This window comes from Puia dinghuensis (assembly GCF_014642875.1).
Lineage (GTDB): Bacteria > Bacteroidota > Bacteroidia > Chitinophagales > Chitinophagaceae > Puia > Puia dinghuensis.
Window position 1 is genome coordinate 225,006 of record NZ_BMJC01000001.1, and the last position, 57,671, is coordinate 282,676.

Annotated in this window: 51 protein-coding genes and 1 tRNA gene (2 of these 52 cut by a window edge); 28 read left to right on the plus strand and 24 right to left on the minus strand. The window is 51.6% G+C overall.

Going from position 1 to position 57,671, the window contains the following annotated elements; translation table 11 throughout:
• The 3 genes from IEY39_RS00700 to IEY39_RS00710 form a co-directional block, all read right to left on the minus strand.
• On the minus strand, positions 1-943 hold the 5' portion of the coding sequence (locus IEY39_RS00700) for a relaxase/mobilization nuclease domain-containing protein (RefSeq protein WP_188927514.1). It extends 269 nt beyond the left edge of the window; 943 of the gene's 1,212 nt are visible here — the first part of the coding sequence; its start codon is at positions 941-943; the stop codon falls past the left edge of the window.
• On the minus strand, positions 877-1,320 hold the full coding sequence (locus IEY39_RS00705; RefSeq protein ID WP_188927516.1) for a plasmid mobilization protein: 444 nt from the start codon (positions 1,318-1,320) through the stop codon (positions 877-879). The genes IEY39_RS00700 and IEY39_RS00705 overlap by 67 nt, the downstream gene beginning before the upstream one ends.
• Positions 1,321-2,015: 695 nt before the next feature.
• The gene (locus IEY39_RS00710; RefSeq protein ID WP_188927518.1) at positions 2,016-2,348 is read right to left on the minus strand and encodes a hypothetical protein; all 333 of its coding nucleotides are present in this window, start codon (positions 2,346-2,348) and stop codon (positions 2,016-2,018) included.
• A gap of 1,427 nt (positions 2,349-3,775) precedes the next feature.
• Here IEY39_RS00710 and IEY39_RS00720 point away from each other — a divergent pair.
• The 5 genes from IEY39_RS00720 to IEY39_RS00740 all read left to right on the plus strand — a co-directional run bounded on the left by IEY39_RS00720 (position 3,776) and on the right by IEY39_RS00740 (position 11,600).
• Entirely contained in the window at positions 3,776-5,332 is a 1,557-nt protein-coding gene (locus IEY39_RS00720) for a hypothetical protein (protein ID WP_188927522.1), read from the plus strand.
• Positions 5,329-7,017, plus strand: coding sequence for a hypothetical protein (locus IEY39_RS00725; protein ID WP_188927524.1), 1,689 nt, complete (start codon positions 5,329-5,331; stop codon positions 7,015-7,017). The genes IEY39_RS00720 and IEY39_RS00725 overlap by 4 nt, the downstream gene beginning before the upstream one ends.
• A gap of 25 nt (positions 7,018-7,042) precedes the next feature.
• On the plus strand, positions 7,043-7,801 hold the full coding sequence (locus IEY39_RS00730) for a hypothetical protein (RefSeq protein ID WP_188927526.1): 759 nt from the start codon (positions 7,043-7,045) through the stop codon (positions 7,799-7,801).
• Positions 7,802-8,541: 740 nt separating this feature from the next.
• Positions 8,542-11,202 (plus strand): KAP family P-loop NTPase fold protein, encoded by a 2,661-nt coding sequence (locus tag IEY39_RS00735; RefSeq protein ID WP_188927527.1) that lies wholly within the window; start codon positions 8,542-8,544, stop codon positions 11,200-11,202.
• Positions 11,203-11,333: 131 nt separating this feature from the next.
• Positions 11,334-11,600, plus strand: a complete 267-nt coding sequence (locus IEY39_RS00740) for a helix-turn-helix domain-containing protein (protein WP_188927529.1) — start codon at positions 11,334-11,336, stop codon at positions 11,598-11,600.
• A 35-nt stretch (positions 11,601-11,635) separates the two neighbouring features.
• Here the strand turns inward: IEY39_RS00740 and IEY39_RS00745 are convergent, their stop codons facing one another.
• From IEY39_RS00745 to IEY39_RS00775, 7 genes are all read right to left on the minus strand, one after another.
• Complete coding sequence (locus IEY39_RS00745) at positions 11,636-13,162, minus strand: site-specific integrase (RefSeq protein WP_188927531.1); 1,527 nt, start codon at positions 13,160-13,162, stop codon at positions 11,636-11,638.
• A 219-nt stretch (positions 13,163-13,381) separates the two neighbouring features.
• Positions 13,382-13,454: transfer RNA gene (locus IEY39_RS00750), tRNA-Lys, on the minus strand.
• Between the two features lie 400 nt (positions 13,455-13,854).
• Complete coding sequence (locus IEY39_RS00755; RefSeq protein ID WP_229688710.1) at positions 13,855-15,384, minus strand: RagB/SusD family nutrient uptake outer membrane protein; 1,530 nt, start codon at positions 15,382-15,384, stop codon at positions 13,855-13,857.
• A 10-nt stretch (positions 15,385-15,394) separates the two neighbouring features.
• Positions 15,395-18,793 (minus strand): TonB-dependent receptor, encoded by a 3,399-nt coding sequence (locus tag IEY39_RS00760; RefSeq protein WP_229688711.1) that lies wholly within the window; start codon positions 18,791-18,793, stop codon positions 15,395-15,397.
• 208 nt (positions 18,794-19,001) lie between these two features.
• On the minus strand, positions 19,002-20,048 hold the full coding sequence (locus IEY39_RS00765; RefSeq protein ID WP_188927533.1) for a FecR family protein: 1,047 nt from the start codon (positions 20,046-20,048) through the stop codon (positions 19,002-19,004).
• A gap of 194 nt (positions 20,049-20,242) precedes the next feature.
• Positions 20,243-20,875, minus strand: coding sequence for an RNA polymerase sigma factor (locus IEY39_RS00770; RefSeq protein ID WP_188927535.1), 633 nt, complete (start codon positions 20,873-20,875; stop codon positions 20,243-20,245).
• 340 nt (positions 20,876-21,215) lie between these two features.
• Positions 21,216-21,665, minus strand: coding sequence for an Hsp20/alpha crystallin family protein (locus IEY39_RS00775; protein WP_188927537.1), 450 nt, complete (start codon positions 21,663-21,665; stop codon positions 21,216-21,218).
• Between the two features lie 178 nt (positions 21,666-21,843).
• Here IEY39_RS00775 and IEY39_RS00780 point away from each other — a divergent pair, with 178 nt between their 5' ends.
• From IEY39_RS00780 to IEY39_RS00790, 3 genes are all read left to right on the plus strand, one after another.
• Positions 21,844-23,022: an MFS transporter gene (locus IEY39_RS00780; RefSeq protein ID WP_229688712.1), complete on the plus strand. Its 1,179-nt coding sequence runs from the start codon at positions 21,844-21,846 to the stop codon at positions 23,020-23,022.
• A 152-nt stretch (positions 23,023-23,174) separates the two neighbouring features.
• Positions 23,175-23,744 carry a peroxiredoxin gene (locus IEY39_RS00785; RefSeq protein ID WP_188927539.1) on the plus strand — a complete coding sequence of 190 codons (570 nt, stop codon included), beginning with the start codon at positions 23,175-23,177 and terminating at the stop codon, positions 23,742-23,744.
• A gap of 74 nt (positions 23,745-23,818) precedes the next feature.
• A complete protein-coding gene (locus IEY39_RS00790; RefSeq protein ID WP_188927541.1) occupies positions 23,819-24,418 on the plus strand; it encodes a carboxymuconolactone decarboxylase family protein in 600 nt (199 codons plus the stop codon).
• A 68-nt stretch (positions 24,419-24,486) separates the two neighbouring features.
• Here the strand turns inward: IEY39_RS00790 and IEY39_RS00795 are convergent, their stop codons facing one another.
• From IEY39_RS00795 to IEY39_RS00810, 4 genes are all read right to left on the minus strand, one after another.
• Positions 24,487-25,047 (minus strand): DUF6934 family protein, encoded by a 561-nt coding sequence (locus tag IEY39_RS00795; protein ID WP_188927543.1) that lies wholly within the window; start codon positions 25,045-25,047, stop codon positions 24,487-24,489.
• Between the two features lie 27 nt (positions 25,048-25,074).
• Entirely contained in the window at positions 25,075-25,848 is a 774-nt protein-coding gene (locus IEY39_RS00800; protein WP_188927545.1) for a hypothetical protein, read from the minus strand.
• A gap of 42 nt (positions 25,849-25,890) precedes the next feature.
• On the minus strand, positions 25,891-26,451 hold the full coding sequence (locus tag IEY39_RS00805) for a DUF4138 domain-containing protein (RefSeq protein WP_188927547.1): 561 nt from the start codon (positions 26,449-26,451) through the stop codon (positions 25,891-25,893).
• Positions 26,452-26,639: 188 nt separating this feature from the next.
• On the minus strand, positions 26,640-27,215 hold the full coding sequence (locus IEY39_RS00810; RefSeq protein ID WP_188927549.1) for a Crp/Fnr family transcriptional regulator: 576 nt from the start codon (positions 27,213-27,215) through the stop codon (positions 26,640-26,642).
• A gap of 190 nt (positions 27,216-27,405) precedes the next feature.
• On the opposite strand from IEY39_RS00810, the gene IEY39_RS00815 reads away from it, so the two are divergent.
• Positions 27,406-28,713 carry an NAD(P)/FAD-dependent oxidoreductase gene (locus IEY39_RS00815; protein ID WP_188927551.1) on the plus strand — a complete coding sequence of 436 codons (1,308 nt, stop codon included), beginning with the start codon at positions 27,406-27,408 and terminating at the stop codon, positions 28,711-28,713.
• Between the two features lie 60 nt (positions 28,714-28,773).
• A complete protein-coding gene (locus IEY39_RS00820; protein ID WP_188927552.1) occupies positions 28,774-29,463 on the plus strand; it encodes a cell division ATP-binding protein FtsE in 690 nt (229 codons plus the stop codon).
• Here IEY39_RS00820 and IEY39_RS00825 read toward each other — a convergent pair.
• A complete protein-coding gene (locus IEY39_RS00825; RefSeq protein ID WP_188927553.1) occupies positions 29,453-30,583 on the minus strand; it encodes a glycosyltransferase family protein in 1,131 nt (376 codons plus the stop codon). The genes IEY39_RS00820 and IEY39_RS00825 overlap by 11 nt on opposite strands.
• A 3-nt stretch (positions 30,584-30,586) precedes the next feature.
• Positions 30,587-31,690, minus strand: a complete 1,104-nt coding sequence (locus tag IEY39_RS00830; protein ID WP_229688713.1) for a glycosyltransferase — start codon at positions 31,688-31,690, stop codon at positions 30,587-30,589.
• A gap of 273 nt (positions 31,691-31,963) precedes the next feature.
• Here IEY39_RS00830 and rpsO point away from each other — a divergent pair, with 273 nt between their 5' ends.
• From rpsO to IEY39_RS00860, 6 genes are all read left to right on the plus strand, one after another.
• Positions 31,964-32,236, plus strand: coding sequence for a 30S ribosomal protein S15 (gene rpsO / locus IEY39_RS00835; RefSeq protein ID WP_188927556.1), 273 nt, complete (start codon positions 31,964-31,966; stop codon positions 32,234-32,236).
• 171 nt (positions 32,237-32,407) lie between these two features.
• Positions 32,408-34,582 carry a polyribonucleotide nucleotidyltransferase gene (gene pnp, locus IEY39_RS00840; RefSeq protein WP_188927558.1) on the plus strand — a complete coding sequence of 725 codons (2,175 nt, stop codon included), beginning with the start codon at positions 32,408-32,410 and terminating at the stop codon, positions 34,580-34,582.
• A gap of 34 nt (positions 34,583-34,616) precedes the next feature.
• A complete protein-coding gene (gene prmA, locus IEY39_RS00845) occupies positions 34,617-35,456 on the plus strand; it encodes a 50S ribosomal protein L11 methyltransferase (RefSeq protein WP_262892840.1) in 840 nt (279 codons plus the stop codon).
• Positions 35,457-35,546: 90 nt separating this feature from the next.
• Positions 35,547-36,212, plus strand: a complete 666-nt coding sequence (plsY, locus tag IEY39_RS00850) for a glycerol-3-phosphate 1-O-acyltransferase PlsY (protein ID WP_188927561.1) — start codon at positions 35,547-35,549, stop codon at positions 36,210-36,212.
• Positions 36,213-36,334: 122 nt separating this feature from the next.
• A complete protein-coding gene (locus IEY39_RS00855; protein ID WP_188927563.1) occupies positions 36,335-36,835 on the plus strand; it encodes a hypothetical protein in 501 nt (166 codons plus the stop codon).
• 239 nt (positions 36,836-37,074) lie between these two features.
• Positions 37,075-37,608, plus strand: coding sequence for a DinB family protein (locus tag IEY39_RS00860; protein ID WP_188927565.1), 534 nt, complete (start codon positions 37,075-37,077; stop codon positions 37,606-37,608).
• On the opposite strand, the gene dnaG is transcribed toward IEY39_RS00860, so the two are convergent.
• Positions 37,601-39,541 (minus strand): DNA primase, encoded by a 1,941-nt coding sequence (gene dnaG / locus IEY39_RS00865; protein ID WP_188927566.1) that lies wholly within the window; start codon positions 39,539-39,541, stop codon positions 37,601-37,603. The two genes, IEY39_RS00860 and dnaG, sit on opposite strands and share 8 nt — an antisense overlap.
• Positions 39,542-39,694: 153 nt before the next feature.
• Between dnaG and IEY39_RS00870 the strand changes: the two genes are divergently transcribed.
• Entirely contained in the window at positions 39,695-40,408 is a 714-nt protein-coding gene (locus tag IEY39_RS00870; protein WP_188927567.1) for a hypothetical protein, read from the plus strand.
• Here IEY39_RS00870 and IEY39_RS00875 read toward each other — a convergent pair.
• The 3 genes from IEY39_RS00875 to IEY39_RS00885 form a co-directional block, all read right to left on the minus strand.
• Positions 40,387-40,656: an MVB12 family protein gene (locus IEY39_RS00875; RefSeq protein ID WP_188927568.1), complete on the minus strand. Its 270-nt coding sequence runs from the start codon at positions 40,654-40,656 to the stop codon at positions 40,387-40,389. The genes IEY39_RS00870 and IEY39_RS00875 overlap by 22 nt on opposite strands.
• A gap of 447 nt (positions 40,657-41,103) precedes the next feature.
• A complete protein-coding gene (locus IEY39_RS00880; protein WP_188927569.1) occupies positions 41,104-41,421 on the minus strand; it encodes a carboxypeptidase-like regulatory domain-containing protein in 318 nt (105 codons plus the stop codon).
• A gap of 168 nt (positions 41,422-41,589) precedes the next feature.
• The gene (locus IEY39_RS00885) at positions 41,590-43,023 is read right to left on the minus strand and encodes an ATP-binding cassette domain-containing protein (RefSeq protein ID WP_188927573.1); all 1,434 of its coding nucleotides are present in this window, start codon (positions 43,021-43,023) and stop codon (positions 41,590-41,592) included.
• Between the two features lie 132 nt (positions 43,024-43,155).
• On the opposite strand from IEY39_RS00885, the gene IEY39_RS00890 reads away from it, so the two are divergent.
• From IEY39_RS00890 to IEY39_RS00910, 6 genes are all read left to right on the plus strand, one after another.
• A complete protein-coding gene (locus IEY39_RS00890) occupies positions 43,156-45,048 on the plus strand; it encodes a DNA topoisomerase IV subunit B (RefSeq protein ID WP_188927575.1) in 1,893 nt (630 codons plus the stop codon).
• 106 nt (positions 45,049-45,154) lie between these two features.
• Positions 45,155-45,757, plus strand: coding sequence for a BRO family protein (locus tag IEY39_RS00895; protein WP_229688714.1), 603 nt, complete (start codon positions 45,155-45,157; stop codon positions 45,755-45,757).
• Entirely contained in the window at positions 45,750-45,902 is a 153-nt protein-coding gene (locus IEY39_RS29680) for a hypothetical protein (protein ID WP_229688715.1), read from the plus strand. Before IEY39_RS00895 ends, IEY39_RS29680 begins: the two co-directional genes overlap by 8 nt.
• A 4-nt stretch (positions 45,903-45,906) precedes the next feature.
• Positions 45,907-46,761, plus strand: coding sequence for a DUF1835 domain-containing protein (locus tag IEY39_RS00900; RefSeq protein WP_188927576.1), 855 nt, complete (start codon positions 45,907-45,909; stop codon positions 46,759-46,761).
• A gap of 8 nt (positions 46,762-46,769) precedes the next feature.
• A complete protein-coding gene (locus IEY39_RS00905) occupies positions 46,770-47,141 on the plus strand; it encodes a DUF4260 domain-containing protein (RefSeq protein ID WP_188927578.1) in 372 nt (123 codons plus the stop codon).
• A gap of 2 nt (positions 47,142-47,143) precedes the next feature.
• Complete coding sequence (locus IEY39_RS00910; protein WP_188927580.1) at positions 47,144-49,666, plus strand: DNA gyrase/topoisomerase IV subunit A; 2,523 nt, start codon at positions 47,144-47,146, stop codon at positions 49,664-49,666.
• Between the two features lie 46 nt (positions 49,667-49,712).
• Here the strand turns inward: IEY39_RS00910 and IEY39_RS00915 are convergent, their stop codons facing one another.
• From IEY39_RS00915 to accD, 4 genes are all read right to left on the minus strand, one after another.
• Positions 49,713-50,777, minus strand: coding sequence for a hypothetical protein (locus tag IEY39_RS00915; protein WP_188927582.1), 1,065 nt, complete (start codon positions 50,775-50,777; stop codon positions 49,713-49,715).
• Positions 50,778-50,878: 101 nt separating this feature from the next.
• Complete coding sequence (smpB, locus tag IEY39_RS00920; RefSeq protein WP_188930292.1) at positions 50,879-51,331, minus strand: SsrA-binding protein SmpB; 453 nt, start codon at positions 51,329-51,331, stop codon at positions 50,879-50,881.
• Positions 51,332-51,334: 3 nt separating this feature from the next.
• Complete coding sequence (locus tag IEY39_RS00925; RefSeq protein WP_188927583.1) at positions 51,335-52,780, minus strand: hypothetical protein; 1,446 nt, start codon at positions 52,778-52,780, stop codon at positions 51,335-51,337.
• 48 nt (positions 52,781-52,828) lie between these two features.
• Positions 52,829-53,740 carry an acetyl-CoA carboxylase, carboxyltransferase subunit beta gene (accD, locus tag IEY39_RS00930; RefSeq protein ID WP_188927585.1) on the minus strand — a complete coding sequence of 304 codons (912 nt, stop codon included), beginning with the start codon at positions 53,738-53,740 and terminating at the stop codon, positions 52,829-52,831.
• 152 nt (positions 53,741-53,892) lie between these two features.
• On the opposite strand from accD, the gene IEY39_RS00935 reads away from it, so the two are divergent.
• The 5 genes in view from IEY39_RS00935 to IEY39_RS00955 are tightly spaced (at most 24 nt apart) and all read left to right on the plus strand, a layout consistent with a single transcriptional unit that may run on beyond the window.
• Positions 53,893-54,582, plus strand: coding sequence for a succinate dehydrogenase cytochrome b subunit (locus tag IEY39_RS00935; protein ID WP_188927587.1), 690 nt, complete (start codon positions 53,893-53,895; stop codon positions 54,580-54,582).
• A 24-nt stretch (positions 54,583-54,606) separates the two neighbouring features.
• Positions 54,607-56,580 (plus strand): fumarate reductase/succinate dehydrogenase flavoprotein subunit, encoded by a 1,974-nt coding sequence (locus IEY39_RS00940; protein ID WP_188927589.1) that lies wholly within the window; start codon positions 54,607-54,609, stop codon positions 56,578-56,580.
• Positions 56,581-56,603: 23 nt separating this feature from the next.
• Complete coding sequence (locus IEY39_RS00945) at positions 56,604-57,044, plus strand: hypothetical protein (protein WP_188927591.1); 441 nt, start codon at positions 56,604-56,606, stop codon at positions 57,042-57,044.
• On the plus strand, positions 57,041-57,430 hold the full coding sequence (locus IEY39_RS00950) for a gamma-glutamylcyclotransferase family protein (protein WP_188927593.1): 390 nt from the start codon (positions 57,041-57,043) through the stop codon (positions 57,428-57,430). The genes IEY39_RS00945 and IEY39_RS00950 overlap by 4 nt, the downstream gene beginning before the upstream one ends.
• 9 nt (positions 57,431-57,439) lie before the next feature.
• Positions 57,440-57,671 carry the 5' portion of a succinate dehydrogenase/fumarate reductase iron-sulfur subunit gene (locus IEY39_RS00955; RefSeq protein WP_188927595.1) on the plus strand. The gene runs 533 nt beyond the window's last position, so 232 of the gene's 765 nt are visible here — the first part of the coding sequence; it begins with the start codon at positions 57,440-57,442; its stop codon lies beyond the right edge, outside the window.

Genomic DNA, 57,671 nt, shown 5'->3' on the forward strand with positions numbered 1-57,671 from the left:
GGTTTCGGCCATTGGTCGGCGGGCGGACGATCTCAATGCCGTCGCGTTGTAACCGGGAAACCAGCGAGGGTAAGCTCGGGTGCTCCTGATCCAGCGTCCAATCGAGGCGGGATTTGATGGTGACGCAATGTTTTTCCCGTTGGCTCCAGCTTTCTGCATACTTCTTATCCAGCTTGCTTTGGGTAGGCCTGCAGGGCAGCTGGGAGGCCATGATCGGCGGGCTGAACCGGTTGCCATGGTCATCCAGGGCCACATAATAGAGGCCGTTGTATCGCCGGGTTTTGCTGCCGGGGCCACCGGTTTCGGCCGTTACATTGTACCCGCGAAGGATAGCGTTGTATTCGGCCAGATCGGTGAAATGATAGTGCTTCATGACGGTGGCAACGACGCGGTTTACGGCCTCGGAAACCGGCTCGGACGAGGCCGGATCGAGCCTTTGGGTTGACTCAGGGATAGGGGCATTCGTGTTTTGCCGGCGCCGGGAAGGGATCAGACTGAACTCTGCTTCGATGGCCTTACAGGTCGGTTTGGATAGGTCGACGCCCATCCGGTGGGTATTGACGCGGCTGCCGTCGGGCCGGATCAGCGACGAGACAATATGAATATGGGGATGGTTGGCATCGTGATGACGGTAGACCAGGTAGGGTTGATTTTCCATTTTAAGGCCCTGCATATAGCGGTCGGCAATGTCGGCCAGCTCCTTATTGAAGAGCGTTTCTTTGGGCGAAAAGTTCAGCGTGGCGTGAAACATTTTCACTTGTGAACGGCCGTTCAACTCGTTAAGCCGCTGGAACCGGCGGAGCTTATCATCGTACGTCAGGCGCTCTTTGCTCTGCAAAAAATTGCCTGTATGGATGCATTCGGCCTTGCCTTGTGCTACTTTTTCTTCGTTGTAGGCAAGGGGTTTGGCGATGCTTCTAACGGTATTGATTCGCGCGACCATAGTTCGTAAGCTTTTTCGATTGTGGTGGAAATGGTGTCGATCTGCTTGTTCAGGCGGGTCTTGTCCTTTTCGTTGACGAGGATCCATTGCTGGAGATCGGGCAGATGCCGGAGGGTACGGAGGTGACGGACAACCTGGTCAAAATTGCCGCTGATAGCCTTGAGTTCGGCCTTCAGCTGCAGCATGCCCTTCTCGAAATCGTCCAGGGATTGGTTGTGGTAGTGTAGGACTTTGGGTTCGCTTAGCAGGGCCTTTCGCGCATATTCGCTGGGATTTTTGGAGGCGGATTTGCGTTGAAGGGCTTCGACGGCCTGGTGTTCTTCTTCAGTCATGCGGATTTTTAGCCATTTGGTTCGCTTCGTGTTTGTCTTGTCCATACTGATATTCTTTTATCGATCGTTAAAAATTGCGGGTTGAGGCCATCAGCCGGCGGGCCGTGCCGCATTCCGCGTGGTACATTCAGACACCTTGCTGAGCTTCGAGGGTAAGGACATTTTTACGCGATTCCAAGGGTGCCGGACAGAGAAGGGTATTTTCATGCTTGTTTACGGGATATTCGATGGGTGAGGCCGCCAATTGTTAGAATAGGGTAATTCTGACGTTCAGGGCTACAGTATCCGGTAGAATGGAACCCTGGCGTCCTGGGCAGACAATGAACGGCGGATGATGGGAGGTTGGCGGGATGAGAAAATGGAAGGGGGAAAGCGGGATTGTCGCGGGGTAACCTTCGCTTCTGAGGCGTCGGTTCGTGCCAGGTCGGGAAGGCTATTTCGACGGCGGTCACAAGGTTTGCATTAGCCGATGGGGTAGGGTAGGCCGGTTGGGGAAAGGTCCTTTGGATGTTCCTTAACGTCTCGGCGAAACCGAAATGTGGCACATGCTGGCTGCAAGAAATAATTGGGGAGGCCGTTCTTTTCGGCGGAATGCCGATGGCATTGAGGCGGTCAAGCTGATCAATAGGATTGACCTTGCCAATAGAGAGATGTTCCATACTTCACAATTTCACAATCACACGGTAAAGATAGGACGATAAAATGTAATTTCCATCTTCTGAGGTGTGATCTTTGTCACATTACCAGATGGCGCCGGACCGGGAACCGCATGTGGTCATGAGCAGATCGATGCGGTAGAGCACGATGTTTCGGAGAATTTTCGACCGGGTTTCCTTGAATATTGCACACGCGAGATCCAGCACACCGCCTTTGAGTCTGCCGTGACTCAACCGGAATTTATTCGTTTGCTTATCGACATAAAGCCGGCCTGCCTCATTGAAGGGCGAGTTAAAGATGGCTATTCCCTGACGCTCAACAATCCCGCCGGGGTATCCTAAAATATCCATATAGGTCTTGACGCAAAGGTTGTTGACCATCGCCGCCTGTTCTTTCATCGTCGGTTGCTTTTTCATGATCTTCTTTTTTGAGGGGATTGAAAAATTAAACCGATGGCTCCGGCGGGATGGCTGGCCGAATGCCAAGGAGGATCGGAATAAATGCTGCGGGCGATATGGATGACTGTCCGATGCTGCTGAAGCGGACCCCGATGACCAGGATTTGTACTGCGCCGTTTTATGCCGAAGTTCCTTGGCGAGGCCGGACAGGAGCCGAACTTTGCGGGGTATTTTTCAATCCTTCCAGGCGAAAGGAACGGGCTGAAATAGGTCTTACGGCAAAACATTCTGGCACCGGCAACTGAAAAGATGTTGAGGCCGGCAATGCGCATAAGTAGCGTGGGGGGTGCAGCGACCGAGCCCCGGTTCGCACGAGCGAAGTGAGGAACATTTGCGGAGCGCAGCGGAGCAAATGTGCGAATGCGGGATCGGTGGCTGCACTCGGGCCCTAGTGTCTTCTGGCTTGTTGGCGCAGGAGGGCTGCGGCGTAGCCCAGCACCAGCGGACCGACCTGGGCCGTAGCGGCCTGAGCCGGCGAAGGCTGCGGAGGCTGGGAGGGGAGCGAGAGTGCGGGCGAGTAAGCAGCTCTCCGGCGCCACCCTTCGGGGAAAGTTAAATCACCCGTGAGGACAAGATGCTGCAATCTTTCCTTGCATCTTGTCCTCACGGGGTGGCAACGGTGATCTTAAGCTGATGGATATTCAGTCGCTGATCGCCGGCGGCAGCTTTCCTTTTGGCTTATGATCTTGGGTCGAAATATCTGGGCGAGCCTGGGACGGTAGCGCGGAGGAACGACAAGCGGACGGGACAGGACCGCCACCGCCGCCATGTGCCCGGCAGTGCTGCGCGGGGGAGCCTGACGCCAGGAGGGCGCCGCGCAGCTACCCGCGGTCGGCCCTGGTTGTTCGGCCGCAGCTTGGCGGAGGCCAAATCATTAGACAAGCTGCCGGGCACCGGCAGGTGGCGGACGAAATGAGGCAGCGGGTGGACGGGGAGATGATGCGGCGAAGCGTACTGCGACGCGGAAGGAGCGAAAGGAGTTGGAGGGAGCGAAGCGACTGAAAACGAGTGTAGCGAATGACGGTCGCAGCGCATGATCGGACCGGACACGGGAGTTGCCCGACCGGAGGCCCCTGAAGCGAAAGAACCGTGCCAGAGAAGCGTACCTGTATGCGGACCGCAGCGCAGCGACGAAGGAGCGAAGCGAGAATCCGGCATGCAGGCGGACACGCTGTTGCGTAGCCTGCGGAGCGACAGGGTGTCCGAGCCTGGCACGTGTTCTTGCCAAAGGGGCCGGAGGGAGACCGCTTTTCCTGTTATAGCTTTCCCGTTTGCGACAATTTCTGTTTGAGATGGTTATTGGCTCAAAATGCTAGATTTAAACTCGTTTCATGATTTATGTGTTATCCGGGCGCGAGTCGGCCGGATGATGTAATTTTGTATAAATGAAGCCTAGATATCCTAATCGCAGTGTTTTAAGTATAATAAGCGCAGATGGATCGGTCATTTCCCCGATTGCAACGGGGGGGATAGATCAAGTGTTCCCAATCTTGTTTGTCTATGTAAAGCCTGTTCCAGACTTTATGGAGGCGAATAAATTTTATTGGCTGGAGAGGCCTCGGCCTTCCGTTCTTTGGCCAGAATTAGGTATCAGGCATTGGCTGGCATTTGGCCATGATGACACGATTGCCCAAAAATACACAGATCTTTTAGCCTCGGGCTACCTGGATGCGGACAAGTCAAGGCTGGTTCTTCCTAAAATATCCAATGGAGTAGCGGAAAACGATGATCTGTTGCTTTTTTCTGAGTTGAAGGCTGAGACCTTGGTTTTACTGGATCGGGGGAAAATGCCACCGGCTTTTTGTCACGAGGAGAATCTTGCGGCGTTGTCAGGTTATTTATCCAACAATAAGAATATCAAAGCCATAAACCCGCCGGGGTTCTTCGCACCCAATTTCCTATTTGACCAGCTTTCAAAGAACATCATTGGGTATCGTCAGGTCCGGTCTGGTCATCTTTCATTCCGTGGAGTTCGGACGACGAGGATAGAAGGGAAGGGAAGTACAGAGCTAACCGGATTTTATCAACGCAATTTCACCGAAGACGATGAATTACTTGCTCTTGTCAGCGAAAGGGAAGGGCAGGAGATCGGAAGGTCGGGGATCAATCCTGCTACGGGGCTTTTCAAAATTTCACTATCAGAGCCTTCCATTAACGGGATCATGAAGATCGAGCGTAAGGGGAGTCTCATCTATTCAAAAAATTATGCGTTATTACAAGGTATCACGGGCACGGTCAATTTCGTCGAAAAGACGTTCACGGATGCGTATGGCAGAGAATTTCAATTGGATGGAAGCGCGATCGTACGGCCGGAAAAACTGAAGCCTTCCTCCTGGTACGGTCCGATCTATGCCGATGAACGGACGGGCAATATTAACCTTTCGGATAGATTTAAAGGCTTGTTGGATTACCTGGGCCCGCGTGTTCTGATTGCGGATCCCTATTTCATTGGCGAATTCCGCAGAGATGATACAAATAGCGACATCAAGCTAAGCCGTTGCCAGATTGCCTTCCTGGCCGCATTGCTACGATCTATTATAGATGGCTCAGTAAGCGAGGTTTATATCCTTGGATTTAATACAAGAGCTAATTCGGTTGAGCGCAAAGGTAATTCTATGAATCCTACAAAGACGGAGAACCGTTTCAAACAATATAAGGAGGTGCTTGACCATATTTGGGGAAAGAATAAGCTTAAAACTTTTAAAAGCGAATTCCGGATGGAATTTCTCAATAACAAACGGGATTTTCATAACCGGTATTGGTTTGGATTGACTATCGATAACGGGATTCGTGATTTGAATAAATGTGTTGTGGTAACTAATAGTGTTGGAAATATTTCCGAAGTTGATTTTTATCCCGTGGAAGAGGAGGGGCAATTGCGCGAGTTGACCGCACGATTTCTTGATTTTTTCAACAATTGTGATTCTGAGCTAATCGTATGACAATACAAGAATTGTTTGGCACCATCCAAGGCATTGTTAACGCTGGTAACGAAGTAGACTGGCTGATCGTCAGGAAGTTGGCGGAACAATTTCCAACTGATAATCGGGAACGATTCTCTTTTATCAAAGAGGAAGAAAGAATTGATGAGCCATTCAGGTTTAATCAGGGTTTCGTGACAATAGAGGACGTCGAGTTCGATGAATTCAAAAGCTTACTGCGAAAGGTGATCCAAGATAACAGCGAGAACTTGACAGCGCTCGGCAATTTGTTCGTGCTTCAAAACCGCGTTAGTGGTCCATATTCAGAAAATGAGGACTTGACCGAATTTTTCAAAGGCGAAGTCGGAATTGACAGGCTTCCTTTACTCTTTGAGACTTTGATGAAGTCGCTAAACGAACAATTTTTTGCGCATACCAGCATCGATCGGGATACCGTTCTAACCACCGACGATTGGCTTAAGTCTTTTGGGCATTCCGCTATGGCCGGCAGAGCGCACGAGGTGTTGGTCGCCGTTTTATTACTTATTAGTGAAGATATTCAAAATGGCGTCGACTTCCGCTATGTGCGTCAAATGAAACCGTCGATAAGAGCGGTGCTTTGTGACTTTTGGGGAATGGGTATTTCCATGGCGCCGGGCGAAGTTCAGGCGGTTATCACAGAGGGGAAGGAAGTTCCATTCCTTGCTGCCTATTTGATAGATAGAAGTAAGGGAAGATTCGCGATGCCGGATTGGATGGCGCTGGATCGTATTCGAGATATGTTCCTGGATTGGAAACGGACGGGCAAATATCTACTGGAACAGGTTCTAGGTGGTCGCCAGGGATACGGGACTCCGGGAGTTGGTCAGCAAACATTGAGTAATTTTGTGCGTTTGGTGGTTTCTGAGGTATTGATCAGCGATTCTGCCGATTCACTGGCGTGGATCGATGGTTTGGAGTTTCCTGCCGATATGATTGGAGTATTTTCTTGTATTTCGGAAGATGGAATAGCCTATAGCAGCATTCCTGTGCCTGTCAAGCAACGGCTTTTTCAGGTGGTACTTAGGGGCATAAAACAAATATTGGGTGAGGTCGACGTTTTTCTTGGGGAGAATGAGGGTCATGAGGGCCCTTCATACTGGGCCTTGAGCGATCCTAAATTTCAATTGATGTTGTGCGGATTGCTGGTTTTGTATCTCGATGTCGGCGACGGGGATAGCCGTAAACAATTCAAGCACCTCTGTTTTGAAATAAAATTTTTGTTTTATGGAGCTTATAAGACAAGCTCCTTGGCGAAAAGGCTTGCAGAAATGCTGCTGCTGACTGTGCTATCTGCAGACGAGTTTACTACCGAATCCGATGAACTGTTCTCCGGGTTGGATATTTTGCAGAGGGATATTGTGGATACAATCCTTGTCCCGTATGTCCATGAGATCGAAAGGGAAGAGGAAATTTGGAATCCTGAATTTGAAGGTGTGGTTGGAATGGTGAGAAGCGACAACCTTCTGGTTAATGATGCGCTGGCAAGAATAAAGAATAGTGTTCTTTTCTCCAAATACAACATTCTTTTCACGGCGATAGAGGAGATTGCGGTTGCCCGATGGCCGTATATGGACGGTCGAAAGGTGCCATTCCGGGAGACGGGGCCGGGGAAAGGAGTTAATACAAGTTTGAAGAAAAAGAATCGAATGAATAAGAGCGAGTAATTGTTTAAGACACCATATTTGTTACATGTTAACTGACAAGCGAGACCTCCCATTGGAAACGCTTCAACAATTTGTAAAATTGAAGCAAACTTGCGTGGATATCGGGATTGGATATTCAGGGATAATTACAGTGCAACACTCGGATTTCTACATACGTCTGCATGATCTTACCGCGGGGGGGCGATTTTCATATACAATCGAAAATCCGCAGATGGATAGTAGCAAAAGATCTGTCGTTTTTGTTGAATACACGCCGAGGCATGCCTCAGATAATGGAAAGTATAATGCGATAATTGAAATCGGATCAGTCGAGCTATCAATTTATCGGTGGCTTGATCTGATTATTGCCTATTATAACGTTTCTCTTGACCCGACCGATCGTTTCCTTGAAACGTACCAGGAAGAATTCCGCGAGGAATTTTCATGTCTGGACGAAGATGCCGATGTATCTCCCTTTGGCGATGTGCAGCAGAAATTGCTGACCTGGTGGTTAGAGGCTATTGAAGAGGTAGTTGTGGAAACAGATGCGCCCGAGGATAGAAAAAGTGCGATCGTTACCGATATTAAGGAATTGAAGCAGAGAATTCCTTCTTTGACTAAGAATCAAACGATAAAACTGCTTTCGAGAATTTTTGCAAAGATCAAGTTGACCGGACAAAACACGCTGATCGTTGTAAAACAAGAGGGTCCCAAGGTGTTGGTTAAACTGGCAATTGAAAGGGGCGTTAAATTTACTCAAGACCATTTGCCTCAAGCATTGCACTGGATAACTTCACATTTGTAAGATTTGTGACATCACCTTTTTCATAATTACACTGGGGTGCTGAACCGGAGAATCGAGGAAGCTCGCCAAATCCAGAAAGATCAAGAGTGAAAAGATCCGGAATTCACGCGGCCCAAAGCTGTTCGAAAGGAAAGGGACATGGGGATCGAACACAGTAAATCTTAGGTTTATTGCTTGAAATGTTGATCTTGGATTTTATCCAAGACTGGCTAAATTCAATTGCATCATTCATTATCGTAAGAACAATATAGGGAATGACAAGCAAAATGAAGAGTCATGGCCGTAGCAGTTATAGAGTTTATCCATTTTTGCACGTGGCCCGTTATTCCGAGGATCGCCGATACATTATTTGCTAAATAATGGACTATAAGCGATTTATAACTTCAGAATTAGAGTTAACAGACTTGCAAGGTGTTCGATTGAAGTCCCCTCACTACCACCAAAAAGGGGAACCGCATGGTTCCCCTTTCTTTAAATGGAATGGCTTTCTCCTCATTACCAACTCATTGTGTGCAAACTCCGGTATAACGTATGGGATTCGATAGACGCGATCATGGTCTGAGGGGGTTATCGAACACCACGGGATCAATTCTTACTTCTTGGTTGGACAGGAGAGATAGGCATTCTCCATGCAGCCCGTTGTAGGTGCGCGGACCGTCAAATCACCCTTTTTGTCCGGTTAAGATTGCAATTCACAAGAAAAAAATGCCCAAACAGACAATTTGTCTTAAAATCGTCAAATGAAGCGTTTTGCGATGAACTTTAGAACGAACAAAAAGGCGTGGGGACGGGTTCTCAGGCTGATATTTGTGTTGGTTCTGGTCTATTTTGCCAGGGAACTGCTCTATCCCCTTATTGATAAATATATTATTGAAGAATTTCATGTGAACAAAGTCAAAGGCTCCGATGAACTGGATTGTGCGTTTGGTTTGCTCTTGGCCTTCTATATCTACTTCGTTGGAAAGCATTGGCGAGGTAAGCGCCTCGTGCCGACCTTAGCGTCTCTGGTATCCATAGCGATCTTCTATGCGGCCTACGTTTGCATCATCCGACAAACGGGCCATTATCAGTTGCTATCCTTGAAAAATGTCTCTTGGTTCAAGTATCTCGATATCCTCTATTTATTGGCGACGATTCCGATGCTGGCCTTTCAACGGCTTCCGGGTAAAGAACCGGCCCCGCTTGCCTTCGGTTTTTTGTCGGACGTTTTTGCGAAGGACCAGGTGGACCTGCTTCAACGCGGAAAATACGCGGAACAGCTGGCGCTTCGCATCCTGTCCGTACGGTTCCTCGAAAAGGCATTTGTGATTGCAATAAACAGCCCTTGGGGCTTCGGGAAGAGTGCATTTTTGCTGCTAGTGGAGAACAATCTGGACAGCAAGAAGGAAAGAAATGGGAACGAGGTGCCAGGCCTTCGACAAGCGCAGGAGGGCACGATTGTAGTCCGGTATAATCCCTGGAAGAATTTCGATGAGAAAAAGATAATTCATGATTTTCTCGACCAGCTGTCCAAAGAATTGGGGAGATATGATGCCGACCTGTCGGCGAAAATCAGGGAATATGCGAAAGCACTGGGGAAAGCGAGTGAGTCGAAGTTGTCTAAATTTACGGAGGCGGCTGTGGAAGTTTTTTTTCCCACAGCCTCCCTCAGCGAGCTCTACGAACAGATCAATAGTCGGATCAAGCGCATACAAAAACGGATCGTAGTGTTCATCGATGATCTGGATAGACTCAATGGGAGCGAACTGCTCGATGTACTACGGTTGGTACGGAATACGGCGAATTTCAACAATACGATCTTTATTGTGGCCTATGATCATAACTATGTCCTCAACACTGTGGACAAGAGCAATCAAATCTCGAATAAAGAACAGTATCTACAGAAAATCGTTCAGTTGGAGCTAACACTGCCAACGTTCTCCGATACCATTTTGTTGGATTATCTTCGGGACCAGCTACAACAGTTGTACAAATCACCGGTACAATATGATCCCATCAACAACGCCTTGATTGCACTTACTTCCTATACCTTGCCCTTCAAGATCGATCCTGCCGGTCAGGTAGCTGCCCAGCCGATGTCCGAACAGGAATTGGTCGATTTTGTATTCCAACAACCGACCAGCCGCGATCTGCTGTTCTACGCCATGATCACCAGTATTCGCGACGTCGTACGATTGGTGAACAGTAGTGAAATGGCGTATGCGAGTATCGGCGATATCGGCGACCCGTTGGAGATATTGCTCCTTGAACTTGTAAAATTGAAGGGGATTAGTGTTTATCAACTGATCGCCAACCGGCATTTTCTTACACTAGACAAAGGGGCGTACAGGTTTGAGGAAGGGAACTATAATCTTTTTATGAGCGCTGAACGGTGTGCTCAGTTGAACGTCCGCCTAGCCGATAAGCCACTGATTGCTGAGTGCCTGAAACGGTTGTTTGATCCGAGTAGAACCCTCTTCTTTCGCTCCGTCGCCAAACCCCAGTACTTTAGTTTGTATTTTTCTTACCAGGCACCTAACGCAGTTGAGCTGGGAAAGATCGAGGATGTCCTAGCCAAAGGTGCAGGGGCGGTAAAGCAACTATATGACGATGCAACAACAGGCCAGCGCGCTGATATCCAATCCTACCTGTATTCCCAGGAAGGGTTTGCCAGCGTCGAAGCATTTAAGTCGGTCATTCAGGCGCTGTGTATAATTGCCGACGATAACTTTCGCGCGATCTTCTCAAAAGTGACTTCACTATTACGAGATCAGAATGTGACGGGAAAATTGTTTAACGGGACGGGATTAGAGTCCTTCGTACTTGGGTTGCTTGGCAATGACGTCTATCCGCTGGATATCCGGTTTGAGCTAGCGTTCGAAGAGTTATATAAATTGCTAAAAGAAGAGCAAAGAGCCACCGATACGGTGATGCTGGTGATGGATAAAGCAGCTTTGCAGGGTGTTCTCCTGCATTGTTTGCAGGAGGAGATTGGGAAAAAAGGTTCATATACACGAAACATTTTCAATATTTATACTCGTAATATCAGCCACATCACCGATACGAATCACATTGTACTTACCGACGAGGCCAACGCCACGATGAATCGATTGGTGCGCGAACAACCCTATACCTATCTGAAACGGGGCTTTATCAATGTCCATCCGGAGCCATCCTTCACCGGGCAGTACTTTTATTTCGACCCGTTCATGGATCAGCATTTTAATCATAGTTTTGAGGAGGAATTGGCTTACCTGAACACGCATCGAGAGTTGGCAGCGTTCGGTGAGGCGGACCGAGAGACATTTGCGGAACTGATCGCCCTTTTTCAATTGGAGGGGTACCCTCGTGCGGAGAAGGTGTTCGTAGAAGATCGCAGACTGATTGCTGCCATAAAGAGTTTTATTGATAACACCGAGTAGCGGCCTGCAGATCGTCCGCGACCTCCGCAACCTGCGTTGCCTCTTGTAAAGGGAATTCGTTGGAGAATTATTCTCAAAGAGGCATTATTGCCTCTATAGTTTTGTTGGAAAGGCCATGGTAATTTGCCGCCATGAGAGTTGAACTAGTGACGAAGGAGGATTTGGATCATTTTCGCCAGACATTGCTGACAGACCTGGTCAGAATGTTGAAGCGGCCGGACTCGGCGCAACCCTGGCTGAAGAGCTATGAAGTACGGAAATTGCTGAAAATTTCAGCCGGGACGCTACATCGGCTGAGGGCGCGGGGTACGTTGCCCTTTTCAAGGATTGGCGGGACATTTCTCTATAAATTCGAGGATGTGCAAAAGTTGGTGGAGATGAACGTCGAAAAGAGATGAAAAAATGGGCTGGGTGTGGGCCCATTTTTGTTTTGCTACTTAGCGGCTGCGCGAGCTTTCTTGGTTGTGTTCTTGTCGGGCAGGTTGGGATCGATGGAATACGTCTTATCGTGCACGTGGAGATGCCGACCGTCACCGAATAATTTTTCCTGTAAAGCGCTCATGTGACGACTGATGGCAGGCTTGCTGGCGCGGGCATAGATTTCCGTAGTACGTTGGGTGCGGTGCCCAAGCATGGTGCTGACGATCTTGAGCGGGATGTCGTGCTCGATGGCGATGGTAGTGGCAAAGGTGTGCCGGGCGGTGTGGGTGGTCAGCTCGAGCTCGATATGGCACAGGGCACCGATTTCCTTCAGATATTCATTGAATCGTTGGTTGCTGTTCACCGGCAGCAGCTTCTTGTACTTGATACAATACGGATGGGACCAGTATTTCAGGATCAGGTCGTCCGCGATGGGCAGGAGTGGGAGGAATTCCGGGTTTTTCGTCTTGTTGCGATTGGTATTGATCCAGTTCTTCTTGTCGATGCCTATGCTCAAATCCCGCGGCCGGAGGTTGTATACTTCCTGATAGGCAAAACCCGTGAAGCAGCAAAAGATAAATACGTCGCGGACCTCGGTTAGCCTCACATTATTGAAGTCGTGAGCAATTACCCGGGCAACCTCGTCCAGGGTCAATGCCTGACGTTCGGGATCGACGTACGTGCATTTGAAGGATTCCAGGGGATTTTGCGGTAGCCAGCCCTGGATGACGGCATCGTCGATCACCTGCTTCAGATTTTTGATATACTTCATTGCGGCATTGTTGCCGATGGAGTTGGTCAGGGTCAGATACTCATGCAGATCAATGGCGAATTTGAGCGGGATGGTCTTTAAGGGCTGATCGTCCGCCTTGTATCGATATTCGAGGAAGCCTAGGAAGGTGTTCTTGGTGCTGACCCATTTGCGGAAGGTCTCATGGGAAGCTGTTCCCTTGAGAACCTTGTAGAGGAATTTCAGCAGAAAGGTATACTGGGCATCCATCAGGGTCTTGTCGACGACAGGATCGTCCATCCAGGTGCGGGATTGTTGGAGGAAGTCTTCGATCAATCGGATCAGGGCGTCGAATTCCTCGGCTATGCGGTCGGGGTGGGGGCCGGCTATCGGGGTTGTCCGGGCTTTCTTCTCCTTGTTCTTCAGGGTCAGATATCGATCGATGATGATCAGGACATGTTGATGAAAGTGCTGGTCTTTCTTGAGCTGTTGTTCCTTTTCCAGATCGGTGCCATGGTACAGTTTGATGAGTTGTTTGGGCTTCACAACTTCAGTTACGGGAATCCGGTCAAAGAGAGTTGTCAGGTCGCCTTTGATCTTAGCGATCTTTGCGTTGAATTGAAGCGTCTCCGGCATTTTACCGAGACATCTTTGTTTGGACTGGCTCCATTCATCCGGCAGGATCCTGCGCGAAAGGGCAAAGTCGGCGGTGTCGCCGTCGATGGTTACGCGGACGTATAAAGGCATTTTGCCATCTGCATCTTTTTTCTGCCGCTTCAGGTACACGAGGATCGAAAGGGATTTGCTCATTTTTAAATGTTTTAAGATGAAAAATCATCCTTGCAAACCCTTATCAGACGAGGCTTTCAGACGATTCGTGTACCTGTAAAGGTAGAAAAGGCGACAGGTACACGAATAGGTACACGAATGGCCTGTATTATTTTGTATCCAATTGAAATGAGATTTAACACAACTTGTTGAATGTGAGGGATACTTAAAAACAAAAAGCACACCGCAGTGTGCTATTCGTGATCCCGCTGGGACTCGAACCCAGGACCCATACATTAAAAGTGTATTGCTCTACCAACTGAGCTACGGAATCGTTCCCGCGGCACGAGGGATCGTGTTTTTGGGAGTGCAAAAATAGGTCAAAAATGATTGGCGGCAAAAATTTTGGGGAATATTTTTCCACGGGAAGAGGGTGGTTATCAACTTTTTCCTGAGGGTGGAAGAGAGGAGGGGCGCTGCGGTGGGGGAGTTGTGAGGAGTGATGGGAGAGTTGTGAGAGTGAGGAAGGGAGAAGGATAAAATAAGGAATGACGGCGCTTGGCCGGCGAAGACGCCGGATGCCGTCATTCCTTTTACCCGATGGATGCATCAACAAACCGCCTGCATAATGCTGCGCGGGGTGGATACCCGGGAAATTGCGGGCCTGCGTAACAATGTGTAGTAGCGTGGCAGCCGCAATTCGCGCGCGGGGCGGGCGGTAGACCCGGGAAATGCTAGAAACCCGGATTATTGGGAAGGAGGTTGGGATTTACATCCGTCTCCTGCTTCGGCACGGGAAAAAGCAGCTGGCTGGCAGTGAAGGTGGCGCCCCATACCGTCTTATGGCCTACAAAGTCGTCCCAGTTGCCGGTGACATCATTATGGACCTTGTGGGTACGCAGCATATCAAACCACATCTTGTTCTCGAAACACAGCTCCCAGTATCGTTCGAGCCAGACCTCGTGCTCGAAGTCGCTTTGGGAGAGCGTGCCGATGGGCGCCAGATTGGCGCGGGCGCGGATGAGGTTGACATAACTGATGGCGTCGCTGCCAGGACCACCGTTGGCCCGGTTGGAGGCTTCGGCGTACATAAGGTATACGTCGGCGAGCCGATAGAGTGTGTAGTTGAGGTCGGACTTGGCCGTACTGGTGACGGCCACCGAATCGAACCACTTATAGATATAATGCGCCTTGAAGACGACGGGCTGCCCGGTGGTGATGCTGGGATAGGTAGTATAGAAGAACTGCTTTTCCTGCACTCGTTTGTCACCCGGGAGATAAGAAGCAATGAACTGATTGGTAGGATAGACCGAGCCATACTCATCCGAATACTTGGAGATCCCCGAATAGTTGGGGATGGTGAGCGGGGTTAGCGGGTTGTTCGAGTTAGCGGCCGCAGCATACTGCACCTGGAAGATAAACTCACCCTTATTCTTGTTAGCCGGTTTGATCATGTCCGTATAGTTGGGGAACAGGGAGAACCCGCCATTGACGATGACGGCCTTACTGCGCTTGGCCGACTCCGCATAATAATTGCTGCCGCCGTTGATGGCCATCCCGGCATAGGTGAGATATACATCGGCCAGGATAGATTCCACCGCACTCATCGAGATGAGCCCGGTGTTGTCCTGCCAGGGCAGGGTGGAGGCTTCGGCGGCGAGCAGATCGGGGATGATGATGCTGTCATAGATGTTCTTCGCCGGTGTGCGCGGCAGCAGCAGGTTGAGGTTGGACGGAACCGCAGTCACCTTCGGCACAGCGCCATACATCCGCACCAGGAAGAAATAGAACAGCGCCCGCAGGGTACGGGCTTCCGCCAGCATATTGGTCTTGATGGAATCGGTGAGGCCAGGGGCATTGATGGTTGGGATGGTCTGGATCGCCAGGTTGCAGGCGCCGACACCCAGGTACATATGCTGCCACCAGGTGTCGACATAGAACGAGGTGTTGTTGTAGGATAGCGTCTGGAAATTGACGAAGCCGGTCTGCCCGAGATCGCTGTTGGACTTGCCCGTCATGAATTCCATCAGATTCCAGGTATTGCCGCCATAGGACGAGGACTGGCCGTTGAGAATGCCCTGCAGATTGGCATAACAGCCATTGGCCAGCGCCCGGGCTACTTTTATACTCGAGACGTCAGAGCCCGGGGTGAGGAAACTGGTTGGGTTTTCCTGCAAAAACTTCTTACAGGAAGCCCCCGAGAGAACCAGGAGAAAGATCAGGATATATTTGAAGTTCGGTTTCATCGTTGCATTTTTTTTCATTCGAAATAGATTATAACCCCACTGACACCCCGAAGTTCCAGATACGTGGCCGGGGATAGGAGAAGAAGTCCAGATTTTGCGAGAAGCCGGTATTCGCTCCATACGAGGAGAAGTAAGTGTCGACCTCGGGATCATATCCCGTGTATTTGGTGGAGAGGAACAAGTTCTGGACACTGACATACGCCCGCAGCTTGCTCAGTTTCATGGAACGGACCGTTCTCTCGGGGAAGGTATACCCCAGGATGAAGTTCTGCCCCCGGATGAAAGAGCCATCCTCGACCCACCAGGTGTCGAAGTGGGAGTCCTGGGCGAACTTGTAATTCCTTACCTCGGAGATCATGGTGTTCTGGTGCTGCGGCGTCCAGCCATTCAGGACGGTAGCCAGGCTGTTGGCGATGGTCTGACGGTCTTCGCTGGAGTGCTTGAAGGTAGCCGCCGTATTGACACCTTCCACAAACCGGATATCGAAGGTGAAATCCCATCCTCTATAGGTCATGGTACTGCTGAGGGTGCCGGTCCAATCAGGATAAGCATGCCCGATGATGCTGTAATAGGGGCTGCCGTCCTTGTTGTAAATGTATTTCCGGTCGCCGACGTGCAGGCCATGGGACGCTGCAAGGGCCGCTTCGTTGGAGCCGTATGTTCCGATGCGGGTCATGCCATAGAAGGAGCCGATGGCCTCGCCCACGCGTAACACATTGGTCTGACCAAGGAAGTTGGGACCGGGGAAGATGTCGGCATTGCCGGAGTTGAGGTTGAGAATCTTGTTCTTATTGACGGCGACGATGAAATTGGTGCTCCAGGTGAAGTCCTGGGTCTTTATATTCACCGTATTCAGGTTGACTTCGATGCCTGTATTCCGAACACTGCCAACATTCTGATATACATTGGCGTTGGTCATCCCGGCAGACCAGGGGATGGGCGCCTGCAGCAACAGGTCTTTTGTTGTCCGCTGGTAGAGGTCGAGGTTGAGGTTGATCCGATCTTTCATCAGCCCCAGTTCGATACCGATGTCGGCCTGCAGGCTGCGTTCCCATTTGAGATTGGGGTTGCCGATATAGGCAGGGGAAAGAGTGGACTGGTTGGCGCCGTTGAGCACTACGGTATTGGGCTGAATCTGGGCGATTGACCTGTACTGGCCGATCTCCTGGTTACCGCTGATGCCATAGCTGCCACGGAGCTTGAGGTTGCTGATCAACCGGCTGTTTTGCATGAATGGCTCCTGGGAGATGCGCCAGGCTGCACCGGCGGATGGGAAGAAGGCGTACTTGTTATTGGCGCCGAACTTAGATGACCCGTCCTCGCGCCCCGTGAGGGTGAACAGGTATTTCTCATCGATGTTGTAGGTGAACCGGGCGAAATAGGAGTTCATGGTCCATTGATAGTCCTGGGACTGGGCGTTCTGGCGGACTGAACCGGCGTTGAGGTAATCCCACTGGAAGAAGTCGTCGATGAAATTCTGCGTCTCCGCATTCACCCATTCCTGGTTGTATTGCTGCCAGGAGGCGCCGAGGAGGGCGGTGATCTTCTGGCGATCGTTGATCGTCTTATTATAGGTGAGATAGTTCTCGGACTGCCAGTAGATGTTTGTATACGCATTGATGCTGGCGTCCCCGCCCTGGTCCTGGCTGAGGTGAGGCAAGTATATGGAGGAATAGAAGTTGTTCTTCTGCCCGCTGACGTTGAAGCCGAAGTCGCTTTTGAAGTCCAGGTCCTTTGTTATATGCACGAGGGCATAAGCGTCACCGGTTGTTTGGAGGGTATTGTTCAAGGTATACCGATCGGTAGCGGTGTGCACCGGGTTGGGCGCGCCTTCCAGCCCCGCGATGTCGCTATTGCCCGCCCATGTTCCGTCGGGATATTTCACGGGCAGAATGGGAACTTCCTCGATGACGGCACGGGGCACATTGAGGGCGCCATTGGCATCGGACACCACCCGTTGGGTGCTCTGGATCAGGTTGATGGCGCCACCCATCCGCAGCCAGTCGTTGACGTCATGGTCGAGAGTGAGCTTGACATTATATCGTTTGAACCAGGACTGCACCATCAATCCGTTCTGGTCGAGGTAGCCGGCCGAAAGGCTGAAGAGGGACTTTTCGGAGCCGCCCTGAACAGTCAGCTGGTGGCTGTTGGAGAAGGCCGGCTTGAAGGTCTCTTTCTCCCAGTTGGTATTGTAAAGGGGTTTGTCGTTAGCGTCGAAGAGTTTTGGCAAACCGAAGTGATTGAGGGGGACGGGTGGGGTCCAGACGCCGCCCAGGGGGTCGAACTGGGTGCCGTTGGCATAGGCCTGGTTATAGATCTGGATAAACTGCTGGGAGTTGAGGGTCTGCACATGGCGGTAGAGTTCAGCTTCATTGATATTCCCATCATAGGTGACACGGCTGATACCGTGGCGACCCCGCTTGGTGGTGATCATGATCACGCCATTGGCGCCACGGGCGCCGTAGATAGCGGTGGAAGAAGCATCCTTCAACACTTCCAGGGAGGCGATGTCGTTTGGATTGATGGTGTTGGCATCGACGCCGATGACCCCGTCGACGACATACAAGGGATCGATGTTGGAGTTGATGGAACCGATGCCGCGGACCCTGACCTTGGCGGCGAAACCGGGGGCGTTGCTGTTGATATTGACGTCAACACCGGCGATCTTGCCTTCGAGGGCCTGGGAGACGTTGGGGACGGGTTTGTCCATCAGTTGATCGCCCCTGAGGCCCGCGACGGCGCCGGTGAGGTCGGATTTCTTTACCGTTCCATACCCGATGACCACGACATCGTTGAGCCCGCGGATGTTTTCCTTCATGACGATGGTGAAGGAGACCTGGCTGCCGGTGGTGATGGACTGTTTCTGATAGCCTACGGAGGAAAATTCAAGGGTGGCGCCTTCATCGGGCACGGTGAGCTTGAACCGGCCTTCGGCATCGGTTGTCGTGCCGGTGGAAGTACCCCGGATGGTGACGGAGACGCCGGAGAGGCCATCGCCCCTGTCATTAGTGACCGTTCCGGTGATGACCTTGCTCTTTGGTGCTTTGTCGCCTTCCCGGTCTTCTTTTGCCGGCTCTTCTGTCGAAGCAGATGACAGAACATCCGGCCTTGCGGGGGAGATGACGATGGTGTTACCTACCTGTTCGAACCGGAGATCGGTGTTGAGCAGTAGGATGGAAAGAATGGCATTGACCGAACGGTTGCTGCCGGCCATGCTAAGATTGTGGATGCGCTTCACCTCCCGTTTGTTATAGGCAAAGGTGAAGGGCGTTAGCCGCTGGATCTTGTCCAGTGCGGAGAGCAGGGTCTCGTCCTTTAGTTCGAGGGAAATATAGACTTTGTTGATGTCCTGTCCGATGGCGTCGCGAGCGCTTAACAACTGGGCGCCGCTGAAAAACAGGATAAGGAAAATTAAGCTGACCCGCATAAAATACAGCAACCGTTTTTGAGTGTAGTAGAGCAGTCGGCGGCGCCCTGTTTCCAGGCATGGGCGCACAAACGCTGACAATCCTAAAAATGTCATAGTTTTGATTGTTTTAAATGATGCAAACTTGTTTAAAACGGGATACCTCCTTGTCAAACAGAAAGGTATCTTTTACCACTGCTCCGGGTTCCAGCCGGGGCAGTTTTTATTTTTATTTGCAGCCTTCGCCCGTGATCGTGACGCGACCATGGTCGATGGCATACTCCATATTGTTGATCTTCGACAGCACGCTGACCATTTGCTCCAGCGGTTCCACACCAGTGAAAGTGGCCGTGACCGGGCAATTCTCCGCAGCCGGGTTGGTGAAAACGATGGTCAGGTGATAGCGTTGGGCCAGCGTGTCCATCGCTTCGTGTAGGGGTACGTCATTGAATAGCAGCCAGGATCTTTTCCAGCTTAGGGCTTCACCGGCGTTGACCGGTATTTTTTGCAGATGCGTGTGCATCGAGTCCACCGAGAGCTGTTCGTTGCGGTGGAGAATACTGTATTCCCCTCTGGCGTTCTCCACTTTTACCTTTCCCTTTGTAACGGTGATGATGATATCGTGTTCGTTGTTGGCGTCGATGTTGAAGGCGGTGCCGAGCACTGTGGTACGGATGGTTCCCGTATGAACGATGAAGGGGCGGGTGTCCCTGTGGATGTCGAAATAGGCTTCGCCATGCAGGGTTACTTCGCGGCGGGTGGGGTCGAAGCCTGTTTGATATTCAAGCCGGGCGGTATTGTGCAATAATACTTTGCTTCCGTCGGGCAACGTGATGCAGCGATCGGCCGGTGCATGTCGGACAGGCGCAGGGGCCAGGGATGCCTTGGCAACAGAGAGATGCTGGGATCGATGGTGAAAGCGCAAGACCAGCGTTGTTAAGAGGAAAATACCGAGAGCGGCGGCTACACAACGGCCAATCAGGATGGGGCGGAGGCGAAAGAGCCTGGCGGGTGTTCGTGGCCGGGAATCGATGGCTTCGGGAGGGGATTCGGGTTCGCGCCGGCTGAGGATATGACGAAGAATGGTGTCGGCTTGGGCCTTGTCCTGGGGATGAAAAGGAAGGTCTTCATTCCAGGTGTCGGCAATAAGCCGGCGCAGGGTGTCGTCGTGTTCCGTCTGCATGAGCAAGGTAAAAAACTCCTCTTTTTCCTTTGGAGTACAATCCTTATTCATGTACCGGCGGAACAGGTAAGCCAATCGTTGGGATGCTTCCATAGTTTAAAATTTCGGCACATTCCGAAGGTTAACAGCGGCTCGAGCTCGGGCTCATCCTGAACCGCCGGTGGCGGTTCGCCCGCAAGGGCAGACGTTAGCCATATGCGGGAATCGGGGCATTTTTAGGGCAGCCCGATTCCCGCATATAAAGACTGTAAAACGACCGGATAGGAGTAGCCGGGTGAAAATTTTTTTCAGCGGTGGAAAAAATGGGTCAGCAGCACCACTATTCCGGGCAGCAGGCCGTCTGTTGGAAAGTGCAAAAGACCACGCAGATTTTTTAGCGCCTGTACCAGGTGGGTCTTAACGGTGTTGCGGGAGATGTGTAATTGTGAGGCGATCTCCTCGTGTTTCAAACCCTGGTGGCGGCTGAGGGTAAAGATGAGCTTCTGCCGGGGTGGCAGCCGGTCGAGCGCCTGTTGCAGCCGCAACTCATTTTCCCGTGTAAGCATCCGGTCTTCCACCGGGTTGATTTCAGGATCGAGAAGGCCGGCTATCTGGCTGCGGAACGAGGCTTCTTTAGCCATGTTCTTTAGCATGTCGAATACATGGTTGCGCGCGATGGTAAAGAGCCAGTTGTCAAAACGGAGAATATGTGGGAGCTTATCGCGGTGGAGCCAGACCTTTAAAAAAACTTCCTGTACCAGTTCGTCCGCCTGGCCGGCGTCGCCGGAGACGTGAAAGGCATAGGAATAGATCTTACGGCGGTAGTGATGAAAAATGATGCCAAAGGCCTTTTCGTCACCTTCAGCTACTCTTGCAAGCAGATCATTCTCATTCGTCAGTGGTAAGGTCTTTACTGCAATATTTTGTCGGGTGTCAAACATTGCTGCAGGTTGTTGATGCACGTCCCAAATTTATCCCAATTAAGGATTGCGGCAAAAAATTAGGGAAATGTAATTTTTTGCCACTAGTTGTAAAACTAATGAATTAGTAGCAGTTTCATAAAAAATTGACCTTCATGCAGAAACTGGCCAAGCGGGAAGAACAGATCGTGCAGGCCTGCTGGTGATTGGATGCTGGCTTATTTCGCGAAGAAGCAAAAGCTCTCCCGGGAAGAATTAAACGAAGTTGTGGAACTCGTTCAATCCCAAAAGAAATGAGGAGGAGGCAGGATATAAAAAGGCTGCCGGCAGCAGCAGGCTGCGGCAGCCCCTTCCGGTTTTGTTACTTTACGTTGATGTGTTTGGAAGCCATCTTCTTAGCTTCTTCTGTTTTGGGTAGCGTCAATTTGAGCAACCCATTCTCATAACTAGCATCAATCTTGTCTTTTACTACGCCTTCCGGCATGGTGAACGCCCGGGAGAAGGACGTGAAGCTGAATTCCCGGCGGGTGTGGCGTTCGTTGCTGTCCTGTTTTTGTTGGGAGGACTCCGCGCTGATGGTCAGCAGGTTTCCCTCTACGTCGACGTTGAAATCGTCTTTTTTCATGCCGGGCGCAGCCAGGGAGATCTCATAATGATCCTGTCTTTCTACGATGTTTACGGCGGGGACGGTCATCATCGTTTGTCCAAGGGTGCCGCCTTCTGTGTCGAACCAGCGATCCCAGGGCTTGAAGAAATCGTGGAAGATGGAAGGGAGCGTTTCAGCCCTTCTGATTAGATCTTTCGTTGCCATAAAACCTCCTTTATTTTTTGGTGAGTAAAAACGCTTGCGGAGGCGATAGAGTATTTAGGTAAAAAAAGGGCTGCAAAAAGATTGCCAGAATCTTATTTTTGTCATTTTATCATATAGTTAAAGAATAATGACAGTTGTTAAGGCAGACATGCCCTTATCCCCGGGGAGAATTCGTGTCATGGTAGCCATTTTTTTCTTTGTGTCCGGGTTTGGTTTTAGCACCTGGGCGTCCCGTATCCCGACTATTCAGCAGCAGTTGCATTTAAATGAAGCGCAATTAGGGGCCGTGCTTTTTGCCCTGCCGGTGGGGTTGCTCGGCACAATGCCTGTCACCAGCGTATTGTTAAGCCGTTTTGATAGCCGCAGGATCATGATGGTCGGCGCGGTTTTGTTCAACCTGATGTTGTGTTGCATCGGGTTTGTCACGCAGGCCTGGCAACTGGTGGTGCTTCTTGTTTGTTTTGGCAGCAGCCGCAACCTGATGAATATTTCCGTGAATGCACAGTCCCTTGGCGTGCAGGGTTTGTATGACAAGTCCATCATTGCCCGGTTTCACGGCATCTGGAGCCTGGCGACTTTTGCGGGCGCCGCGGTAGGGTCGCTGATGGTGCGTTTCTCGGTGTCGCCAGCCTGGCATTTCCTGGTGGTAGGTGTCTTGCTGACGGCGCTGTGTGTATATGCCTTTCCGGGGAGTCTGAGACAGCAGCCGGCGCCACGTGAACGGAGGCCCTGGTTTGCGTTGCCGGACAGAACCCTGGTGAAGTATGGGCTTATTGCCTTTGCCTCTATGGCCTGTGAGGGAACGATGATCGACTGGAGCGGCATTTATTTCCGCAAGGCGGTGCACACGACGCAATCGGTAGCTACGCTTGGTTTTGTCGCGTACACGATCACCATGACGCTTGGCCGGCTTACCGGTGACCGGCTGACGAGCCGCTTTGGCATCCGGCGGATGTTGATCTATAGCGGTATGCTTATCGCCGGAGGGCTGTTGGTGGCGGTGCTGTTACCCTATCCGCTGACCGCGGGTTTTGGTTTTATCCTGACGGGTTTTGGCGTCTCCTGTGTGATCCCGATGGTTTACATCCTGGCGGGGCGGGCAGTGGGTATGAGCAGCGGGTCGGCCATCGCGTCGGTGTCAACGGTAGCCTACCTGGGCTTTCTTGTCGTTCCGCCGCTGGTGGGTTCTGTGGCGCAGGCAGCGGGATTACGGGGAGCTTTTGGAATGATGGTGGGGTTTGGTTTGCTGATCACAGGACTGGTAAGGCTGACGTTGGGCGAAGAGCGGCCTCTTGGCGCTGCTGAGGTGGCGGAGTTGGAAGAGCAGGGCCGCGAAGCAGATAGATATTCTCTATGAGTTTATAGAAAATTGCGATGATGATCTATCGGGTGAAGCGCTATTTTTGCGTCACGTTACTGCAGATGGAGTGCAGCCGACGTAGCTTCCATGATTGCCCGCCATACGAACGTTCTGTTTCGAATTTCACTGTTCTAAAACAAATCAAGTATATGCCCAACAGAATTTTGTCAATTGGCGAAAAGTTTCCTGCGTTCAAGAAGAAGGCAGTTGTATCTATCGAAAAAGGAAAGGAATTTACGGAGATCACCCAGGAGTTTGGCAGTGCGGAAGGCAAGTGGACGGTAATGTTCTGGTGGCCTAAGGATTTTACTTTTGTTTGTCCCACAGAGATAGCCGAGTTCAACAAGAAGAATAGCGAATTTACGGATAGGGATACGGTGGTGATCGGCGCTTCTACGGATTCTGAGTTTGTGCATGCTGCCTGGAGGCGGGATCACAGCGATCTGCGTGATCTCAAATTCCCGATGCTGGCGGATACGTCCAAGTCGCTGGCCGAAGAGTTGGGTATCCTGGATAATGAGGAGAAGATCGCTTATCGTGCGACGTTTATCATCGATCCGCAAGGGATTGTCCGTTGGGTGAGTGTTTATGATCTGAATGTAGGGCGTAGCGTACAGGAAGTATTGCGGGTGCTGGATGCGCTGCAGACCGATGAGCTTTGTCCTTGCAACTGGAAGAAGGGGGAAGAGACCCTGACGGCCCAGTTGAGTATGAATTAACCGCCTCCGGCGGCTTAAAGAACAGGCCAGCCCAGGAATGGACCGGCCTTTGTTTACCACTAAACTAACCCACAATGGCTACGACAACAATACTATCGAATGAGACGTTGCAGAATCTGCTGGCTGATCTGCGGCTTACGGACTATGAGCCTTCTGCGAATGTGTTGGCTCTGGCCGCAGGTGAGTCTCGATTTATCAAGGACCTGAAGATCAACGTAGGCAACGTTTTGAACAATTCACAGCATCTCAATAGGAAGGAGGCGTTGCTGCTGGCCCTGGCTGTTGCCGTAAACGAACGGTTTACCTTGTTGCAGGAGTCATTCGGCGGGCTGGCCCGGGAAGCGGGCGCCAGTGATGCGGAGATTGCCGAGATCGTTGCCTGTACGTCGCTGATGAATACGAACAACATTTTCTATCGTTTTCGTCATTTTGTAAAGAAAGATTTTTATGAAAACCAGCCTGCCGGCATCAAGATGAGCATCATGGCGAACCCTGTATTGGGTAAGGAGTTCTTCGAGCTGGTTAGCCTGGTTATTTCATCCGTCAACGGATGTGAACTTTGTGTCGGGTCACACGAGAGGTCTGTATTGCAGCATGGCAGTACGGAGTCAAGGGTATTCGAGGGAGTGAAATTAGGAGCGATCATCAAGGGCTTAATCACTGTACTGGCGTAGTCGAATATCTTCCTCTGAATACGATGAAGGAAAAGCCCGTGCCGGCCAATGGCACGGGCTTTCTGGCGTCATAGGGCTGCGAAGGGCAGTTTGCCCAGGTTGATCTCTCTGTGCAATTCGACGTATACCAGGTTTCCGAACAACCGGCTGCGCATGTTGACACTTGCCCGAAGGGGGTGGGAGGGTAAGTGGGAGTCCACCCTTCTTTTGAGCAGGAACACGCTATCACCTGCATTCCGGCGAAAAGGAAAGAACCGCTTTCCTCCTTCTTTGTCTATGGAGAACAGGGGGCATAAAAGGTCATGATGCGTACGCAGGATGATGCGGAAGAGTGCGGCTTGCAGGTCTGTACTTCCCTTGAGCCGGATGATGCGGCCCGGGTATTTTTCCGTATACAGCTCGATGATCTGGATCACGGTATCCAATATTTGCCCTGCGTCGTCTTCAGAGACGAGATAGGGATAAAAGATCCTGGAAGACTGGCGTTGCTCGATGCCAAGATCGTAGATGCCCGATCGTAGCAGGGTAAAACGCAGCTGGAAGGTGATGGTGGCCTCCCGGCCGGTTCTGAACTGGAAGATGCTCAGGTCGGGAAGGGCTTGCAGGCAGGTGAATGATCGGTGTAGCATACACAAGATTTAAAGGATAATAAATGTTTATGCCCTGGATTCGGAGGCAGGATGGGTTTCTTCATCCAGCACGGAATGGGAAGCCGGTTCGGCGTCTGTCTCTTCAGGATCGTGGACTTCTTCCCCCGGAGCCAGGGTCTTTTCCGCGGCCCTCGTTGCCGTCGGATAGAAATTGATCGTCTCCATTGCCGGGTTTGCCTCGATAAAATGTCTTCCGAAGTATTCCGGTCCGTCGATGGTCACCGGGTGCATATTGCCACGCTGAAGCGAGCGGATGAGGGTGGCGCGTAAGGTGTCAAAACCCATTTCGCGGATGTTGTGTTTCTCCAAGGCTTTCTCAAGGTCGAAACGGCGCCCCCTGAAGTATTTGAAATAATAATTACCGCCTTGGGTCTTCAGTGTAAAATCGAGTTGCAGCCAGGAGGTATACTGTATGCCCGATTTGCTGGTGAGGGTCTTGAAAACGGCCCTGCCCTGGAGAAGATTGAAAGCTTCTTTAAAGGTGATGCCCTGTCCTTTATTTATGAAAAAGGTTTGTGCCCTTTCCTTGTCCGGCGTGTCTGCGTACCGCAGCAGGGCATAGTATTTATTGAAATAGTAGAAGCCTGACGTGGCAGACCTGGAAAAATAGAGCTTGGCTTCCAGTTTGGTGTCGCCGTTATAAAAAGCCTCGGTAAAGAGCTCGAAGGAAGGCTGCTCGCGCTTTACCTGATCTGTCAGGTGTTCGTTTAGAATTGATTTTTCTCCAAAACCCAGGTATTTGAGACTGTCCTGGAGAAAATCGAGATTGGTTGGCGCCATACAATTTTGATTTAAATGTGAATGAAATGGTTTTGTACCCTTTTAGATTCGCCGGGCCCTTTCCAGGACGTTGTTGGTGGCCTGTATACGCAAGTGACGGCCGCCATTCCTTTCCCATACGACGATCTGTAATTGCCGGCCGGGCAGCAGGGTAAATCGCCGCAGGGCATAGATGGTCGTTGCCCGCCGGAAACCTGGGACTGTAGCCGTGCTGTCATAGATATAGACAGGCTGCAGGGCCTTTGAACCCGGATGGAGACCTTTCGCGCCGGCGGCTGCCGTAATAGCAAAGCGGATGCTGTCCACATCATAATCCAGCGAAGACCGGTTGTTCAGCCGCAACAGGAAGAAAAGAGTAGCGCCATGCGTATAGACCCCGAGTACCCGGAATCGCATTTTCCCATTACGGTCGTGGAGGAAAAAAATGCATGGAGTGGCTTTCATGATCTTCTCGCAACATCGCTTCAAGGTGGGGTCTTTGTCGCGGATGTCGGGAGCTCTTGGACTTTTGTACTCAACAGATGATCGGATGTTTTGTGCAACCGAATAGGTTGGCTGACTGAGCAGGAGATATCCTGTCAGCAGGATGAATAACTTTGTCATTTCTTGATTTTTTTTGAGTTGTTTGGAAAGAAAGAACTACACTCCAAACTTACAAATTGGGAGGGGAAAAGGGACAAAATGGGAGCGTAATAGATTGGACATCAGCGTGTAATAGTTCTTACAGGCTGGTGTAAAAAAGTCGACAGTGCAGTGTAAGAAATCCGACACTACACTGTTACATCCTGACGTTATTTTTTCTCTGACCTATTTTTTAGGATCTCATAGAGCTTATCTCTCGAAATACCCAGCAGGTGCGCCTGGGCAACTTTCGTCGCCTTTGCAATGTATGGATATTTGTAAATGAGCCATTCATAGAACTGTTCCTTGGGCCATTTTCCTTTGGTATCCATTTCCCGGCCCCGGCCATTGTATATTTCGTTTAGTTTTAGCCGGATCGCAGCGAATTCACGGTGGTTTTCGGTTAGTTCATCCTGGTCCTGTTTGGTAATGGCCCAGAGGAGACTTTTCGTGTGCGTTATTATCGTTTGGGTGGAGGGGATCTGGTTGTTGAAGCTATCGACGGAGGTGACAAAATCTCCTTCGGACAAAAGCCATGCACAATATTTCTCACCTGTTTCAGGTTTGAAATCATAGCAGATCAACATTCCTTTTTCGATTAGATACATATCGCGGCAGATATCGCCCTTCAGCAGGAGCGTACTATTTTTTGGCGCCTCGATATTCCTGATGCGGGTTTTCAGATCGCTGATGAATTCATCGGATAGTTTGTGATACTTGCGCAGCTGAGATAGAGGGTATTCCATATGTTCCATATGTAACGGACTTGTATAACTGTAATCCTGCAAATTAAAGGCGAATGACTGACGCTAATATGCATCGATGCAAGCGGGGCGATGTGGGATTTTTACGACACGGGATGGTAATATTGCGAATTGGGGGCATATCTGTAACTTTGCACGCGGATCGGCGATAGACCAATAAAACTTCATCAATATGGCATTAGCGAACAGCAAGAGGCAGAGGGTCGTTATCGTGGGGGCCGGTTTTGCGGGCTTGCGTATAGCAAGAAGCCTCAATAATTCGGATTATGATGTATTTCTTATCGATCGCTACAATTACCACCAGTTTCAACCGCTGATGTACCAGGTGGCGACCGCACGGCTCGAACCTTCCAGCATCTCCTTCCCGCTGCGCAAGGTGTTTCAGCATAGTCACAATGTAACGATACGGATCGCCGACGTGGAGCACGTGGACACCGACAGTAAGATACTGACGACGACCATCGGTGATCTTGTCTATGACCGGCTGGTGCTTTGTATCGGCTGCACCACCAATTATTTCGGGAACGAACACATCAAGGCCAATTCTTTCCCGATGAAGTCGGTGCCCAATGCGATGGCGTTGCGCAACCGGATACTGCAGACCTTTGAGGACACGATCGAGGCCGGCCCGGACGAGTTGCAGTCGTTGTTGAATTTTGTGATCGTCGGCGGAGGCCCCACGGGTGTCGAGCTGGCGGGGGCCATGGCTGAGATGAAGAAGAATATCCTGCCGAAGGACTATCCCGAAGTGGATTTTTCCCGGCTGATGATCTACCTGCTGGAGGGTTCGCCCAATACCCTCAATGCCATGAGCGATGTTTCCAAGGTAAGGTCGCACAAATACCTGGAGAAGCTGGGTGTCATCGTCCGCACCAATACGGTGGTGGAGGATTATGACGGCACCACCGTCCGGCTGAAGGGCGGGGAGACGCTTGTCGCGAGAAACCTGATCTGGGCCGCAGGGGTCACGGGGAATGTTCTCGACGGGATCCCCGCTACGGTGATGGTCAGGGGCAACCGGCTCAAGACAAACCGGTTTGGGCAGGTGGAGGGGCTGGATGGCGTCTATGCTATCGGCGACATCGCCTATATGCCTACCCCCAAGTATCCTAACGGTCATCCGCAGTTAGCCAATGTGGCGATCGCCCAGGCCGCCCATATAGCCAAAAACTTCCTGCGCGAGGCAAAGGGCAAGGCCCCGAGTGAATTCGAGTATCACAACAAAGGCACGATGGCCACGGTTGGTAAGCGAAGGGCCGTCGTCGATCTGCCCGGTATCTCTTATCAGGGTACGCTGGCCTGGCTCACCTGGATGTTCGTACACCTGATGTTGTTGCTCAATGTCAAGAACCGGCTTATCGTCTTCGTCAATTGGATGATGGCTTATCTCACCAATGATTCCACCCTCCGGCTGATGCTGAAGGCCGACAGAGGTGACGGGACGGTTGAAAAGATAGGGCACCCCGTGGTAAAAGGATAGTGGATTTTTTCCTTACTTTTGTTTGCACGCGGACCAAAAGCCCGTGCACAATCTTTTGCTATGGCCGAAATCATCGTGGAATTAAAGCATGCTAACATCTACCAAGGCCCCAATCTCATACTCCAGGACGTCAATCTTTCCGTCGACAAAGGCCAGTTTTGTTATCTTGTCGGGAAGACGGGTACGGGTAAATCCAGCCTGTTAAAAACGCTGTATGGTGATCTGCCCTTACGTGAGGGCGAGGGTCAGGTGACGGGCTTTAATCTGCGGGAGATGGATTGGAAGAAGGTTCCCTATCTGCGCCGGATGCTTGGGGTCGTCTTCCAGGATTTTCAACTGCTGACCGACCGGAATGTCAACGATAACCTCAAATTCGTGCTGAAGGCCACCGGCTGGAAGGATACGCGACTGATGGACGAGAAGGTGGCCGATGTGCTGGACAAGGTGGGTCTGAAGGCAAAAGGCTTCAAGATGCCGTTCGAGATGAGTGGTGGCGAGCAGCAACGCGTGGACATCGCCCGGGCGCTGCTCAATTCCCCCAAGCTGATCCTGGCCGATGAGCCTACGGGCAACCTGGACCCGGAGACTTCCGATGAGATTATGCAGCTGCTGTTTCAGATATCCCGCGACTATGGGACAACGATTATGATGGCCACCCACGATTACAGGGTGATCAACAAATTCCCCGCCCGGATGGTGCGGACGGAGAGGGGGCAGATGATAGATAATGCAAGCCTTACTATTGAGTAAGGGCGAGGGCGTGTAAGAGTTTTTCCCCGGTTTCCTGCAGATCGTATATTCCTTCCAGTACTTTTTTTCTGTTTTCGATCTCCTGCCAGAGAAAGGGCTGCGCATACAGCCTGGTGATGAGGCAGCGGACATCGTCGGCGCCGGAGGCCACGTGACACACGCCTTCCAGGCCTGTGCAATCTACCGCAGCCTTATTGACGATGCAGTGTCTGCCGTTGAACAGGGCATTGAGCAGTTTGAGCTTTACCCCCGTGCAATTAAAGGAGGGCAGGATATTGACCTGTGCCTTGGAGATGAGGTCTTGTAATTCCGCTTCGGAAGGATTCGGGAGCAGACAGGTGTGCGGGTATTGTTCTACGAGACGCTCCAGCCGGGCGGAAGGGTTCTTGCCCGTGATGATGAAGGGCATTTCCAGGTAGCTGAATACTTTTTTCAGGAGCCACACTGCCACCTGTTCGTTCTCGGCGACAGAGAGGTTGCCGTGATAGAGGCAGAAACAGCCGGTGCCTTCTTTGCTTTGCACCTGTTGAAAGGGAAGGAAGACGGGCAGGGTTTCGATGTCGGTGGCCCCGAATTCCCGGCGATAGCTTTCGCTGTCCTTTTCCGAGACGGCGAGTATCTTTACCTTGCCGGCGATGCGGTGTTCGTATTGCCGGAGCAGGTTGCTCTCGTGCAGGTAGTAGATCTTCTTCAGGAGGGATTTTTCCGATTGATAGAGTTGCCGGTAATACTGGTATTCCACATTATGCAGGCGCAGGATGATCTTGCGGTTGTCGAAGCGTTCGTCGTTGAGCAGGTAGGTGCAGTGGATGCCTTCCAGCAGGATGGGGTAGTCATCGCGGAGCAGTCTGTCCAGCAATTTTCCGTTCGACCTCGAGCAAACGATGTATGGTAGCCGGTGGGAGAAACCCTTATGGCCTTCATGCCGCGCATAGTAATTCACTTCGACACAATAATCGTTGAGAACGGGCTGGGGTCCGCGGCCGTATTCGAAGCAGTGCAGGTGGATCTTTACGCCGGCCTGAGAGAGGAACCGGATCTTGTGAAACAGGTCGAAAACACCGCCGTAATCCACGGGGTAGGGCACATCGAGACATACAATATGTAAATGATTCTCCACTTTCTAGTTGAAAAGATGTTGATAAAGGCGGATCAGCGTTTGTTCTTCTTCCTGCCAATTGTAGCGAAGGCGCACCTGTCTGCAGTTGTCTACTAACGTCTGGTACAGCCTGGTATTATCCAAAAGCCTGTTTAACCCTTCAGCTATCTCCCGGATGCCCGGTTCGTCAATAAGAACAGCGATGGGGCAGGAATTGTTTATTTCCTGGTAAGCCGGGTAGTTGACGGTGACCTGGGGGATGCCGGCATGGATATAATCGAAGAAGCGATTGGCCAGGGAATAGTAGTTGCTGATGCCGCGGCGGTCGAACAGGGTGATGCCGGCAAAGGCCGCCCGGGTAATGGTTTTGAGTTCTTCGGGGCGGACCCGGCCCCGGAAGAGGATCTTTTCTTCCAGGCCGTATTGCCGGACGAGGGCATGGGCGCGGGTCATAAAATTTCCATCGCCGCAAATGACCAGCGGGGCGTTGACGGACTGCATGGCGGGGATGAGGGTTTCGAAACAACGGCCCTCATTTATTGCACCCTGGTAGAGGATGAAACGACCGGCCGGCAGTCCTGTCGCAGGTGGGGTGGGGGCGAGGTCCAGTGGGGGAACGTTGCGGATGACGGCGTACTGTACGCCATACATATTGCAGAGTTGGGCCGCGATGAGGCTGTTGACGGTGTAGCCGTTGGGGAACCGGGGCACACAGTAGCGTTCGATCGTTTTCCACAATTTATAAACAAGGGGCCGGGAGACGACCTCCTGCAATTCACAGAAGAGTTCGTGTGCATCGTAGAGGCGGGGGATGCGCCGAAGGCGGGAAAGGAAGTAACAGGGGAGGATGGTATCGAGGTCGATGGCGCAGATGCCATCCATTTTTTGTCTCAATAAAAAGAAGAAGAGCCGGAGATTGTATTCTATGTAGAACCTTTTGCCGTGGTTGAACCAGGTTTTGAGCCGGTGTTGGTGAAAGGGTTGTTCCGACAGGGGAGGGGAGTGGCGTCCGGCGAACCCTACGAGGGTGACTGCGTAACCGGCGCGGGCCAGGGAAGCGCAGATGCGGATCATGCGCTGATCGAAGACCAGGTCGTTGGTAACGGTGAAAAAAAGCCTTTTTGTCATAAGCCGGTGGGGGGATTGCCGGCTTTGGGCTGGGGGTGATGCTTCATAAACGGGCCAATATTAACTAATTAAGGGAATATAAACCAGATTTTCACTCTATTTTTGAGCTTAATTTTTAGGTTGTTAGAAATTTACCTTAATTTTGCCGCCTAATTATAATCGAATGCCAAGCGGACCAAACGGGTCTGCAGCCGATGGCCCATCAGAAGCCGTGTACCGGGGGTGGGTTGGTTTTCGGGAGGAAATGCCTGGTGCACAATAAACTATTTATAGATGCCTTATTTGACAAAAGAGAAAAAAGCGAGTTTCTTCACAGAGTTTGGTGGAAAGTCCACCAACACCGGTTCTATCGAGGGCCAGATTGCATTGCTGACAGAGCGGATCAATCGTATCTCCGAACATCTGCAAGCCAATAAAAAAGATTTCTCCACTCACCGTGGTCTTATGCAATTGGTGGGCAAAAGAAAACGCCTGCTCACCTATATGAGCAAGACCAACCTCCAGGGGTACCGTCAGTTGATTGAAAAACTCGGACTCAGAAAATAACTCTTTATGTATATACAAACCATTCCCAACTGACCAGACGGTTGGGAATCGTTTTTTTGTACCTGAAGAAGTATGTCGCATTTTTACACAGATTTGATTTTTTAACACTGAATTACGGTCCTTCCGTTCCCGCCTCAATTGGGCTGTTAATTCGCCAAAGACGATAAGCACATGCTTTCACAACCTATTAGTGTAACATTTGATATTGGTGGAGGCCGGATGGTTTCTATCGAGACAGGTAAATTAGCGCGCCAGGCGGATGGCGCCGTTACTGTACGCCAGGGCAATTGCATCATCCTGGCTACTGTTGTGGCTAACAAAGAGCCAAAAGAAGGACAGGACTTTTTCCCGTTGTCCGTCGATTACCAGGAGAAATTTGCTTCTGCCGGCCGGATCCCCGGTTCCTTTTTTAAACGGGAAGCGCGGCTCAACGATTACGAGATACTCACCAGCCGGTTGATCGACCGTGCGCTGCGCCCTTTGTTTCCCGAAGATTATTTCTGTGACGTACAGGTGTTGCTGAGCCTGGTATCCAGCGATGGGGAAGTGATGCCTGATTCCCTGGCCTGTCTCGCTGCCTCGGCGGCATTGGCTGTCTCTGATATCCCCATTAAAGAGATCATCAGTGAAGTACGCATTGGTCGTGTTGATGGGCAATTTGTCGTCAACCCCAGCCGGAGCGAGTTGGAAAAGGCAGACATGGAATTCATGATCGCCGCCACCGACAAGAACCTGATGATGGTGGAAGGTGAGGCCAAGGAGTGCAGCGAAGAAGACCTGGTAAAAGCGTTGGAACTGGCGCATGACGCCATCCGCATTCATATCAAGGCACAGGAAGAGCTGCGGACAAAAGCAGGGGTTACGGGCAAACGGGAATATACCAAGCCGGTGACCAATGAAGAGCTGCAGCAGAAGGTGATCGCTTTTGCCAAAGACCGGATCTACCAGATAAGCCGTGCGGGCAGCAGCAAACATGAGCGCAGCGATGCCTATGACAAGCTGAAGGAAGAGCTGATCGCTTCGCTGGGTGAGGAAGTCGCCGATGAGGACAAGAAGCTTGCTAAAAAATATTATGCCGACCTGCAATGGGAAGTGGTACGGAATATGATCCTCGATGACCGTATCCGGCTCGATGGCCGCGTGCTCGACCAGGTTCGCCCGCTGTCGATGGAAGTAGACCCGCTGCCGACGCCGCATGGTTCTTCCCTCTTTACCCGTGGCGAAACGCAATCTCTCACCACCGTCACGCTGGGTACGCCCCTTGACGAATTATTGATCGAGAGCGCTGCCAAATCCTTTGATTCAAAATTCTTCCTTCATTACAATTTCCCGCCATTCAGTACGGGTGAAGTAAAGATGATGCGTGGCCAAAGTCGCCGGGAAGTAGGACATGGCAACCTGGCGATGAGAAGTCTGAAGCAGATGATGCCGGGGGCGGATTATCCATACACCGTACGGGTGGTGAGCGATATCCTCGAATCCAACGGGTCTTCTTCCATGGCTACGGTTTGTGCCGGCAGCCTGGCGCTGATGGATGCCGGGGTTCCTTTCCCCAAGCACGTGAGCGGGGTGGCTATGGGTTTGATCACCCGGCCTGCCGATGGGAAATATGCTATCCTTACCGATATTTTAGGTGATGAAGATCATCTCGGGGATATGGACTTCAAGGTGACGGGTACCCGGGAAGGCATCTGCGGGGTACAAATGGATATCAAGGTGGATGGACTTAGCATGAACACGATGCGGGAGGCCCTGGAGCAGGCCCGGAAGGGAAGGCTGCATATCCTTGACGCAATGTATGCCACTATTGAAGCTTCCCGTCCTGATGTGAAGCCGCATGCACCGCGGATGGTCAAGATCTTTATCGACAAGGAATTCATCGGCGCCGTCATCGGGCCGCAAGGGAAGATCATCCAGGAAATCCAGCGCGAGACCGGCACTACCATCAACCTGGAAGAGGTTGGCAACTTTGGAGAGGTCAGCATTTTCAGCCCCGCCAAGGAAGGGCTGGACAAGGCTGTATCCTGGATCAAGAGCATCGTGGCGCAACCGGAAGTCGGTTCGGTGTACGAGGCCAAGGTCAAGTCGGTGATGCCGTATGGCGCGTTTGTCGAGTTCCTGCCCGGAAAGCAAGGTCTGCTGCACATCAGCGAGATCTCGCACAAGCGGCTGGAGACGATGGATGGCGTGTTGAAAGAAGGCGATATGGTGAAGGTGAAGCTGATCGGTCTCGACCAGAAGACAGGGAAGTTCAAGCTGAGCCGTAAGGTGCTGATGCCGAAGCCTGAAGGGGCTGGTGCAGGAAAAGCACATTCCGGTGGTGGCCGCTCTGCCGAGCAGGAGTAAATTCAATTGTAAACTAAATAATAGTCTGCGGCAGGTGTCGCAGACTTTTTTTATGATAGAGATCAGTATTGCGACGGCTGAATGGCAGGAAGTGCTTATCGCCCTGTTGGGGGAATTGGGATATGAGGGGTTCGAGCAGCAGGAGGAATGGCTGCGGGCCTATGTGACGGAGGAACATTTTGACCGGCCGGCGCTAGAAGCCGTGTTGAATAGCTTTGGACTCACCTATGAAGAGCAACGGCTGGAAGAGCGCAACTGGAATGAGGAATGGGAAAAGAATTTCCAGCCGGTGGTGGTCGATTCTTTCTGTGCGATAAGGGCGCATTTCCATGCACCGATAGCAGCTGTGGAGCACGAACTGGTGATCACGCCCAAGATGAGCTTTGGCACGGGGCATCATGCCACGACTTTTATGATGATAAAGGCGATGCGTGATCTGGACCTGCGGGGCAAACGGGTACTCGATTTCGGGACGGGTACGGGAGTGCTGGCGATATTGGCCGAACGGCTTGGCGCTGTGGAGGTCGTGGCTATCGACAATGATGACTGGTCGATTGCCAACGCTCAGGAAAATATCGAGATGAATGGATGTAAAGCGGTGAAAGTGTTGAAGTTAGATCAGGTGGGTGACGTCCCGGGAGGGCCTTTTGACGTCATCCTGGCCAATATCAACAAGCATGTAATTCTTACACAGTTGCCGGCGTTGGGGCAACAATTGGGGGAGGGGGGCGTTATACTTATGAGCGGCCTCCTTGAAGACGACTTTAAAGACGTTGAAAATGAGGCTCTTGGTAATAATTTACTGATATTCTTATGGATGACGAAAGGGGCATGGATATGTGTGAAAGGGAGGAAAATGACGGCGCAAGGTTAAAAAAATATGAAATTAAGTAACTGAGCGTGAATGGAGCGCAGCCGTTTTTTCAGTATATTTGTTATCCAACTTTAACACAACTATTCGAGAATGAAGGAGGTTTTACTCATTCTGTCGGCGTATCTGATAGGTTCGATTCCAACTGCTATCTGGGTTAGCCGGTCGTTTTTCGGAATAGACATCCGTGATTATGGCAGTGGCAATGCTGGTGCCACTAATACTTTCCGGGTGTTGGGGTCCCGGTGGGGGTGTTTTGTGATGGCGGTGGATGTGCTTAAGGGTGTTGTTGCCACGAGTCTTTACATTCTTGTTCCCTATTATTTGCATGATGAGAATGACCGGACCAATTTCATGGTCGGCCTTGGCCTTGCTGCCGTCGTTGGTCATATTTTCCCTATCTGGGCGGAGTTTCGCGGTGGCAAGGGTGTGGCTACCCTTTTCGGGATGATCATCGCCATTCAGCCGTTGGCGGCGGTTTGTTGTGTCGCGGTCTTTTTGCTGGTGCTGTATCTTACGCGGTTTGTTTCGCTGAGCAGCATCCTGGCGTCCGTAGCTTTTGCCGTATTCATATTGTATATCTTCGATGAGAAGGAGACCCTTTACCGGGGATTTGCCATCGCTGTAGCCCTTCTTGTTGTCCTTACCCACCAGAAGAATATCACCCGCCTGCTCAGGGGGAGTGAGAACAAGATCCCTATCCTAAAATACCGGGACCGGCGGCGTCACCGGCGGAATGTCGACAGGGATAAAGAATAAGCAGCTGGAAGAAGGGATAATTCACTACATTTGCATCCCGCATGGATAATGCGGTCTGTCTATGAGGAGCCGCTGGGAGCGGTCAGCACTATATATAACAGAAAACAAAAACAGCTCCAGAAATGTCTCAAACTTTACTGGAAAAACTTCAGTTAACCGATGAGAGAAACCTGTTGATACAGGGCCTTCCTTCCTCCATCGAAAAACAATTCGTTAAGTTAGCCTTTGCCAAAAATCTTACTCCCTTGCTGAAGAGCAAGAAGATAGATTTTGCCCTCATTTTTGCGATCAACGAGCAGCAATTGAAGGCGATCGTGCAGGAGGTATTACCTGCCTTGCAGGCGGATGGGAAGTTCTGGGTGGCCTATCCCAAGCCGGGCTCGAAGATCGCTACTACGTTGACCCGGGAATGCAGCTGGGGCTGTATCAGGGGCGCCGGGTATGAGATTGTCCGGGATGTGGCGTTAGACCATGTCTGGACAGCTGTCCGGTTTAAAAAGGCTGTTCCGCCGGTGAGTTTCCGCGCTCCTTTGCGGGAACCCGTGCTGGAAGAAGCCAGTACCGAACGGAGTGGTACTGCAAGGAAAACTGCGAGCCGCAGCCGCAAGGTAGCCAACGCGTAAGCTTCTAATTTCCAACCGATTGACCGCCGCCATTGCGCAGTGGTCATGATAGCCTGCATTGCTACGGCAGGGAGCCCGCCTCAGCGGGGCGAGCGCTCGTGGTTTTTGGGTATATTTCCCGCTGAAAGTCACTACCAACAAGGGGTTCGCGTATCTTTAGCGCTGGATAACGATATGCTTTTACCTTCACCCCTTTCCCCATGGCAGTTTTTAGCAGACATGGTCTGATAACAGAGTTATTGGACAGGACTGAGCTGCTAAAGGCCAGTACACACCCTTTTCTGCGCCTTACGGACGAGCAATTGCTTTCCCGGCCTGGTCCGGGCAAATGGAGCATCGCCGAGATCTATGGACATCTCAACCTTTGCATGGACCAGCATATCCGGCGTATTCTTTCGCGTATTACACTGGCCCCTGACCGGCCCTTGGATGTCTATCGCAGCAGCTGGCTGGGGGACTGGTTCTATTGGCGGATAAAGCCCCGGCCGGATGGCAGTGTTTTTAAGTTGAAGGCGCTGCAGGCGAACTGCCCCGATGCGGAGTCGTTGGATGGCCGGGAGGAATTGGTTGCGTTTCAGCGGCATTGTGATGCGCTTGATGATATTTTGCGGCATGTCTGGACCAAGGACCTGCGAAGGATCAGGATACCTTTTGCCTTGAATGGGATGGTGCAGTTGCAGCTCGGCGACATGCTTCGTTTCGTGGTGGCGCATGGGGAGCGGCATTTGCTGCAGGCGCAGCGGGTTTGGGCTTCGAACCTGCCGGTTATTTGACGATGACAGTGCCGAGATCGTGCAGCAGCGTTCTTTCCAATTCTTTTAAATGTTTGTGGGTCTGCAGCAGCATGGAGAGTTCTTCTTCGGTGTGGGGTTTGCCAAGGTCGGTCTGGTTCTCTTCCATGAGGCGTTTGATCTTTCTGAGTTTGAGGTAGAGCATGGTGGACTGGACGTCTTCCTTATATAGATCGTCCGGGGTGACGATCTTTCCCTCGTAATGATCTTTCCAGTTGGGGCTTAGTTCATAGTGAAACTCCATGACCGAAACGGCCAGGGTGCTGAGTTCCTGGTCTTCGTAGTACAGGAAGCTTTTGGCAGTGGGTTCGAAGCCTTGCTGGTACCAGTCTTTGAAGAGATCGAGGATCTTCAGGAGACGTTTGTTGTCGATGAGGTCGATGAGATCGATCGATTCGGCGAGAATATAGTCTGCGACCAGGGTCTGCTCGTCCCAGGAGCGAAGGCCATAGTCCAACAGCGCACGGATCATGCCTCTTTCATTCTGTTCGTGGCGGAACAGCAGGTTGAGGGATTCTTCGTCATTGGGCATCGGTGCTGCCGCCGCATCGGCGGCCTCAGCAGAGGCGGTGTTTGCGGCCGCCTTGCTCTCCTGTTTGGCAATCCTTTCCCGGATGTATTTATTAACCAGGGTATGCAGCCCTGTTTCTTCGATGTGGAGGAGTTCAGCGGATTGCCGGATATAATCCTGTTGCCGTGTGAAGTCCTCTGCCTTGTTGATGCGGGCGATGGTCTCGGCCACCTGGTTGACGACGGCCGCTTTTTTGTTGGTGTCGTTTGCGGCGTCTTTCAGTGCGACTTCGAGCTGAAAGAGGATGACATCCTTTTTATTGGCAGCGACAAAATCGCGGAACGCTGCAGCGCCAATGCGGCGAACGTAACTGTCGGGGTCTTCTTTGTCGGGGATGAGGACGAGTTTTACGTCGAGGCCTTCTTCGAGGGCCAGGTCGAGGCCGCGCAGGGCGGCTTTTATGCCGGCGTTGTCGCCATCGTAGATGATGGTGAGGTGATGCGTGTATTTACGTACCAGTCTCAACTGGTCAATCGTAAGACTCGTGCCGCCGCTTGCTACGACATTTTCTATTCCCGCCTGGTGCAGGGATATCACATCCGTGTAGCCTTCTACCAGCAGACATTCATCCGCCTTATCTATTGCCTGTCTTGCCTGGTAGGAACCGTAGAGGATCTTGCTTTTGACATAGATCTCGTTCTCGGGGGTGTTGATGTATTTAGGTGCGCGGTCGTTGCTGCGGATGATGCGGGCTCCGAATCCGATGACCTTTCCTGTCTGGTTATGGACGGGGAAGATGATGCGGCCGCGATAGTTGTCGATGAGTTTTTCATCGCGCAGTACCACCAGCCCGCTTTTCTGCAGGTATTCGGGGTTGTATTGCGCCGCCAGAGCCGCGCGGGCGAAGGTGTCGCGCTGGTCGGGGCAATAGCCTAATTGGAACTTGCGCATGATCTCCTCGTTGAAGCCCCGTTCTTTCAGATAGCTGAGGCCTATGTCCTGGCCTTCTTCGGTGTTGAACAGGGCATCGGAAAAGAATTTTTGGGCAAAGCCATTGAGGATATAGAGGCTGTCAGCCAGTTGTTGCTGCTGCCGTTGTTCAGGGCTGAGTTCTTTTTCTTCTACTTCCACATTGTAGCGGGCCGCGAGCCATCGCAATGCTTCCGTATAGGAGTATTTCTCGTGCTCCATCAGGAAGGAGATGGTGTTGCCGCTGCGGCCGCAGCCGAAGCATTTGTATATCTCTTTGGCAGGGGAGACGGTGAATGAGGGCGTCTTTTCGTTGTGGAAGGGGCAGAGGCCAAGATAGTTGGTTCCGCGCTTTTTCAGCTTTACAAAGCTACCTACGATCTCAATAATGTCGATTCGGCTGAGTATCTGCTGTATGGTCTGTTGGGAGATCATCCTTCGGTCGAGCTGCCGGAAGTGGCTGCCGGTTGGTAAAAATACCGTAATTTATGTACAAAAGAGAGGGTTTTTACCTATAATAAAATCTTCATATCTTCAGTTTTAAACTGGATGTAATCCAGTTAAATTCATTCAATAAACGTACATCCTTTGAAAACGGGGGTCTATTCCGAACTCTTTGCTGTGGTCTCCAGTCTGGCGATCGTCCTCTGCTTTGTTCCTATCCTCTTCCTTGGCTTTAGGAAAATGCGCCAGGTGAATGCGTACTGGGTAATTGGTATCTACTGGTTTTTTAACGGGCTCATCAATCTGCCGACGATGGGGTTTGTCCATTCGGCGGGTGGCCGTGGCTTTCTGCAGCGGGCGGATTATTGTTTTACGGTTGCGGAAACACCCCTTGTGTTGCTGGCTTTTGCTTTTGCCAACCACGGGCGGCTGAGAAAACAGCTACTCCTGGTGATGGGGGCTTTTTTCGTTGGGGAACTGGCGCTTCTTCTGATTCGCGGGTATAATATCACCACTTGTTCGGTGATCACCGGGGTCGGGTTATTCCTTGTGCTGGGTTATTGTATTGCGGGATTGTGGCTATACCTGAAGAAAATGGAGCACGACCGCTTTGAGCAGTCGATGGTCTTTGTTTATGCCGCCTTATTGTTTGGGTATGGCAGTTGTCTTATCATCTACATTTTTTCCCATTTTCATCGGGCGGAAGGAAGCTATAATGAAACAGACAGCTTTCTGCTGTATTACATCAGCCTTCTGCTGTCTGCTTCGGTGACTTCTACCGGATTGGGGAGCTATGGGCTCCGGAAAAAGAGGGTCAGGCGGTCTGTGGTCCGGGATTATTCTTCGTCTTCTTCGTAGTTATAAGTGTCCTGGCTGTCGTTATAGATGGACTCCCAGGTCTTCACTTTGTCATCCCCCAGTAATTCAAGGATGTCGAAGATGGGATCTGTTTTTTTCTTCCACACGGCCAGGGTCGAATCGGCGTATTTAGAAACATACATGCAATGATCTGTTTCCATGTTGACTTTGATCAGCCCTACAGGTCCTTCCTCTTTTTCCTGTATCAGGTAGTAACATCCTTTTTCCAACAACGCATACGAATACATACATCACCTTTTTTTAAATAAGACAATACACAATTAAAGATTGAAAAATAGAACTTATGGGGTAGTAAGTGGGTCCGATCTTGTCGGATGGCAGAGGCTGAGGCTGGATTAGTAATTCCGCAGCAACTACCCAAAGGTACGAATTTTGGCCTTCCCGGCGGCCATCTTTCCTGCCCCCGGCGGGCGTTCATAAAAAGTTAACCCTATTTGATTGATTATCAACAAAAAGGGCCACGGGCCCTTTGGCCGAAGGCCCGTCATTAGCTGTTTTTGGACCGGGGTGTACTTTTGGCCCGGACAGCCCGGTCCAAAAACAAAAGCCATCCCGTATACCGGAATGGCTTCCCCGGTTGTGACATTGCTAAGCAACCGGGCTCTTTCATGACCACTTATCCTACAGCGTCTTTAAAGGGCCGCAGGCCCAAAATATACCGGACGGTGTCCGGTTCATTTTTCGAGTTTTATCTCGCCCACATCGGAGGTTTGGCCATCGTTGACCATGATGCCGTCCTTTGCAATGTTGCGGTAGGGCGGTTTTGCTTCGATGATGATCTTATAGGCGCCGGGTTTTACATCGGGGATCTCGTATGTACCATTGACGATGGGTGCTTTAATGGTATCTGTGACAGATTCGGCCCAGGCGCGGACGCCGCCTTCTGCGGGGGTTACCGTTCCTTTTATGCTGCCGACTCTGGAATGGGTGAAAGCGAGGAGACCGGCGATGATGAGGGTGGTGGCCACCAGTCTGAGTATTGTAATTTCCATAACGTAGATCTTTTGGGTGAAGAATTATGTTCTACGTTGTAGGGACGGGTCCTGCTGGTTATTTTACAAGGACTGTGCCATAAACAAAAGTTAAAATCATGAAAGCACTTTTGGTGGGGAAAATATTCTACAACCCACTGTGGCAGCGCGATGTGACGGAATCTTCGGTTATACGTTGACGATAGCTCCTTTGTCCAGTTGCAGGAAATGGTCGATGCATGCGGGCAGCTCCTGGCGGTAGTGACTGACATAGATGAGCGTGGTGCCAAAGGTCTTGCACAGGATGGTGATGAGGTTGCGGAAGCGGGCCGTTTGTTCGTCATCGAGGCCCTGGCAGGGTTCGTCGAGGATGAGCATCGGGGGATTCTTGATCAACGCGCGGGCGAGCAGGACCATCCGTTGCTGACCGGTGGAGAGCTGTACGAGGCGGCGGGTCTGGAGGTCTTGCAGCGAGAGCAGCTGCATCCACAGCCGGACGAGGGCTTCCTGTTGTTCGTTGATCTGGCGGAACAGGCCGATGGTGTCGAAGAGGCCGGAGGCGACCACCTCGAAGCCGCTGACGGCGGTGTCGAAGTAGAGGTGCAGTTCGGGCGAGACGAAGCCGATGCGTTTTTTGATGTCCCAGATGGACTCGCCGGAGCCGCGGCGGCGGTCGAAGAGCCAGATATCGTTGGCGTAGGCTTGGGGATTATCGGCGGTGATGAGGCTGAGCAGGGTGGACTTACCGGCGCCGTTGGGGCCGGAGACGTTCCAGCATTCGCCTTTGAGCACTTCCCAATTAATGTTTTGGAGGATGATGGCATCCCCGTAACGGATGTTGGTGTTGATCATCTTTACGGCGGCGGTGAAAGACGGACCGGCATTGTCAAGGGCTTCCTGCCTAAGCTGGGCGAGGATGCCGGGATCAAGTTGGACGCCGTCCTCCTTTTCGGTTGGATGGAAAGCAGATCTGGCGCCCATAAATACCCATTTGCCCTGGTTGAGCCGGGCGATGTTTGTGATGGAATCGGGGATTTCATGAGGGCTCGTGATCAGCAGGAGCTGGATATTCTTAGCAGCGATGTGATTGATAATGGTGTGCAAGGTGGCGCGGCCTTCCGCATCGAGTCCGAGGAAGGGGTTATCGAGGATGAGCAGTTCGGGACTTTGGAGCATCGCGATGGCCAACTGAGTGCGCTTGTTCTCCCCGTTGGAGAGCTGGATGAGGGGTCTTGTCAGCAGAGGACGAACATGGAGCGAGTCGAGCCACAGGCCATCGGCGCCATCCCACCCGGCGTCGGCGAGCTCCTGTGCTACGGTGATGGTCTGATCAGCGTCGGAGGCATTGAAGCGTTGCTGGTAGTATAATTGTGTCGTTCCGGGGCGGTTTTTGAACCTGTGCTGTTGTTCGACCATGGCGATGCGCCGGGTGGCGGCTGTGATGGTTCCGGTGTAAAAGTGTGTGCCCAGCAGGGTGTGCGCCAATACGGTCTTGCCGCTGCCTGAGGGGCCGGTGATGGCCCATTGTTCACCGCGGCGGATGGTCCAGTCGAGCTGATCGAGGAGGCGGGTGTTGCCGATCTGTACGGAGACCCCTTTGAGGGTCAGGAAGGTAGAAGCCATGGTGCGAATGTAAGACAGCGTGGGCGAAAATGGGATATTTCGAATTTTCCACAGATGAGGAAATCGAAATAAATGGAAGAAGCGATCGTTTGATTATATTGCGCCCTTGCGGGCAGACCCGTTGATCGTATTATGGCAGAAAAAAATAATTTGTTCGAGTACAACGATGACAGCGTCAGAACCTTAGACTGGAAGGAACACATTCGCCTCCGGCCGGGGATGTATATTGGAAAACTGGGCGATGGCAGCAGCCCCGACGACGGCATCTATGTGCTGTTGAAGGAGGTGATCGACAACTGCATCGACGAGTATACCATGGGCTATGGGAAGCAGGTGGACGTTTCCATCGAGCAGAAGAGCGTAACTGTCCGCGACTATGGCCGGGGTATTCCCCTGGGCAAGGTAGTAGATGTGGTGAGCAAGATCAATACAGGCGCCAAATATGACAGCAAGGCCTTTCAGAAATCAGTGGGGCTTAATGGGGTCGGTACCAAAGCCGTGAATGCCCTGAGCAAATATTTCCGGGTAAGCGCTTTCAGGGATGGTAAGGAAAAGTCGGCGGAGTTTACGCGGGGAGAGCTCACGAAGGAGCATAAGGAGGCGAAGACGACCGAACCGAATGGTACGCTGGTCACCTTCACGCCGGACGAGACCGTCTTCAAGAACTTTCATTTTCTTAACGAGTACGTCGACAACCAGTTTTGGAACTATTGCTATCTGAACGCCGGGCTGGTGATCAATTTCAACGGTAAGAAATATGTCTCCAAGAACGGGCTGCTCGACCTGTTGCAGCGGCGCACCAATGAGGATGAGCTGCGCTATCCCATTATTCATTTGAAGGGAGATGATATCGAGGTGGCCATTACGCATAATAATGACTATGGGGAGGAGATATTCAGCTTTGTCAATGGTCAGTATACCACACAGGGTGGGACGCATCAGCAGGCTTTCAGGGAGGCATTTGTAAAGGTGATCAGGGATTTTTATAAGAAGGATTATGATGCTGCCGATATCCGGCAGAGTATTGCGGCGGCTGTCTCGGTGCGGGTGGTCGAACCGGTGTTCGAGTCACAAACAAAGACCAAATTAGGCAGCCTGTATATGGTCGAAGGTGGGGCGACGATGAAGAATTTTGTGGGCGATTTCCTGGCCAAGGAGCTGGATAATTACCTGCATAAGAACCCCACGACGGCCGATTCGCTGAAGAAGCGCATCGAGCAGAGCGAGCGTGAGCGGAAGGAGCTGGCGGGTATAAAAAAATTAGCCAACGAAAGGGCGAAGAAGGCCAACCTGCACAATAAGAAGTTGCGCGACTGCCGGTTTCATTATAACGAAGAAGCAACGGGGAAAGACAAGGAAGCCATTCTCGAGAAGCAGAAGGAGAGCACCATTTTTATCACCGAGGGGGACTCCGCGAGTGGTAGTATCACCAAGGCCCGGGATGTGGAAAGGCAGGCGGTCTTCAGTCTGCGGGGCAAGCCGCTCAACTGTTTTGGCCTGACCAAGAAGGTGGTGTATGAAAACGAAGAATTCAATTTGTTGCAACATGCGTTGAATGTGGAAGAGGGCATCGAGGGGTTGCGGTATAATAATATTGTTATTGCCACCGATGCGGATGTCGACGGGATGCATATTCGTTTGTTGCTGATGACGTTCTTCCTGCAGTTCTTTCCCGACCTGGTGAAGAACGGGCATGTGTATATTTTGGAGACGCCGTTGTTCAGGGTGCGGGATAAGAAGGAGACGCACTATTGTTATGATGAGGCGGAGAAGCAGGAGGCAGTGAAGAAGCTGGGGGGAAAACCGGAGATCACGCGGTTCAAAGGGTTGGGTGAGATATCACCGGATGAGTTTGCGCGGTTCATCGGGGCTGATATGCGCAAGCAGCCGGTGATGGTGATGCAGGATACGCATATTCAGCAGATATTGGAGTACTATATGGGGAAAAATACGCCGGAGCGTCAGGATTTCATTATCAAGAATTTGAAGGTGGAACTCGATCTTGTCGAGGAAGAAAAAGCATAAAAGACTATTTTTTTTAGCATTTTTATATAAAAGAGTTTTAATGTTGTAGTCTAAAACCTTTTATATGAAATGCGAAGCATTCACGAACGCCATTTAAAAGACGTATATGAATGTGAGTAACCGTGAATTGATTCGTGAGTTGTTTGAAAAGTTTGAGCATGCCTGTTATGTGGTTGAAGGAGTGGAGTGTTGGAGTGCCAGGGAGCTTCAGGTGATATTTGATTATGCTGAGTGGAGGAATTTTGTGAAGGTGATAGAGAAGGCGAAGGAAGCGTGCAAACACAGTGGGGTAGCGGTTTTGGATCATTTTGTTGAATCCAACAAAATGATCGGATTGGCTAAAGGTGCGCAACGGGAAGTCGATGATTATGCATTGACCAGATATGCCTGTTATCTTATCGCGCAGAACGGGGATGGAGCGAAACCGGAGATTGCTTTTGCGCAAACGTATTTCGCTGTTCAGACCCGGAAACAGGAGATCATCGAGCAGCGGCTGCTGGATGTCGCCCGGGTGGCTGCGAGGGAAAAGCTTTCAAAGGCTGAGAAAAAATTGTCTGGAATTATCTTCGAGCGGGGTGTTGACGAAAGGTCTTTTGCTATTATCCGTTCGAAAGGAGGCAAAGGGATTTGGTACGGAATTGACGAGTCACAACGTGGTAGAAAAAGATTTGAGAGGGGAAAAGCCGATCACCAAAGAGCACGTGGATAATAATAAGGCGGTGAGAAAGATGCTGGAGGAACGGGGGGTGAAGCCTGAAGAATTACCACCGTCCGAGGATGTAACCAAGGTAAAGCGGCGGTTGGCCGGGGATGGGAAAAAGGTGCTAAAGGATACAAAGAAAAAGAACAAGTAGGGATATGATCCATATCGTTTTTCAGCATAATGATGTAGAGGTATTACGAAAAGCCTTTGAGCTGGAGCCTTCCTTTCAGGGAGAGGTAGTCGAAATACAGGATGAGTTTGCCGTGGGGCCGATAGCAGGCATCTATTCGGCGGAGGGCATCGAGGCGAGGAAGCAGTGGTGGCGGGAGGTGCTGGCCGGCGGTGATTATGACGGCCTGGTGGACAATGGCAACACGGGGGACGACAATTCGACCGTGGAGTCGTTGAAACAGCGGCTGGCTGAGGATGCGAAGGAGGTGGTGTGGATCTGGGCTGCGCAGAATAAGCATGATGTCAGCGGGTATTACTGGCTGATGTCGCAGTTGAAGGAGTTTCAAGGCAGAGTATTTATCCTGTATCTGAATAATCTTCCCTTTATCAATGAAAAGGGGCAGATCTTTTACCCGGAGAATCTGTTTACTATTCCGCCGAAGGAGTTTCTCAAGGCGCGGAAGCTGGCGCGGCCGATCACGCTGAGCGAGTTTGAGATCGATCCGGATGAGTGGAACCGGCTTTGCCAGGAGGATAGGGGTGTGCGGATACTGGAAGGTGGTAAGAAGCTGTCCCAATATGATTATAGCTATTATGATGAGGAGTTGCGGAAGTTTATTACGGGGGATTGGATAAAGGCCAGTAAGCTGATCGGCCAATTTCTTGGGAAGGCCAGGCAGACGACGGGCGATGCTTATGTGCTTTGGCGGATCAAGCAATTGGTAGCGGCGGGCGAGCTGGATGTGCAGGGGGAGCTGAAGGGGATGCGGGATTTTGAGGTGCGGGGGAAGGCGGCGGCAGCAGCGGCGGCGGTGACGGTGGAAGAGCAGGCAGGTTAGCATTAGATATGAACCAATTGATAAAATGGGAAGAGGCGGGGTTGTTGCTGCTCAGCATCTTTTTGTGGGCGCAGCTGCATTATGCCTGGTACTGGTGGCTGGTCTGGATACTGGCGCCCGACCTGTCTATGTTGGCTTATCTTGGAGGCAACCGGATAGGGGCCATCGGATATAATTTCGTTCATCATAGGGGGGTAGCCGTGGTGGTTTACTTGTTGGGGTGGTATATGGGGGAACGGTGGGTGGAGGCTGCAGGGATGATCCTGTTGGGACATAGCTGCATGGACCGGGCGATGGGATATGGGTTGAAATATTTCAGCGGATTCCAGGATACCCATCTGGGCAGGATAGGGAAGGACAGAAATAAAATGACAAACTAATTATGGCGAAAAGCAAAATAGCAGACGATTTTCATGAGAATGAGGCCGGGGTCACGGGCCAATACAAGAACTGGTTCCTGGATTATGCCTCTTATGTTATTTTGGAACGGGCCGTACCGGCGGTGGAAGACGGGTTGAAGCCCGTGCAGCGGCGTATCCTGCATGCCATGAAGGAAATGGATGACGGGCGTTTCAATAAGGTGGCTAATATCATCGGGCAGAGCATGCAGTACCATCCGCACGGGGATGCGAGTATCGGCGAAGCCCTTGTCAATATGGGACAGAAGGATCTGCTGATCGAAACCCAGGGCAACTGGGGGGATGTCCGGACCGGCGATGATGCCGCTGCATCGCGTTACATCGAGGCGAGGCTCAGCAAGTTCGCTCTCGAGGTAGCCTTCAATGCCAAAACTACAGAATGGCAATTGAGCTACGACGGCCGTAAAAACGAGCCTGTCACGCTGCCGATGAAATTCCCTCTCTTGCTGGCGCAGGGGGCGGAGGGCATTGCCGTTGGCCTGGCGACCAAGATACTGCCGCATAATTTCTGTGAATTGTGTGAAGCTGCGATGAAATATCTGAAGGGACGGAAATTCGAGCTCTTCCCGGATTTTCTCACTGCGGGGATGATCGACACCACGAATTACAACGATGGGAAACGGGGTGGGAAGGTACGCGTCCGGGCGCGAATCGAAGAGATGGATAAGAAGACACTTTTGGTGAAGGATGTGCCCTATGGAGTAACGACGACGCAGCTGATCGATTCGATCTTGAAGGCCAACGACCAGGGGAAGATAAAGGTGAGGAAGGTGACGGATAATACGGCTGCCGATGTGGAGGTCCAGATCGACCTGGCGCCGGGGATCTCGCCCGATATTACGATCGACGCGTTGTACGCCTTTACCGATTGTGAAGTGAGCATCTCTCCCAATGCCTGTGTCATCATCGACAAGAAGCCGACGTTTCTCGGTGCAAGAGAACTGCTTACCCTATCGGTGGATCATACCAAGGACCTGCTGAAACGGGAATTGGAGATAAAGCTCGGCGAACTGCAGGAAAAATGGCATTATACTTCGCTGGAAAAGATATTCTTTGAAGAGAAGATCTATAAAGAGCTGGAGAAGAAGCACGAGACCTGGGACAAAGTTTTGGCGGCTATCGCGAAGGCTTTTGAACCCTTCCGTAAACAATTGAAGCGGGATATTACCCGGGAAGATATCGTGAAGCTGACCGAGAAGCCGGTGAGGCGTATCTATCGGCTGGATATCGAGGAACTGAACGCCCAGATAAAGGGACTGGAAGCCGAGATCAAGCAGGTGAAGTATGATCTCAACAATCTCGTCGACTTTGCTATCGCTTATTACGAGAACCTGCTCAAAAAGTATGGTAAGGGTCGTGAACGCAAGACGGAAATGCGGCCATTCGAGGCCATCCAGGCCCAGCAGGTGGCTATTGCCAATGTCAAGCTGTATGTCAACCGCCAGGAAGGGTTTATCGGGACGGGGTTGAAGAAGGATGAGTTTGTGACGGATTGCAGCGATCTCGACGATATCATCGCCTTTACCAAGGGTGGGAAGATGAAGGTGGTGCGGGTGGCCGACAAGGCGTTTATCGGTAAGGATATCCTGCATGTGGCGGTCTTCCGGAAGAACGATGAGCGAACCACCTATAATATGATCTATGTCGACGGGAAGAGCGGGGTGAGCTATGCCAAGCGGTTCAACGTCACCGGCGTCACCCGTGACAAAGAATACGATCTGGCGAAGGAAGACCCCAAGAGCAAGGTGCACTACCTGTCTGCCAACCCCAATGGCGAGGCCGAGGTGGTGAGGGTGATCCTCAGTCCCAGCAGTACAGCAAGGCATAAGGAGTTTGACTTTTACTTTGAGGAACTGGAGATCAAGAACCGGAGTTCGCTCGGCAACCAGGTGACGAAATACCCGATAAGAAATGTGAAATTCAAGGAGGCGGGGAAATCGACACTCAGCGGCAGAAAGATCTGGTTCGACCCGACCTTTGGCCGGCTGAACACGGAGGAGAAGGGAGAATATCTCGGCAGTTTTGAAGGGGATGAGCGGCTGCTGGTAATTTATAATGACGGGAATTATGAGCTGACGGATACGGAGCTGACGCAGCGGTTCGATGCCGATAAGATCATCGAGATCCGCAAATTCGATCCGGAGAAGATCATCACCGCCATTTACCTGGATAACGAGAAGCTGCAATACAATGTAAAGCGGTTTAAGATCGAGACGACCACGCTGCACAATAAATTCCTGTTCATCAAGGAAGGGGAGGGTAACCGGCTGGAGATCGTAACGCTGCATCCTGAGCCTGTGGTGGTGATCAAGTCGGGGCGTGGGGCGCAGGCCAAGACGCAGAAGGTGAAGATCGCCGGTTTTGTGGAGGTGATGGGCTGGAAGGCAGTGGGCAGCAAATTATACGACTACTCCAAGAGCGTAGAGTTCGAATGGGGACACAAGGAGGAGGCTAAAGAGACGCCGCCGCAGACGGAGTTGTTCTAAGGGGAGCCGGCGGTGGATGCTGCTTTCGAGTTGATCGGTCGCTGCTCTAAGGCTGTTGGGTGGCGGCCAGTGCGGACTTCTTGCGTTTGAGCTGGATGGTGGCGTTTTCGGTGAAGCTGCTGCTCATAAAGACCTCGTAGCGGTTCTTTCCGTCGGTGACGACCATGAGAGCGGTGTTGGGAGGGATGCGGCCCAGGTTTTCGGCATACATACCTACCTCGTTGATGTCGCGGGTGCTGTCCAGGCGGAGGAATAGGTTGAAGGCTTTTGCGGCCAGTTCTTTGTGGATGACGGCTAGCTGTCCGTTGACGAAGACGGAGATGCTGTCACCGTCGATCTCTCCATTATCATAGAAGCTGAGGCGGACCGAGTCGGATTCGACCTCGAGGACCCGTTTGAGGACGGATTTACGCTTAACAAAGGATTCTACTATTTTTTTATTGTCTTCTTTTTCCGGGTCGGCGGGGGGTGCTGCTACAGTGGCTTTGGCCGGAGCGATAGTGGTTTGCGCCGAGTCAGTGGTGGCTTTTTGTTCTGCGGGCGGCGGCAGGGAAACGGTGGGCTGGGCCGGTGTCGCGGCTTGTACGGCATCTACCACCAGATCGTCTTCCTGGGGCTTCCAGATGCGGGCGCTGGCAAGACCTGCTGATATTGTGCTATCTGTCTGATTGTCAGACTTATCTAGAATGTAACTCACCTTTATATCCGGGCAGGTATAGCGATATTTGGCATCGTGGAGCAGAAAGCCTTTTACGGAGCTTCCTGCCCTGGAGGTGAGGAGAATTCCTTTGAAATGGGTGTTACAGTCGACGCTGTTGAGTGTGGAGACGGAGCCATAGTAGATCATCGGGATATTGAGGATGGTGATCTGCCGGCTTTTCGGGTCATAACGGCCGTGGATGAAGAAGCTTTGGTATTTATCGCGGAAGTAATAGCCGAAAATGCCGTCTACCCGGGTGCCTTTCTGCCTTATGATGAGCTCGGTGAGGTAGTTGTTGTGGATCCCGGCCATTTCCACGTCAGCATGGCCATACCAGCTACCGGACACGGTTTGGGCGGACAATGCGCCGTGGACGGCGAGGAAAGCACAGATATATAATAGTCTTCGCATTAGGTGGTATAAGTGGGTTCCTTTTGGAGGATTAAGTAGAAATTTTCATGCCATAATTCTTTTCTACAACGAAATAAGGGTGAGGTTATTTTAGGGGAGGCTTATTGCCTGTTGAGATAGCGTTTTATCTCCTTCTGGGTATCGCGTTGTTTGATGGTTTCGCGTTTGTCGTATTGTTTTTTACCCTTTCCAAGGCCTATTTCCAGTTTGGCGTAGCCTTTTTCGTTGAAGAAGATGCGAAGGGGGACGATGGTGTAGCCCTTTTCTTTTATCTTATTTTCGAGTTTGCGCAGTTCGCGTTTGGTGAGAAGGAGTTTCCGGTCGTGAACGGCGATGTGGTTGTTGGTGGTGCCGAAGCGGTATTCGGCGATGTGCATGTTCCGGACCCACAGCTCGCCTTTGAAAAATACGCAGAAGCTGTCGACGAAGTTGACCTTGCCGTCGCGGATGGATTTGACCTCGGTGCCGACCAATACCATGCCTGCATCGAACTTGTCTTCGATGAAATAGTCGTGATAGGCCGATCGGTTCTTTATTTCTTTTGTATCCGGGATAACCTAGAATTTATAAATGAGATATTTCTGCTGGCCGGCATCGTACCAGGCCAGCCAGTAGTCGTTGCCGTGCTGAAACCCTGACATCTGTTTACGGGGGATGTTTTGGGAATTTGCAAAAGTATTGATTAATTCAGATTTATCCGTCATCTCTTTGTACGGCAGGGCACCGAACGTATCATTTTCGAAGCAGGAATAAAAGTACATCGTATGGATGGGAGCCGCTTCGAAGAGCAGCACGGGTTCCGTTACGACGATGGTTGCCGCGCTGAGGATCAGCATTAATTGCCCGAAACTTTCGCGGTTGTAGATGGTGCCGATGCTGACTTCGATGCGGCCGCTGTCCAGCTTCCGGGCGGAGACGCCCATGGTCCAGAAGTCGAAGGCGTTGACGGCGAAATCCTCCAGTTTTATCGGATGAATTTTGTCTTTTCGCCAGAAATCACCCTCCTGCCAGATGGGGCTCCTTGGAAAAGAGGTATTGCCCTTGGTATCGGGGGCGTAGCTGGTGATGAGCTTGCCCGTGTGAAGATCGTAGAAGGCAAGCCAGGGTTGGCGGTGGACAATTGCGGTAGTGATGAGGGTATTATCGAAGATAAACGAATTGCCGGTGCTGAAACCGATGGGGAGGGCTTTGTGGTACCAGTCTTCGGGGTTGAACTGCAGCAGGCGGCTGGGGCGCTCGTCGAGGGGTACTTCAATAACGTTTGTCACCAGCTGGTGAGTGTCGAAAGTCAGATAGAGCATGCCCGGGCGGATATAGCATTTGCTTTTGTTGACCACGGCGCTCATGGGTGGGGGTGTGATGCTGTCTTCCTGTGTCATTCCGACGCTTCCGGCGAGATCGTAGCAATTGTCGACATGGTTCTTTATGAAAGCCCTTGTACCGTGCCACCAAATGATCCCCCATTTTTTTATCGGGATCTCTTTTTGGAAGGTGTCGGTACCGGCTCCCGGCCGTCGACGGTAGATAAAGAGCGTATTGGCATGTTTTTGTACGGTGATCGCATAGAAAGTGTTGTCCTGGTAGAAGGCCTGGAAGAGCTGCTGATCTGACGGAATCGCCAGTGAATCCGTTTGGCGGGTCTGTCGCGCCACTAATTCGGAATGCAGGAATCGAAGGAGTGAATAATCCTTGTTCGAGATACAGGTTTCGATGCCATCGGGGAAGGCGGCCGTGACCAGATAGCGGCTTTTTTTGCTGTTGTAGTCGAGGGTGGTCAGGATAACCGGTGCGCCGGCGGCACTATCGCCGGAAAGCCAGCAGTAGCGGATGCTGTGCGGGGAGGTGATGGAGAGCAGGATATTTCCTGACCGGCCATCAGGGGTTCCAACGACATGGAGGCCCTGCGCATCGGCAGAGTCCATGGGCAGTTCGAATACTTTTTGCTGACCTTCCGTAAGGAGACGGCCCAGCAATAGGATGGCAAGCAGGGTTGTTTTTTTCACAGGCAAGTAGGCGTTTAAGGGTTTTGACAAGGGGCGGACCGGCAGCCATTACCCTTTGAACAGGGTGATGAGGGTAGCGATCTTTTCCTTTAGTTCTTTCCTATTAACGATGAAATCGAGAAATCCGTGTTCGAGCAGGAATTCGCTGCGCTGAAAGCCTTCGGGAAGGTCTTTCTTTATCGTTTCCTTGATGACGCGAGGGCCGGCGAAGCCGATGAGGGCTCCCGGCTCGGCGATGTTGAGGTCGCCCAGCATCCCAAAGGAGGCGGAGATACCACCAAAGGACGGGTCGGTGAGCAGGGATATATAGGGGATCTTTGCGTCCGTTAGCTGGGAGAGTTTGCCGGAGACCTTGGCGAGCTGCATGAGGGAGAAGGCGCTCTCCATCATCCGCGCTCCGCCTGACTTACAGATGATGAGCAGGGGGGCACGGTTTGCCAGACTGTAGTCTACGGCTCTTGAGATGCGTTCGCCCATGACGCTGCCGAGCGAGCCGCCGATGAAATCGAAGTCCATGCAGCCGATGACCATGTGATGCTCTTTTACGTCGCCTGCGGCGACGCGGATGGAGTCGGTGATATCGGTCTTTGCCCAGGTTTCTTCCAGTCGTTTCTGATATGATTTCAGATCGGTGAAGTGGAGGAAGTCCTTTGAACGGATGTTCTCGAAAAGAACTTCGTAATGGTTGTCGTTGAAAAGTATGTCGAAATATTCCGCACTGCCGATGCGGTGATGATGACCGCATTTGGGGCATACGAATATGTTTTCCCGCAATTCTGTTACCGTGCAGATGAAATTACAGTTGGGGCATTTTGTCCAGAGGCCTTCGGGTGTCTCTTTTTTTTCTGCTGTGCTGGTCAGAATACCTTTTTTGATGCGACGGAACCAACCGCTTTTACTTTCTTCACTTTGTCCTTCGTCACCGGCCAGGTTCGCTTCAAAATCTTCTTCTTTGTTCATTTGTGGTTATTAGTTGGCTAATTTAGCGGCTAAGATACTAAACAACGGGGATTTCCCGTCTTACTGTCTTTCTGCCGACAAAAAAAGTAAATGAATGCTATTTTTGAACCTTTCCTGTGCTAAATTTGCGCGGTTGGTATAAAATATTAAGCATGAAATGGTCTGAACTCTTTACTTCTTCCGTAGGCAAGAAATTCGTAATGGGCCTCACGGGGGTTTTCCTGATCGGTTTCCTGGTGGTGCACGTCGGTATCAATGCCTGTATCTGGGCTATGGATGACGGGCAGATGTTCAATAGGGCGGCTCATTTTATGGGAGCCACGGTTGTTATCCGCATCCTGGAAGTAGGGTTGTTTGCGGGGATATTCCTGCATTTTATCCAGGGACTGATGCTGGAATTTCAGAATCGGAAGAAGCGGGCTATCGGTTATCAGATACCGATGGCCAACCGGGGAAGCAAGTGGTATTCACGTTCGATGGGGCTACTTGGCACGATCATCCTGATTTTCCTGATCATCCACTGGAAGCAGTTTTGGATCCCTTCCCGGTTCACCGAACTGCCTGATGTGACGTATGACAACGGCAATCCCGCGCCCGTGCATGATCTTTTCGGCCTGATGAAGGAAACTTTTAGCCATGGCTGGGTGGTCATCGTCTATGTCATCGCGTGTATTTCGCTGGCCTATCATCTGCTGCATGGATTCCAGAGCGCCTTTCGCAGCCTGGGTGTCTATAATTCACGCTATCTCGTCCTCATCAACGGTGTCGGCATCGGGTTCTCTATCATCGTTCCCCTGGCTTTTGCCATGATGCCTGTTTCCATGTACTTTAACTGGGTATAGTTTCTTTTTAAAAATAATTACGTCATGCTCGAATCAAAAATCCCCCAGGGCCCTATTGATAAAAAATGGGAAGATTATAAAGGTCATGTGAAGCTGGTGAACCCGGCCAACAAGCGTAGTCTCGAGATCATTATTATAGGTACGGGGCTGGCCGGCGCATCTGCCGCCGCTTCGCTGGGTGAGATGGGTTATAAGGTAAAGGCCTTTTGTTTCCAGGATTCGCCTCGTCGGGCGCACAGCATCGCGGCCCAGGGAGGCATCAATGCCGCCAAGAACTACCAGAACGACGGAGACAGTGTTTTCCGGTTGTTTTATGATACCGTCAAGGGTGGAGACTACCGTAGTCGCGAGGCCAATGTGCACCGGCTGGCGGAAGTGAGCGTCAACATCATCGACCAGTGTGTGGCGCAGGGGGTTCCCTTTGCACGGGAATACGGCGGGTTGCTGAGCAACCGGAGTTTTGGTGGTGTGCAGGTTCAGCGTACCTTCTATGCGGCCGGCCAGACGGGTCAGCAATTGCTCATCGGCGCCTACCAGGCCCTGGAGCGGCAGGTGGCGCTCGGTAACGTAGAGATGTATTCCCGGCACGAGATGCTGGATGTGGTGGTGATCGACGGCAAGGCTCGTGGCATCATTGCGCGTAATCTTACCAGTGGCGAACTCGAGCGGCATTTCGGTCATGCGGTGCTGCTCTGCAGCGGCGGATACGGCAACGTCTTCTATCTCTCGACCAATGCTATGGGCAGCAATGTGACGGCGGCCTGGAAGGCGCATAAAAAAGGTGCTTATTTCGGTAATCCCTGTTATACACAGATACATCCCACCTGTATCCCGGTGACGGGTGATCACCAGTCGAAGCTGACGCTGATGTCGGAGTCGTTGCGTAACGATGGCCGTATCTGGGTGCCCAAGCAAAAGAACGATCTCCGCAAACCCAACGAGATACCTGTCGAGGAAAGAGATTACTATCTTGAACGCCGCTATCCCGCTTTTGGCAACCTGGTGCCGCGTGACGTGGCGTCGCGTGCGGCCAAAGAGCGGTGTGACGCGGGTTATGGAGTAGGCACGTCCAAGCAGGCTGTATACCTGGACTTCGCCTCGGCGATAGAACGTTATGGGAAGACCGAATGCCGGAAGCACGGCATCGAGAATCCTTCGGCCGGGGAGATTCGCAAACATGGGGTCGAAGTGATCAAGGAAAAATATGGTAACCTCTTCGATATGTACGCCAAGATCACCGGAGAGGACCCTTATAGCACGCCGATGAGGATCTATCCGGCCGTTCACTATACTATGGGCGGGCTTTGGGTGGATTATGAATTAATGACCAGTGTACCGGGGCTGTATGCGCTTGGCGAAGCGAATTTCAGCGATCATGGCGCCAACCGGCTGGGAGCTTCCGCGCTGATGCAAGGGCTTGCCGACGGGTATTTCGTGATCCCTTATACGATAGGCAATTACCTGGCGGAGGAGATCAGAACGGCCATGATCCCTACGTCACATCCTGCTTTCGAGGCGGCGGAGGTCGCTGTCGCCGAGCGGTTGAAAAAACTGAAGACCATCAATGGTACGCAGAGTCCCGAGAGCTTTCACAAGCGGCTTGGGAAGATCATGTGGGATAAGTGCGGAATGGCCCGGAATGAAGCCGGTCTGAAGGAAGCGATCGAGGAGATCAAGGCGTTGAAAGCCGAGTTCTGGCGCGATCTCCGGGTGACGGGAGACATCGCCGAATTCAATCCCGAACTGGACAAGGCTGGCAGGGTAGCCGACTTTATCGAACTCGGAGAGCTGATGTGCCAGGATGCGTTGCAGCGCCGGGAAAGCTGTGGCGGCCATTTCCGTGAAGAGATGCAGACGGAGGATGGGGAAGCGAAGCGGGATGACGCCCATTTCAGTTTTGTAGCGGCCTGGGAATACAAGAACGATGGAAATTGGGAGTTGCACAAAGAGCCGTTGGAGTTCGAGGTGGTGCACCCGACTCAGCGGAGTTATAAGTAATAGCCGCAGAAAATGCTTATTCTATGATAGCAATGCAGTGGGTGGAATGGGTGGCCAGAGTGGTCGCCGGGTTAGGAGCGGGGCTTGGGATAACCATCGCCGCGTTCAACTACCGGTATCAGACGAGGATCAAGCAGGCCGAGTGGCTGAAATCGTTGTTCGAGAAGTTCTATGAAAGTTCGACCTATAAGGAAGTGCGGGTCTGGCTGGACTATGGGGTTTTGCACGAGCAGCTGACAGTGACTGACGCAACCCAGCGGCAGCAAAATGAAGAGCGGTTCACGGACTTTCTCAACTTCTTTGAATTCATCGGGGTTTTGCATTTTAGAGGCCATTTGCCGCTGGAGCAGGTGCGAGATGTTTTTGATTATTACCTTACGAAGATTGGCGCTGATGCCGATTGCAAGGAGTGGATTGACAAATACAGTTTTGAGAAGCTTAAGGGCCTTTTGGCAAGAATATGACAGATTATTTATTCTTATATGGCACCCTGCGCAAGCGCTACGACCTGAAACTAAAAGATAAGGTGAAGAAGGGATGGAAGTATGTGGGTCAGGCGAAGATCGGGGCGGCTTTATACGATATCGGGAAGTACCCGGGGGCTGTGAAGGACAGGTCGGGGAAAGAAGTGATCGGGGATGTATTCCAGGTGCATGATCCGGCCAATGTATTCCGGGTGCTGGATGCATATGAAGGAAATGAATTCGTGCGGAAAAAAGGGAAAGTGCGGATGCGGAAGGGTGGGGAGCTGAATGCCTGGATATACTGGTATGAGCCCGACCCGGCGGGTAAGGCGCCAATACGGCATAAAGACTATTTGAACTATTTGAAAAATAAAAGTATCCACTAAGCGAATTTTATGGAACACTATACGATGAACCTCACCCTCAAGGTCTGGAGGCAAAAGAACAAGAAAGACAACGGGCATTTTGAGACCTATTCCGTCAGCGGGATCTCTTCGGAGATGTCCTTTCTGGAGATGTTCGACGTGCTGAATGAGCGTCTGGTGGTTGAAGGGAAGGAGCCTATTGCGTTTGACCATGACTGCCGGGAGGGGATCTGCGGCATGTGTTCCATGTATATCAATGGCC

Coding starts and splice junctions, on each gene's coding strand:
- IEY39_RS00705 (WP_188927516.1), bottom strand. CDS start 1,320: ATGGACAAGACAAACACGAAGCGAACCAAATGGCTAAAAATCCGCATG.
- IEY39_RS00710 (WP_188927518.1), bottom strand. CDS start 2,348: ATGAAAAAGCAACCGACGATGAAAGAACAGGCGGCGATGGTCAACAAC.
- IEY39_RS00720 (WP_188927522.1), top strand. CDS start 3,776: ATGAAGCCTAGATATCCTAATCGCAGTGTTTTAAGTATAATAAGCGCA.
- IEY39_RS00725 (WP_188927524.1), top strand. CDS start 5,329: ATGACAATACAAGAATTGTTTGGCACCATCCAAGGCATTGTTAACGCT.
- IEY39_RS00730 (WP_188927526.1), top strand. CDS start 7,043: ATGTTAACTGACAAGCGAGACCTCCCATTGGAAACGCTTCAACAATTT.
- IEY39_RS00735 (WP_188927527.1), top strand. CDS start 8,542: ATGAAGCGTTTTGCGATGAACTTTAGAACGAACAAAAAGGCGTGGGGA.
- IEY39_RS00740 (WP_188927529.1), top strand. CDS start 11,334: ATGAGAGTTGAACTAGTGACGAAGGAGGATTTGGATCATTTTCGCCAG.
- IEY39_RS00745 (WP_188927531.1), bottom strand. CDS start 13,162: ATGAGCAAATCCCTTTCGATCCTCGTGTACCTGAAGCGGCAGAAAAAA.
- IEY39_RS00755 (WP_229688710.1), bottom strand. CDS start 15,384: ATGAAAAAAAATGCAACGATGAAACCGAACTTCAAATATATCCTGATC.
- IEY39_RS00760 (WP_229688711.1), bottom strand. CDS start 18,793: ATGCGGGTCAGCTTAATTTTCCTTATCCTGTTTTTCAGCGGCGCCCAG.
- IEY39_RS00765 (WP_188927533.1), bottom strand. CDS start 20,048: ATGGAAGCATCCCAACGATTGGCTTACCTGTTCCGCCGGTACATGAAT.
- IEY39_RS00770 (WP_188927535.1), bottom strand. CDS start 20,875: ATGTTTGACACCCGACAAAATATTGCAGTAAAGACCTTACCACTGACG.
- IEY39_RS00775 (WP_188927537.1), bottom strand. CDS start 21,665: ATGGCAACGAAAGATCTAATCAGAAGGGCTGAAACGCTCCCTTCCATC.
- IEY39_RS00780 (WP_229688712.1), top strand. CDS start 21,844: ATGGTAGCCATTTTTTTCTTTGTGTCCGGGTTTGGTTTTAGCACCTGG.
- IEY39_RS00785 (WP_188927539.1), top strand. CDS start 23,175: ATGCCCAACAGAATTTTGTCAATTGGCGAAAAGTTTCCTGCGTTCAAG.
- IEY39_RS00790 (WP_188927541.1), top strand. CDS start 23,819: ATGGCTACGACAACAATACTATCGAATGAGACGTTGCAGAATCTGCTG.
- IEY39_RS00795 (WP_188927543.1), bottom strand. CDS start 25,047: ATGCTACACCGATCATTCACCTGCCTGCAAGCCCTTCCCGACCTGAGC.
- IEY39_RS00800 (WP_188927545.1), bottom strand. CDS start 25,848: ATGGCGCCAACCAATCTCGATTTTCTCCAGGACAGTCTCAAATACCTG.
- IEY39_RS00805 (WP_188927547.1), bottom strand. CDS start 26,451: ATGACAAAGTTATTCATCCTGCTGACAGGATATCTCCTGCTCAGTCAG.
- IEY39_RS00810 (WP_188927549.1), bottom strand. CDS start 27,215: ATGGAATACCCTCTATCTCAGCTGCGCAAGTATCACAAACTATCCGAT.
- IEY39_RS00815 (WP_188927551.1), top strand. CDS start 27,406: ATGGCATTAGCGAACAGCAAGAGGCAGAGGGTCGTTATCGTGGGGGCC.
- IEY39_RS00820 (WP_188927552.1), top strand. CDS start 28,774: ATGGCCGAAATCATCGTGGAATTAAAGCATGCTAACATCTACCAAGGC.
- IEY39_RS00830 (WP_229688713.1), bottom strand. CDS start 31,690: ATGACAAAAAGGCTTTTTTTCACCGTTACCAACGACCTGGTCTTCGAT.
- rpsO (WP_188927556.1), top strand. CDS start 31,964: ATGCCTTATTTGACAAAAGAGAAAAAAGCGAGTTTCTTCACAGAGTTT.
- pnp (WP_188927558.1), top strand. CDS start 32,408: ATGCTTTCACAACCTATTAGTGTAACATTTGATATTGGTGGAGGCCGG.
- plsY (WP_188927561.1), top strand. CDS start 35,547: ATGAAGGAGGTTTTACTCATTCTGTCGGCGTATCTGATAGGTTCGATT.
- IEY39_RS00855 (WP_188927563.1), top strand. CDS start 36,335: ATGTCTCAAACTTTACTGGAAAAACTTCAGTTAACCGATGAGAGAAAC.
- dnaG (WP_188927566.1), bottom strand. CDS start 39,541: ATGATCTCCCAACAGACCATACAGCAGATACTCAGCCGAATCGACATT.
- IEY39_RS00875 (WP_188927568.1), bottom strand. CDS start 40,656: ATGTATTCGTATGCGTTGTTGGAAAAAGGATGTTACTACCTGATACAG.
- IEY39_RS00880 (WP_188927569.1), bottom strand. CDS start 41,421: ATGGAAATTACAATACTCAGACTGGTGGCCACCACCCTCATCATCGCC.
- IEY39_RS00885 (WP_188927573.1), bottom strand. CDS start 43,023: ATGGCTTCTACCTTCCTGACCCTCAAAGGGGTCTCCGTACAGATCGGC.
- IEY39_RS00890 (WP_188927575.1), top strand. CDS start 43,156: ATGGCAGAAAAAAATAATTTGTTCGAGTACAACGATGACAGCGTCAGA.
- IEY39_RS00895 (WP_229688714.1), top strand. CDS start 45,155: ATGAATGTGAGTAACCGTGAATTGATTCGTGAGTTGTTTGAAAAGTTT.
- IEY39_RS00900 (WP_188927576.1), top strand. CDS start 45,907: ATGATCCATATCGTTTTTCAGCATAATGATGTAGAGGTATTACGAAAA.
- IEY39_RS00905 (WP_188927578.1), top strand. CDS start 46,770: ATGAACCAATTGATAAAATGGGAAGAGGCGGGGTTGTTGCTGCTCAGC.
- IEY39_RS00910 (WP_188927580.1), top strand. CDS start 47,144: ATGGCGAAAAGCAAAATAGCAGACGATTTTCATGAGAATGAGGCCGGG.
- IEY39_RS00915 (WP_188927582.1), bottom strand. CDS start 50,777: ATGCGAAGACTATTATATATCTGTGCTTTCCTCGCCGTCCACGGCGCA.
- accD (WP_188927585.1), bottom strand. CDS start 53,740: ATGAACAAAGAAGAAGATTTTGAAGCGAACCTGGCCGGTGACGAAGGA.
- IEY39_RS00935 (WP_188927587.1), top strand. CDS start 53,893: ATGAAATGGTCTGAACTCTTTACTTCTTCCGTAGGCAAGAAATTCGTA.
- IEY39_RS00940 (WP_188927589.1), top strand. CDS start 54,607: ATGCTCGAATCAAAAATCCCCCAGGGCCCTATTGATAAAAAATGGGAA.
- IEY39_RS00945 (WP_188927591.1), top strand. CDS start 56,604: ATGATAGCAATGCAGTGGGTGGAATGGGTGGCCAGAGTGGTCGCCGGG.
- IEY39_RS00950 (WP_188927593.1), top strand. CDS start 57,041: ATGACAGATTATTTATTCTTATATGGCACCCTGCGCAAGCGCTACGAC.